54 protein-coding genes and 1 other RNA gene (2 of these 55 cut by a window edge) are annotated in these 57,671 nt (G+C 38.3%); 32 read left to right on the top strand and 23 right to left on the bottom strand.

Annotation, left to right across the window (positions count from 1 at the left end):
- On the top strand, positions 1-347 hold the final stretch of the coding sequence (locus ZA06_RS11615; protein ID WP_053977646.1) for an RluA family pseudouridine synthase. The gene continues 349 nt to the left of window position 1, outside the view; 347 of the gene's 696 nt are visible here — the last part of the coding sequence; its start codon lies off the left edge, out of view; it ends in the stop codon at positions 345-347.
- On the opposite strand, the gene ZA06_RS11610 is transcribed toward ZA06_RS11615, so the two are convergent.
- The 8 genes from ZA06_RS11610 to ZA06_RS11570 form a co-directional block, all read right to left on the bottom strand.
- Entirely contained in the window at positions 344-1,147 is an 804-nt protein-coding gene (locus ZA06_RS11610) for a sensor histidine kinase (RefSeq protein ID WP_053977645.1), read from the bottom strand. The genes ZA06_RS11615 and ZA06_RS11610 overlap by 4 nt on opposite strands.
- Before the next feature lie 674 nt (positions 1,148-1,821).
- Positions 1,822-2,352, bottom strand: coding sequence for a hypothetical protein (locus tag ZA06_RS11600; protein WP_053977643.1), 531 nt, complete (start codon positions 2,350-2,352; stop codon positions 1,822-1,824).
- Positions 2,353-2,425: 73 nt separating this feature from the next.
- Positions 2,426-3,280: a 5-oxoprolinase subunit C family protein gene (locus ZA06_RS11595; protein WP_053977642.1), complete on the bottom strand. Its 855-nt coding sequence runs from the start codon at positions 3,278-3,280 to the stop codon at positions 2,426-2,428.
- Entirely contained in the window at positions 3,277-4,008 is a 732-nt protein-coding gene (gene pxpB / locus ZA06_RS11590; RefSeq protein ID WP_053977641.1) for a 5-oxoprolinase subunit PxpB, read from the bottom strand. The genes ZA06_RS11595 and pxpB overlap by 4 nt, the downstream gene beginning before the upstream one ends.
- Before the next feature lie 4 nt (positions 4,009-4,012).
- Positions 4,013-4,753, bottom strand: coding sequence for a 5-oxoprolinase subunit PxpA (gene pxpA / locus ZA06_RS11585; protein WP_053977640.1), 741 nt, complete (start codon positions 4,751-4,753; stop codon positions 4,013-4,015).
- A complete protein-coding gene (locus tag ZA06_RS11580) occupies positions 4,753-5,976 on the bottom strand; it encodes an Nramp family divalent metal transporter (RefSeq protein WP_053977639.1) in 1,224 nt (407 codons plus the stop codon). The genes pxpA and ZA06_RS11580 overlap by 1 nt, the downstream gene beginning before the upstream one ends.
- On the bottom strand, positions 5,969-7,084 hold the full coding sequence (locus tag ZA06_RS11575) for a DUF2891 domain-containing protein (RefSeq protein WP_053977638.1): 1,116 nt from the start codon (positions 7,082-7,084) through the stop codon (positions 5,969-5,971). Before ZA06_RS11575 ends, ZA06_RS11580 begins: the two co-directional genes overlap by 8 nt.
- A 30-nt stretch (positions 7,085-7,114) precedes the next feature.
- Positions 7,115-8,653: a YifB family Mg chelatase-like AAA ATPase gene (locus tag ZA06_RS11570; RefSeq protein WP_053977637.1), complete on the bottom strand. Its 1,539-nt coding sequence runs from the start codon at positions 8,651-8,653 to the stop codon at positions 7,115-7,117.
- A 92-nt stretch (positions 8,654-8,745) separates the two neighbouring features.
- On the opposite strand from ZA06_RS11570, the gene ZA06_RS11565 reads away from it, so the two are divergent.
- Positions 8,746-10,230: an SLC13 family permease gene (locus tag ZA06_RS11565; protein ID WP_053977636.1), complete on the top strand. Its 1,485-nt coding sequence runs from the start codon at positions 8,746-8,748 to the stop codon at positions 10,228-10,230.
- Here ZA06_RS11565 and ZA06_RS11560 read toward each other — a convergent pair.
- The 4 genes from ZA06_RS11560 to pabB all read right to left on the bottom strand — a co-directional run bounded on the left by ZA06_RS11560 (position 10,211) and on the right by pabB (position 15,541).
- Positions 10,211-11,173 carry a YheT family hydrolase gene (locus ZA06_RS11560; protein WP_053977635.1) on the bottom strand — a complete coding sequence of 321 codons (963 nt, stop codon included), beginning with the start codon at positions 11,171-11,173 and terminating at the stop codon, positions 10,211-10,213. The genes ZA06_RS11565 and ZA06_RS11560 overlap by 20 nt on opposite strands.
- A 55-nt stretch (positions 11,174-11,228) precedes the next feature.
- Positions 11,229-12,845: an adenine deaminase gene (gene ade, locus ZA06_RS11555; RefSeq protein ID WP_053977634.1), complete on the bottom strand. Its 1,617-nt coding sequence runs from the start codon at positions 12,843-12,845 to the stop codon at positions 11,229-11,231.
- 3 nt (positions 12,846-12,848) lie between these two features.
- Positions 12,849-14,162 (bottom strand): tRNA lysidine(34) synthetase TilS, encoded by a 1,314-nt coding sequence (gene tilS / locus ZA06_RS11550; protein WP_053977633.1) that lies wholly within the window; start codon positions 14,160-14,162, stop codon positions 12,849-12,851.
- Positions 14,163-14,242: 80 nt separating this feature from the next.
- On the bottom strand, positions 14,243-15,541 hold the full coding sequence (gene pabB / locus ZA06_RS11545; RefSeq protein WP_053977632.1) for an aminodeoxychorismate synthase component I: 1,299 nt from the start codon (positions 15,539-15,541) through the stop codon (positions 14,243-14,245).
- Positions 15,542-15,647: 106 nt separating this feature from the next.
- On the opposite strand from pabB, the gene ZA06_RS11540 reads away from it, so the two are divergent.
- From ZA06_RS11540 to ZA06_RS11525, 4 genes are read left to right on the top strand one after another with little or no spacing between them, the layout of a single operon-like run.
- Positions 15,648-18,335, top strand: coding sequence for a hypothetical protein (locus ZA06_RS11540; RefSeq protein WP_157503242.1), 2,688 nt, complete (start codon positions 15,648-15,650; stop codon positions 18,333-18,335).
- 10 nt (positions 18,336-18,345) lie between these two features.
- Positions 18,346-19,236, top strand: a complete 891-nt coding sequence (locus ZA06_RS11535; protein ID WP_053978071.1) for an aldose 1-epimerase family protein — start codon at positions 18,346-18,348, stop codon at positions 19,234-19,236.
- A 39-nt stretch (positions 19,237-19,275) separates the two neighbouring features.
- A complete protein-coding gene (locus ZA06_RS11530; protein WP_053977630.1) occupies positions 19,276-20,628 on the top strand; it encodes a DEAD/DEAH box helicase in 1,353 nt (450 codons plus the stop codon).
- A 4-nt stretch (positions 20,629-20,632) separates the two neighbouring features.
- Positions 20,633-21,412 carry a S1/P1 nuclease gene (locus ZA06_RS11525; protein ID WP_053977629.1) on the top strand — a complete coding sequence of 260 codons (780 nt, stop codon included), beginning with the start codon at positions 20,633-20,635 and terminating at the stop codon, positions 21,410-21,412.
- A 193-nt stretch (positions 21,413-21,605) separates the two neighbouring features.
- Here the strand turns inward: ZA06_RS11525 and lpdA are convergent, their stop codons facing one another.
- From lpdA to ZA06_RS11510, 3 genes are all read right to left on the bottom strand, one after another.
- Complete coding sequence (gene lpdA / locus ZA06_RS11520; protein WP_053978070.1) at positions 21,606-23,006, bottom strand: dihydrolipoyl dehydrogenase; 1,401 nt, start codon at positions 23,004-23,006, stop codon at positions 21,606-21,608.
- A 129-nt stretch (positions 23,007-23,135) separates the two neighbouring features.
- Positions 23,136-23,762 (bottom strand): CPBP family intramembrane glutamic endopeptidase, encoded by a 627-nt coding sequence (locus tag ZA06_RS11515; RefSeq protein ID WP_053977628.1) that lies wholly within the window; start codon positions 23,760-23,762, stop codon positions 23,136-23,138.
- 1 nt (position 23,763) lies between these two features.
- Positions 23,764-24,222: an Lrp/AsnC family transcriptional regulator gene (locus ZA06_RS11510; protein ID WP_053977627.1), complete on the bottom strand. Its 459-nt coding sequence runs from the start codon at positions 24,220-24,222 to the stop codon at positions 23,764-23,766.
- Positions 24,223-24,381: 159 nt separating this feature from the next.
- Between ZA06_RS11510 and ZA06_RS11505 the strand changes: the two genes are divergently transcribed.
- A complete protein-coding gene (locus ZA06_RS11505) occupies positions 24,382-25,605 on the top strand; it encodes an aminotransferase class I/II-fold pyridoxal phosphate-dependent enzyme (protein WP_053977626.1) in 1,224 nt (407 codons plus the stop codon).
- Between the two features lie 52 nt (positions 25,606-25,657).
- Here ZA06_RS11505 and ZA06_RS11500 read toward each other — a convergent pair whose 3' ends face one another.
- Positions 25,658-26,677, bottom strand: coding sequence for a metal-dependent hydrolase (locus ZA06_RS11500; RefSeq protein WP_053977625.1), 1,020 nt, complete (start codon positions 26,675-26,677; stop codon positions 25,658-25,660).
- Between the two features lie 75 nt (positions 26,678-26,752).
- Between ZA06_RS11500 and nhaC the strand changes: the two genes are divergently transcribed.
- From nhaC to ZA06_RS11475, 5 genes are all read left to right on the top strand, one after another.
- Positions 26,753-28,270: a Na+/H+ antiporter NhaC gene (gene nhaC, locus ZA06_RS11495; protein WP_394332254.1), complete on the top strand. Its 1,518-nt coding sequence runs from the start codon at positions 26,753-26,755 to the stop codon at positions 28,268-28,270.
- A gap of 145 nt (positions 28,271-28,415) precedes the next feature.
- Entirely contained in the window at positions 28,416-29,054 is a 639-nt protein-coding gene (locus ZA06_RS11490; protein ID WP_053977623.1) for a peroxiredoxin, read from the top strand.
- Positions 29,055-29,140: 86 nt separating this feature from the next.
- Positions 29,141-29,449, top strand: a complete 309-nt coding sequence (locus tag ZA06_RS11485; protein ID WP_053977622.1) for a thioredoxin family protein — start codon at positions 29,141-29,143, stop codon at positions 29,447-29,449.
- Between the two features lie 28 nt (positions 29,450-29,477).
- Entirely contained in the window at positions 29,478-29,735 is a 258-nt protein-coding gene (locus ZA06_RS11480) for a DUF6952 family protein (protein ID WP_053977621.1), read from the top strand.
- A 155-nt stretch (positions 29,736-29,890) separates the two neighbouring features.
- Positions 29,891-30,127 (top strand): putative signal transducing protein, encoded by a 237-nt coding sequence (locus ZA06_RS11475; protein WP_053977620.1) that lies wholly within the window; start codon positions 29,891-29,893, stop codon positions 30,125-30,127.
- A 51-nt stretch (positions 30,128-30,178) separates the two neighbouring features.
- Here ZA06_RS11475 and ZA06_RS11470 read toward each other — a convergent pair whose 3' ends face one another.
- Positions 30,179-31,804, bottom strand: a complete 1,626-nt coding sequence (locus ZA06_RS11470; RefSeq protein WP_053978069.1) for an ABC-F family ATP-binding cassette domain-containing protein — start codon at positions 31,802-31,804, stop codon at positions 30,179-30,181.
- 192 nt (positions 31,805-31,996) lie between these two features.
- On the opposite strand from ZA06_RS11470, the gene ZA06_RS11465 reads away from it, so the two are divergent.
- Positions 31,997-33,421: a TlpA family protein disulfide reductase gene (locus ZA06_RS11465; protein ID WP_157503240.1), complete on the top strand. Its 1,425-nt coding sequence runs from the start codon at positions 31,997-31,999 to the stop codon at positions 33,419-33,421.
- A gap of 80 nt (positions 33,422-33,501) precedes the next feature.
- On the opposite strand, the gene fsa is transcribed toward ZA06_RS11465, so the two are convergent.
- From fsa to ffs, 3 genes are all read right to left on the bottom strand, one after another.
- The gene (fsa, locus tag ZA06_RS11460) at positions 33,502-34,155 is read right to left on the bottom strand and encodes a fructose-6-phosphate aldolase (RefSeq protein ID WP_053977618.1); all 654 of its coding nucleotides are present in this window, start codon (positions 34,153-34,155) and stop codon (positions 33,502-33,504) included.
- A 43-nt stretch (positions 34,156-34,198) separates the two neighbouring features.
- Positions 34,199-35,002, bottom strand: coding sequence for an SDR family oxidoreductase (locus tag ZA06_RS11455; protein ID WP_053977617.1), 804 nt, complete (start codon positions 35,000-35,002; stop codon positions 34,199-34,201).
- Between the two features lie 144 nt (positions 35,003-35,146).
- Positions 35,147-35,245, bottom strand: an RNA gene (gene ffs / locus ZA06_RS16800) — signal recognition particle sRNA small type.
- An 85-nt stretch (positions 35,246-35,330) separates the two neighbouring features.
- On the opposite strand from ffs, the gene ZA06_RS11450 reads away from it, so the two are divergent.
- The 5 genes from ZA06_RS11450 to ZA06_RS11430 all read left to right on the top strand — a co-directional run bounded on the left by ZA06_RS11450 (position 35,331) and on the right by ZA06_RS11430 (position 39,798).
- Positions 35,331-36,368 (top strand): glutaminyl-peptide cyclotransferase, encoded by a 1,038-nt coding sequence (locus ZA06_RS11450; RefSeq protein ID WP_053977616.1) that lies wholly within the window; start codon positions 35,331-35,333, stop codon positions 36,366-36,368.
- Between the two features lie 95 nt (positions 36,369-36,463).
- Positions 36,464-36,853, top strand: coding sequence for an acyl-CoA thioesterase (locus ZA06_RS11445; protein ID WP_053977615.1), 390 nt, complete (start codon positions 36,464-36,466; stop codon positions 36,851-36,853).
- A 92-nt stretch (positions 36,854-36,945) separates the two neighbouring features.
- A complete protein-coding gene (locus ZA06_RS11440; protein ID WP_053977614.1) occupies positions 36,946-37,680 on the top strand; it encodes a carboxypeptidase-like regulatory domain-containing protein in 735 nt (244 codons plus the stop codon).
- Between the two features lie 97 nt (positions 37,681-37,777).
- Positions 37,778-39,343: a hypothetical protein gene (locus ZA06_RS11435; RefSeq protein WP_053977613.1), complete on the top strand. Its 1,566-nt coding sequence runs from the start codon at positions 37,778-37,780 to the stop codon at positions 39,341-39,343.
- 77 nt (positions 39,344-39,420) lie between these two features.
- Complete coding sequence (locus ZA06_RS11430; protein ID WP_053977612.1) at positions 39,421-39,798, top strand: hypothetical protein; 378 nt, start codon at positions 39,421-39,423, stop codon at positions 39,796-39,798.
- Positions 39,799-39,849: 51 nt separating this feature from the next.
- Here ZA06_RS11430 and glyA read toward each other — a convergent pair whose 3' ends face one another.
- Entirely contained in the window at positions 39,850-41,121 is a 1,272-nt protein-coding gene (gene glyA / locus ZA06_RS11425) for a serine hydroxymethyltransferase (protein WP_053978068.1), read from the bottom strand.
- Between the two features lie 204 nt (positions 41,122-41,325).
- Between glyA and fahA the strand changes: the two genes are divergently transcribed.
- Positions 41,326-42,618, top strand: a complete 1,293-nt coding sequence (gene fahA / locus ZA06_RS11420) for a fumarylacetoacetase (protein WP_053977611.1) — start codon at positions 41,326-41,328, stop codon at positions 42,616-42,618.
- Between the two features lie 107 nt (positions 42,619-42,725).
- Positions 42,726-43,928, top strand: a complete 1,203-nt coding sequence (locus ZA06_RS11415) for a hypothetical protein (RefSeq protein WP_053977610.1) — start codon at positions 42,726-42,728, stop codon at positions 43,926-43,928.
- A 27-nt stretch (positions 43,929-43,955) separates the two neighbouring features.
- On the opposite strand, the gene ytxJ is transcribed toward ZA06_RS11415, so the two are convergent.
- Positions 43,956-44,354: a bacillithiol system redox-active protein YtxJ gene (gene ytxJ / locus ZA06_RS11410; protein WP_053977609.1), complete on the bottom strand. Its 399-nt coding sequence runs from the start codon at positions 44,352-44,354 to the stop codon at positions 43,956-43,958.
- 294 nt (positions 44,355-44,648) lie between these two features.
- On the opposite strand from ytxJ, the gene clpB reads away from it, so the two are divergent.
- The 8 genes from clpB to ZA06_RS11370 all read left to right on the top strand — a co-directional run bounded on the left by clpB (position 44,649) and on the right by ZA06_RS11370 (position 53,883).
- Positions 44,649-47,258, top strand: coding sequence for an ATP-dependent chaperone ClpB (gene clpB / locus ZA06_RS11405; protein WP_053977608.1), 2,610 nt, complete (start codon positions 44,649-44,651; stop codon positions 47,256-47,258).
- A gap of 161 nt (positions 47,259-47,419) precedes the next feature.
- Complete coding sequence (locus ZA06_RS11400) at positions 47,420-47,809, top strand: STAS/SEC14 domain-containing protein (RefSeq protein WP_053977607.1); 390 nt, start codon at positions 47,420-47,422, stop codon at positions 47,807-47,809.
- A gap of 28 nt (positions 47,810-47,837) precedes the next feature.
- Complete coding sequence (locus ZA06_RS11395) at positions 47,838-48,713, top strand: TraB/GumN family protein (RefSeq protein ID WP_053977606.1); 876 nt, start codon at positions 47,838-47,840, stop codon at positions 48,711-48,713.
- A gap of 231 nt (positions 48,714-48,944) precedes the next feature.
- Positions 48,945-49,607, top strand: a complete 663-nt coding sequence (deoC, locus tag ZA06_RS11390) for a deoxyribose-phosphate aldolase (RefSeq protein ID WP_053977605.1) — start codon at positions 48,945-48,947, stop codon at positions 49,605-49,607.
- A gap of 92 nt (positions 49,608-49,699) precedes the next feature.
- Complete coding sequence (locus ZA06_RS11385) at positions 49,700-50,203, top strand: SixA phosphatase family protein (protein WP_053977604.1); 504 nt, start codon at positions 49,700-49,702, stop codon at positions 50,201-50,203.
- A gap of 73 nt (positions 50,204-50,276) precedes the next feature.
- Positions 50,277-50,735: an SsrA-binding protein SmpB gene (gene smpB / locus ZA06_RS11380; RefSeq protein ID WP_053977603.1), complete on the top strand. Its 459-nt coding sequence runs from the start codon at positions 50,277-50,279 to the stop codon at positions 50,733-50,735.
- A 102-nt stretch (positions 50,736-50,837) separates the two neighbouring features.
- Entirely contained in the window at positions 50,838-53,309 is a 2,472-nt protein-coding gene (locus tag ZA06_RS11375; protein ID WP_053977602.1) for a DUF5686 and carboxypeptidase regulatory-like domain-containing protein, read from the top strand.
- A 31-nt stretch (positions 53,310-53,340) separates the two neighbouring features.
- Entirely contained in the window at positions 53,341-53,883 is a 543-nt protein-coding gene (locus ZA06_RS11370) for a hypothetical protein (RefSeq protein ID WP_053977601.1), read from the top strand.
- Here the strand turns inward: ZA06_RS11370 and ZA06_RS11365 are convergent.
- Positions 53,880-54,521: a protein-L-isoaspartate(D-aspartate) O-methyltransferase gene (locus tag ZA06_RS11365; RefSeq protein WP_053978067.1), complete on the bottom strand. Its 642-nt coding sequence runs from the start codon at positions 54,519-54,521 to the stop codon at positions 53,880-53,882. The genes ZA06_RS11370 and ZA06_RS11365 overlap by 4 nt on opposite strands.
- A 155-nt stretch (positions 54,522-54,676) precedes the next feature.
- Here ZA06_RS11365 and ZA06_RS11360 point away from each other — a divergent pair, with 155 nt between their 5' ends.
- The 4 genes from ZA06_RS11360 to ZA06_RS11345 form a co-directional block, all read left to right on the top strand.
- Entirely contained in the window at positions 54,677-55,636 is a 960-nt protein-coding gene (locus ZA06_RS11360; RefSeq protein ID WP_053977600.1) for a Gfo/Idh/MocA family protein, read from the top strand.
- A 119-nt stretch (positions 55,637-55,755) separates the two neighbouring features.
- Entirely contained in the window at positions 55,756-56,646 is an 891-nt protein-coding gene (locus tag ZA06_RS11355) for a 3-hydroxyacyl-CoA dehydrogenase family protein (RefSeq protein WP_053977599.1), read from the top strand.
- A 153-nt stretch (positions 56,647-56,799) separates the two neighbouring features.
- Positions 56,800-57,456, top strand: coding sequence for a YggS family pyridoxal phosphate-dependent enzyme (locus ZA06_RS11350; protein ID WP_053977598.1), 657 nt, complete (start codon positions 56,800-56,802; stop codon positions 57,454-57,456).
- 23 nt (positions 57,457-57,479) lie between these two features.
- Positions 57,480-57,671, top strand: the start of a protein-coding gene (locus ZA06_RS11345; protein ID WP_053977597.1) for a 3'-5' exonuclease family protein. The gene runs 1,176 nt beyond the window's last position; only the first 192 of its 1,368 coding nucleotides appear in the window; its start codon is at positions 57,480-57,482; the stop codon falls past the right edge of the window.

Here is a 57,671-nt window from a genome sequence, read left to right as displayed (position 1 = left end):
TCCATTGGTTAAAAAAGAATCCAAAGAATAATAAATCTTCCGTATTCCACAAGGAAACCAACGGTAGCAAAAGAGCCGTATTGCACTACAGCCTTCTCAAGCAATTGAACAATTATTTTTTGTTGGAAATTGAATTGGAAACCGGCCGCCACCATCAAATTAGATCTCAATTATCTAGTATTGGAAGCCCAATCAAAGGGGATTTAAAATATGGTTTTGACCGAAGCAACCCCGATGGCAGCATTCATTTACATGCCCGGAAATTGGAATTTACGCATCCGGTTTCAAAAGAAGCTATATGCATTACTGCTCCTTTGCCCAATGATCCACTTTGGGAGGCCTGTTAAAATTGAAAAGGGTATTTAAGAGTCAGTCTAGTGCCTTCACCAGGCTTAGATTCTAGCAAAAAAGAAGTATCAACTAAAGCAGCCCTACTTTTCATATTGATCAACCCTGAACCTTTTGTAATAGTTTCCCCATCAAATCCTTTTCCGTCATCCAATGCTACAATTACAAGTTCTTCGAGTGTATAATTAAGCGTTACAGCCAATGTTTTAGCTTTGGAATATTTCACGGAGTTGGAGAAGAATTCCTGCAGAATTCTAAAAAGAATGATTTCATGCTGCTTATTGTTCAACTGCCTTCTTTCGCCCTGAGCCTCAAATGTTACTATTTGAAACTTCAGGCGCTTTAATCGGTTCATTTCATTGGCTAGACTTGTTTCCAATCCCAAATTTAACACCACTTCATTGTTGAGCGACTTGGAAAGTCCCCGTAACTCGTCCAGACTTTCCTTCACAATGTCCGAGGTGGCCTGAACCTTTTCACGATTCTCTTCTGTAACCTTTGAAGACAGTATTTTCAATTGCATACTGGCATAGGTCAGTAATTGGGCCACATTATCATGTAATTCCCTTCCAACTTGCTTCATAGTTTCTTCTTGAATTTCCATTTGAGCATTTCGAAGTCCTCTTTCAAAAGCCTGCTGCTGTCTAATTCTATCCATAACAAGCTTGTTCTTGCGCTTTTGAAACACTATAAAAAACACAATAATTAATGAAGAAATAACTACCAGTACGGCAATCATATATACCAAGAGATAACGTTCGGCTTCCGTACTAATTATTGATTCTGCGGTTTGCAACATAACAAGGCTAAACTAAAAGTAACGTACATCATAAAATTGGCACAGAACAAAACCGACCATTTCAAGACTAGATAGTCCATATCAGCCAAATTACTGTACCTATTAAAAAAAATAAGAGGAATGGTAGCAAAGAAATAAATGAGAAGCACAGAACTAATATAAAAATTAATTGACTTATAAAAGGTTAAGATTTTATCCGATTCGAGCACTTCTATAAAATATATGGAGATACTCATTAAAATTAACAACATGCCCCCTATGTTAATCCCAGGCATAAAGGCCGTAAAAAAAGTTTTGTAATCTAACATAATTGAAATAAAGGCAAACACAATATACGCTATAGTACTTGCCTTTAAGATTATTTTAAGTTTACTCGATTGCATTGTCTTTCTGAAATAAAATGAAAAGAACAGAGCACTGCCCATATTCCAACAAAGAGTATACCACCAAAAATTTCTCTCAAAAAGTGTTCCCTTTATGTAAAAGATTAGAAACTTTGGATAATTAGCCACCAATTCAACAAAGACAATAAATACCAAATAGAAGATAAAATATCGCACAGGCGTCTCTTTATATTTTCCATAACACATTACCGCTATAAAAGCTGCAAGGGATATTAATATATCCGACATTAAAGAATAATTATCGAAAATAAACACCTTCATACGAAAATTTTACTGTGGATAATTAGCTGTAGGGGGGTCACCTGGTTTAGCTCCATCAAACCCGTCGGCATCTTCAATATCGGATGTAGTCTCCACAAAATTAAAAGAGAACATACTTGCTTCCGAGGTTTCCAAGCTTGCCGTCCCCCGAATTCCTGTAGGAATTAAAAACATAGTGGTCAATCCAGCCTCTCCATTTGAATCCGGTTCTGCACCAAGATAAATCCTAATACCATTCATAGAATATCCCAATCCAGCAGCCTGATGCTCAGCGTAGTCCAAATAATCCCTTAAGCCAGATAAAGAATACCAAGAAGAACGATTATCTCCCTGCTTAACTAAGGAATCATTAATTAATTTGTGCCTCAAATCAAAAGCTCTATCCAAAACCTTTGCTTGGCTTGGAGTGATAACTCCCTTAGGCGCAGCAATTTTTTCAATGACAGGTTCCGCTGTCCCTACTTCCGATTTGCAACAATACAAATACGTTGCGAGGGCTCCCAAAACAAACCCTACTACTAATAAAAGAATTTTTTTCATAATTATATGGTTAATTGTTCATGCCAATATATTGAAAATCTGCACAACAACCTTAGCTTATATAATAATTTTCTTACACATAGGGTTTCCTTACAAATCTCAACTTTTGCCCAACTCCTTTCTGAGCCAATAAATTGATAGAAGCATCCGTAAGCTGCAACACCCTTGGATACCCTCCAGTGGTTTGACAATCCCGCATCAACACGATCAATTGTCCAGAAGGTGTCAATTGCACCGTTCCAGGGAGCACAGGAGCGGTTATAATGGCGTTTAAACTATTTTGAAGGGTTTCATTCAACTGATAAGCCATACGGCTGTTATGGTTCGAAATTGTAAATGATTTTGAAAACAAGATGAATTGTTGCTCTTTGGAGAGCTCATTGAACTCTGGCCCTTCAAAAACCTCCAAGGTCTCCGAAACAACATAGGAGTCACCAAACCTAACAACTGCATGTCTTTCCAAGATATGTTTCTTCATTTCCATAAGCTTCAACTCATCTCCCTTTAAAACCTTACTTTGTAGCGTCACCGGCCAATACATACTTCGACTTCCCAATACGGATTCTGTTTGAACACCACCCAAAACAGCCAAATAACACCTCATCCCCTTTTGCAATCTTCCAAAAGTCAATCTATCTCCTTGAAAAACGTTAATAGCCATATTGTTTTTAATAGGCTTTCCATTAATTGCCGGACTCATTTCCGCACCAACCATACAAATACTCGTCACCTCAGTAAATTCCAGCTCAGGACCTACCATGGTAATCTCCAAAACAGCCACATGTTCCGGATTCCCTAAAAGCGCATTCGCAAACTTTGCAGATTGCACATCCATAACTCCAGAAACAGGCACTCCAAAACTACCGTGTCCAAACCTTCCCAAATCTTGAACAGAAGTATACAATCCTGCCTTTAGAACCCTAATCATAACCGCTTTCTAAATTTAGGTTGATACACTCCAAAACCCACATCTCTTTTTATCTTTTCATACTCCAGTATATCTATTGGAACAAACTGAACTTGATCTCCCGCTTTTACAAAACAGGGAGGCGATTGTTGCGGATTAAAAAATTCTAAGGGAGAATTTCCAATAATATTCCACCCTCCCGGACTTTCATTTGGGTAAATTCCGGTTTGATGGCCACCAATGGCCACCGCCCCTTTTTCAACCTTCATTCTTGGCTTGGATTTTCGTGGAAATTGAAGTTGATGATCCAATCCTCCTAAGTATAAAAATCCGGGTAAAAACCCGATAAAATAAACCATGTAAAATGGTTGGGAATGCAGTTGGATTACCTCTTGTATTGTTAACTTTTTTTCTTCTGAAATTTCATTCAAATCTAAACCAAATTTAGTATCATAGCAGACTGGAATTTCCCAAACCAAAGATTCCAAATTTACATCATCAACTTGCGATTCATATAGTGATTTCAAATTCAAAATTTCACTATTGAAATCATCAATAGTTAAACTATAAACAACTAATAATGAATTATATGATTGAATAACCTCAACAATAACTTTAGAAAGATTTTTCCGAATCTTATTTTTAAATAAAAGTACATCTTTTAATACATCTTCTTCAATACGAGAAGGCAATTCCACTAAAATAGAACGTTCATTGAAAGGTAAAAACTTCAACTGAAAACCCTTCATAACATCATAAAATTTTCACATTATTCACCTTTAATTTGGCAGTCAATTCTTGAAGTATTTGTACTGCTTTTGGATGGTCGCCGTGAACACAAAAAGTATCGGCTTTTAAATCCATTTCAGAACCACAAACAGTCCTTACTTTTTGCGTTAAAATCATGTTGTAGACATGATCAAAAACAGCTTCTGTAGTTTCAATAATAGCCTCAGATTCCTTTCTGGACACCAAGGTCAAATCATCATGGTAATTCCTATCGGCAAAAGCCTCATAAGTCACCTTAATATTTTCCTTTGAGGCCAAATCTGCAATTACAGATTTATAGGGTACGTATAAAGCCACGGGCATCGCAATGCTTTTGATTACCTCTATTATTACCTGAGCGGTCTTTACATCTACAGCCGCCTTATTGTACAAAGCACCATGAGGTTTGATATGGTGCAAAGGGACATTTTCTTGATAGAGAATTTTCGTCAAGCTCCTCACCTGCTTTTTAAGGGATGTATATAAATCTGCGCAGGATATCTTTATGGATTCTCGTCCAAAATTTTCTTTGTCGGGATACGAAGGATGTGCCCCAACCTTCACTTTATACAATTTGGCCAACTTCACCACAACCCGCATACTCTCCTCATCTCCGGCATGCCCACCACAAGCAATGTTACATGACGAAATATAAGGCATCAACTGCGCTTCGTTGCCCAACCCTTCACCTACATCCGCATTAATATCTACAACAAAACGACTCATTATATCACTTGTAAAACTTTCAATATACTTTTCAATCCTAAAAGAATGGTCACAACTAAGATAATCATTCCCAAACTATTTTGAAACATGGAATTCTTGTAAGTCCCCAACAAAGACGCTCTATTCATAGCCCATAGTAAAAACCCCGCGATTAACGGCAACAACAATCCGTTTGAAAATTGAGCAAAACGAATGATTTCTATCAAATTAAAACCTCCCATCGAAACTAAAACTCCAACTAACAAAACAACACTCCAAACTACTTTAAATCGAGTCGATTTTAAATTGGAAGGCCACCCAAAACACCCACAGGCCACATAAGCTGCTGCCAAAGGCGCCGTAATAGCACTGGTGATTCCTGCCGCAAATAGGCCTATGGAAATGACATATTTTGAAAAGAACCCAAACAAGGGCTCCAAGCTTTTTCCTAAATCGCTTGCATTAGTCACCTCCAAGCCGTTTAGGGCCGACGCTGCAATAATTACACACATAGAAACCATTCCTCCTAACACCACAGCAATACCCGTATCCGTTCTCGCGAATTTTAAGCCCTCTGTGCCTTTCCATTTCTCTTTTGCCAAAGAGGCATGCAAAAACAAATTATAAGGCACCACAGTGGTCCCTATAAGCCCCACAATGGTCATCAAACCTCCTTCAGGACTCTTAAGCATGATAATCCCTTTTATGATGTCCACTATATTGGGACGAGTTACCACAGCAACAACCAAAAACGACACACTCATAAGAATGACCATTGCCAAAAGAACTTTCTCCAACAACTTATAACTTCCCTGAAACAACAACAAAAAGGCTAAAATTCCAACGAGGATTACATGGAGATTAAAAGAAAACCCTAAAAACTGAAGATTCATTTTTCCAAACACAGCCTCCAATCCCAACACAGCACCACTGATATTTCCGGCTTCATAAGCCGTATTGCCTACAACAATCGCGGATAACACCAAAAGCACTAAAAATCGTTTAGCCAATTTGTTCTTTACCTCACTCTGCAACACATCTGCCAATCCCTTTTGCGTCACAATACCCAAACGAGCTGCCATTTCCTGCAATACTATGGTAGCCACAATAGAAAAAACCATAGCCCACAACAAATCCAAACCAAACTGCACACCCGCAATGGTACATACGGTTACTGTTCCAGGCCCAATAAAGGCAGCTGCTACCAAAGGCCCTGGGCCAATGTTCTTAAGCCATCTACTCATGAATAGAATTCAATGCATAAATGGCAAAACTTCCCAACCAGTGCCCACCTTCATAACCATCCCCAACAATAGACGGCAGCGAGTGATTAATATTTTTATAGGCGATGTTCTGTAAATGTTGATATTCAGGAATGCCTTCGGAGATTTTCATCAAACTCCAAGCTCTTGAAAAATTCACTCCATCCAAGTGCACTAATTTCCCATCTGATCGATCGGAAACCTTACCGACATCCAAAGCAAAATTAGACGCTACTAGTTGCGGTAAAAAGTCAGACAACCATGGTTTAAAGGTTTCTTTTGGCAAAATTCGCTTCATCAAAGCCGCCTCTTCCAAACAAGGGGACAAGAAATCAAAACCTCCAGGCTCCCATGATAAGGGACATCCTTGATCGTTCATATAGAAATCCTTAGCTCGTTGCTCAATCAACTCTTTCAAAGCTATATGCCCCACACTTAAAGCATAATCATAGGCAAAGGATAAGCCAAAGGCAGTGTTTGGGTGCTCTCCTACCCTAATGGGATAGTTCAATTTAGGAAGAAACTCCAAATATTTCGTCACGATCAAATCTGTCAATGGCTGCAGATTACTTTCCAGTTCTCTCGCAACTGGATCATTCCAAGTGTGAAGCTCCTCGGCTAATTTCAGTAACCAGGCCCAACCATAAGTTCGCTCATAAGTTTTGTTATGTTCTCCATAAAAATAAGCGACTTCTTGGGCAATGTTCTCTTTAGAAATATGCTCCAGTAGCCTTCCTTTTATCTCCGAAGCACCTTCCAACTCAGGAAACTTCTTCAACAAACTTACCAAACTCCAATGCCCATGTACCGCCGAATGCCAATCGAAACAGCCATAAAATGCGGGATGCAATGTCTTTGGGGATTGCAGGTCTTCATCACCGCCAATCACCTGATTTAACTTATTGGGATATTCGGTGTCCGTACAATGTAAGGGCAATTGGGATAGCCTTTTGGCTTCTTCAAGATTTAGCACAGGTGCTTTTTCTGTTTTTTCTCGGGTTATTTCTTTAGCTACTTGCTTATTTTCACTTGACGGATTCTTGCAGGAGAACACCACAGCAAGCGCCATTACAACATAATATTGTTTCATTTAATACTGTTTATTTTAAATTTAGGACAATTACCCCAACCAACCTTCCCTATCCAAACTTCTATATTGAATAGCCTCACTTATATGAGCTCCCCGAACCTCAGCACTGCCTTCCAAATCGGCGATTGTTCTTGCCACTTTCAAAATACGGTCATAGGCTCTTGCAGACAGATTCAAGCGTTCCATAGCCGTTTTTAACAACTGCTTGGAAGCCTCATCCAATACACAATAGTTTCTGATTTGCTTTGTATTCATTTGCGCATTGTAATGCACATTATCATATTCCTTAAAGCGTGTCGATTGCATCTCTCTAGCCTCGGTTACGCGCTTTCTAATATCCACAGAAGGCTCACCTTTTCTATCATCGGAAAGTTTTTCAAAAGGCACTGGTGTCACTTCAATATGGATATCGATTCTATCCAACAATGGCCCAGAAATCTTACTCAAATACCGCTGCATTTCTGCTGGAGAAGAGGTCACAGGTGCACTGGGATCATTAAAATAGCCACTAGGACTTGGATTCATACTGGCCACCAACATAAAACTGCTGGGATAGGTCACAGTAAACTTTGCTCTGGAAATAGTCACTTCCCGATCTTCCAAAGGTTGACGCATCACTTCCAATACCTCTCTTTTAAACTCGGGAAGCTCATCCAGGAATAATACTCCGTTATGCGACAAAGAAATTTCACCTGGTTGCGGATAACTTCCCCCGCCGACTAAGGCAACGTTCGATATCGTATGATGAGGGCTTCTAAACGGCCGTTGCGACATCAATCCCGTGTGTTCTTTCACCCGCCCCACTACCGAGTGTATTTTTGTGGTTTCCAAGGCCTCACTTAAAGTCATGGGTGGTAAAATGCTAGGCAAACGCTTTGCCAACATGGTCTTTCCTGCTCCGGGAGGCCCAATTAAAATAATATTATGCCCACCAGCCGCAGCAATTTCCATACAGCGCTTGATACCTTCCTGCCCTTTGACATCTGCAAAATCGAATTCGGGAAACTCTAGGTTTTTAAAAAACTCTTCACGCGTATTAATGATCGTTTGCTCTAAAGGTTCCTCCTTATCAAAAAAGTTAATGACCTGCGTGATGTTATCCACTCCAAACACTTCCAAGTCATTCACAATGGCTGCTTCCTTAGCATTCTGACTCGGCAAAATAAAACCCTTAAAACCTTCCTCCCTCGCTTTTACCGCAATGGGCAATGCGCCCTTTATGGGCTGCAACGTGCCATCTAGAGACAATTCTCCCATTATCAAGTACGATTCCAAGGCTTCCGCTTTAATCTGACTTGAAGCAGCCAAAATGCCAATAGCCAAAGTCAAATCATAGGCAGAGCCTTCCTTTCGCAAATCGGCAGGAGACATGTTAATGATGATCTTTTTCCCAGGAATTTTATAGCCGTTATTCTGAAGCGCTGCTGCAATTCTGAAGTTACTTTCTTTAATCGCATTATCAGGCAATCCCACAAGGTGATACCCTATGCCGTTGTCCACATTAACTTCCACGGTAACCGTAGTAGCCTCAACGCCGAACACAGCACTTCCATAGACCTTTTTTAGCATCGTTGATTGGTTTTGCTTAAAAATAGGAAAATTTGGGAAATAATAATATTGTTTGAAAATTCACTATTATTACATGACAAAGCATTTATTACATGAACACCACAAAACGCATTGGTTTCTTCCTTGGCCCGATTCTGTTTATTCTTATTCGCTTATTTTTCCATTCTGAAGGTCTTTCCGCTGAAGCCAATGGTGTATTGGCATCCACTGCATGGATAGCCGTTTGGTGGATTACCGAAGCCATCCCCATTGCAGCCACCGCGCTTTTGCCGATAGTTCTGTTTCCGCTTTGCGGCAGTTTGGACATAGGAACTACGACGGCTTCCTTCGGGCATAAATATGTTTTTCTTTATTTAGGAGGTTTTATTATTGCCATTGCTATTGAAAAGTGGAACCTCCATAAACGCATTGCTCTAAACATCATCAATCTTATTGGCTCCAACATTCATAAAATCATTTTGGGGTTTATGGTCGCCACCGCCTTTCTGTCTATGTGGATTTCCAATACAGCCACTTCTGTCATGATGCTCCCCATTGGCATGGCGATCATCAACCAGTTAAAGGACAATCCTAAAACCTTGAAAAATGAAAACGAGCTCTTCGGAAAAGCTTTAATGCTCGCCGTTGCCTACAGTGCTTCCATTGGAGGCATCGCCACTTTGATTGGAACCCCTCCCAATTTGGTGTTAGCAGGCATCGTGAAGAGCACCTACAATTATGAAATCACCTTTCTACAGTGGTTTTTATTTGGATCTCCCATTTCTGTTTTAATGCTCTTTATCTGCTGGAAATATTTAACCCGCGTAGCTTTTAAATTTCATCAAAAGGAATTTCCGGGAGGCAAAGATGAGATCAAAAAACTTCTAAAATCACTTGGAAGCATTAGTTATGAAGAAAAATGGGTGACTGCAATTTTTGCGACTACAGCATTTTGCTGGATCACTAGATCCTTTTTATTGCAAAACCTACTGCCAGGGCTAGACGACACCATTATTGCCATCCTTTTTGCATTGGTATTATTCTTTATCCCCTCCAAAACCAAAGGCGAACAATTGATTTCTTGGGAAGACACACAAAAACTCCCTTGGGGCATCATTCTTTTGTTTGGTGGCGGTATGGCTCTCGCGAAGGGCTTTGAAAGCAGTGGACTCGCCCTTTGGATTGGCAATCAAATGACCTCGCTTACAGGCATTGCAACTTTTCTAATTATACTACTTCTGATTGCTGCTGTTAATTTCTTAACTGAAATCCCCTCCAATTTGGCCACAACCGCCATGTTACTTCCCGTATTGGCCCCTATGGCCTTAACGGTAGACATGCATCCGTTCACCTTGATGGTGAGCGCTGCTGTAGCGGCATCCTGTGCCTTTATGCTTCCAGTTGCCACACCACCCAACGCCGTAGTATTTGGATCTGGTTATTTGAGAATACCCGATATGGTAAGTAAAGGGTTTGTAATGAATCTAGTATCCATACTCATCATTACATTGTTTGTGTATTTTGTACTTCCTGAGCTTTGGGATATCAACCTATTAGGCTTTCCTGAAGATTTAAGACTTAATCCAATCCCTGAATGAACTCTAAAGTCCGTTTTTCATTGTAATAAAATCCATCTCTCAAACAGAAGCCTACATGCCCTCCATGTTTAGGCATTTCCAAATAGATATTTGGATTTTCTTTGGCATCTTTTACAGGATAACATTCCGGTGACAAAAACGAATCATTCAACGCATTGATGATTAAAGTCGGGACTTTAATACCTTTTAAGAATTGTAAACTACTGCATTGTTCATAATAATCCACCGCATCCTTAAAACCATGCGCTCTTGAAGTATAAACGTCATCAAAATCACTTAATGTTTTGATGGACTGTAATACAGCATCATTCAACTCTTCCGAATATCTTAGCTGCTTCACTTTTAATTTATTCAGCAAATGTCTTTTAAATCGATCGTGAAAAAGAACATTTTTAAAAGTATGAAGTTCTTCTGCAGACCCTTGAAGATAACAAGGCACAGACACCGCAACTCCCGCCTTAATCTCAGGAACTAATTCTTCTCGTTCGCCCAAATACTTAAGCACTATATTCCCACCAAGACTCACGCCATGGAAAAATATCTGTGAATAGGATTTGGTTTTCAAAATATGTTGAATAACCTCATCCAGATCATTGGTTGCTCCAGAATGGTAAGAATAGTATTTTAAGTTATCCTCCCCACTACAACCTCTAAAATTCACACAAACGGCATCAATAGCATTGGCATTGCATAATTTGGCAACCCCTGTCATATAAGGGCGTTGAGCATTTCCTTCCAGACCATGTAAAACAATTATGAGTTTATCTGTTTTGGTTTCGGTGTAGCTCCAATCCAAATCCAAAAAATCCCCATCAGACAAGGTGATACGTTCGCGTTCTTGCTCCACACCCTTTACCTTACGAATCAAACCAGAATATACGGTAGACACAAATCCGTTTTTTAATAATACAGGTGGTTTATAGTCCGAATGAAGAATAGGCATAGCACATTATTTATGGGAGACAAAACTAAGAATGAAATACCTATTTAAAAACAGTTTACAGTTCTAAATCAACAAATTTGAAGGTATTGCCATCAAAAAGCCCTTTATCACTCAGTTTGAGTGACGGAATCACCAACAATGCCATAAAGGACAAGGTCATAAATGGTGCATGCAAAGTACTGCCCAATTGTTTTGCCTTTTGACTTAACTCAGCATAAGCTTTCCCTACAGACACGCCATTTTGATCACTCATGATTCCAGCTACAGGAAGCGGTACCACCTGCTCCTCAGTATCAGAAACAACACAAATGCCACCTTTATTGGCAATGATCAGGTTAACAGCCTCACAAAGTGCAGCATCATCCCCTCCCACGGCAATAATATTATGCGAATCATGGCCTACTGAACTAGCAATAGCCCCCTCTTTCAAGCCAAAATTCTTTATAAATGTCAAAGCTGGTTGCTGGTTTTCATAGCGATTCACCACGGTCATTTTCAAGATATCCTTTTCGGTATTGGATACCAATTCACCATTAATTACCAAGGCCTCTTCTATTAGTAGGTTAGTTACCAATTCGCCATCCAAAGCCTCAATAACCCGAATCCGTTTTGCTGAAGATGGTATTTTGAAATCAGAAATTTGCTTGGGCTCTGCCTTGAAGTTATTAGGAGTTTTAAAAGTAACTGGTTCAATGAGGCTCTTTCCATCAAAAACCAATTCACCTCCAATATAGGTTTGCAATGTTTTAAAATTCAGCAAATCTTCCACCACAATGCAGTCCGCTACATCGCCTTCCTGAAGCAATCCTACCTCAAGACTATAATGCTTCACAGGATTCACACAAGCCATTTGCAACACATTAAACACATCATGACCTTTGGCAATGGCTCTAGCACACAATTGGTTTATGTGTCCAACTATTAAATCGTCTGGATGTTTGTCATCACTACAAAACATCATGTTGTGATAATGGTCTGGCAACAAATCTATCAAGGCTTCAAAATTCTTGGCAGCACTACCTTCTCGAATCAACACTTTCATGCCTTTCTGCAGTTTCTCCAAACCTTCTTCATAAGTAAAGCACTCATGATCGGTGGAGATTCCAGCATTTATATAGGTAGACAAATCGTCTCCTCGCAATCCGGGAGCATGCCCATCAACAGGTTTGTCATAATGTTTGGCCCATGCAATTTTCTTCAGCACCTCTTCATCTTGAAACAACACCCCAGGATAGTTCATCATTTCGGCCAGATATTTTATCTCAGGATTTTCCAAAAGCGTTTTAATCCCTTCGGAATCGATGACCGCTCCAGCCGACTCAAAATTAGTCGCAGGCACACAGGATGGAGCCCCAAAATTGAACTTAAATGGCGTTTGTTTGCCGTTTTCAATCATGAATTCCACACCTTCCACTCCCAAAACATTGGTAATTTCGTGAGGGTCGGACACTGTAGCTACGGTACCATGACACACTGCCAATCGGGCAAATTCACTTGGCACCAACATAGAACTTTCAATATGGATATGGGCATCCACAAAACCCGGAAGGATGAAATGCTCAACATCGTGTTCTTTTTCTTCAACGGAAAAAATCTTTCCATTTTTTATGGTGACTTCCCCTTTAAAAATACGTCTATTGGAAATATCAACGATTTGCCCCTGTAGTACCATGGTCTATTTTAATTCTATTTTAATGATATGATGCGTATGGTCACAAACTTTAAAACGGCCGTCCGGACGTTTTCCTATCACCCAGATGATATAATCACCCGAACACAGCACCAACGTATTTTCCTTTTCCAATAAGGACATTTTCTCATCCTTAAAGTATTTGCTCAATTTCTTCTTCCCTTTCATTCCCAATGGATGAAAATAGTCACCTTCCTTCCAATGCCGAATAGTCAATGGGTATTTAAGCTTTTTCTTATCTACAAAAATTACATTGGGACCTTGATTGGACACCTCAGCAGCCTCACTAAAATACAAATTTCCAAGAGGTGTTTTTATCTTATCATCACATTCAGACACGAGAATAAGCGTTTCCTGTTTGTCCTCAATTTCACTCAACAACAGAAACTCCCGGTCTTTAATTAAACGATGGGTCTCAGAAAAGAGTTGCTTCCCTGACTGGGCATCCAAAAGACCTTCCACATCATTCCACTCCGTAAAATTGTAAGCTTTTAAAAGTTCATACAAATAGGCTTTGGGATTGCTAAGGGCTTTTATTTTGGAAATATCGTATTTCACATCATATTCGGAGATTTCTTTAATCACCGAATCTTCTACTTCTTCCACTCGATCTTCAATAATTGATTTAGACGCTTTTAAAAACCCAATAGTTTTTTCAAAATTCTGCAACAATTGCGGGTTGATTTCCTTCAACAAAGGAATGACATCATGGCGTAATTTATTTCGCAAGTATTTTGTAGATGCATTGCTACTATCCTCCCGCCATGTTAACTGATGTTCCTCTGCATATTCTACCAAACTGTTTCTTGAAAAGGGCAAAAGGGGCCTTACAAAAATGCCATTCACCTCGGGAATTCCCGTTAAACCATCAAGCCCTGTCCCTCTAGTTAAATTGATTAAAAATGTTTCCAAATTATCATCGGCGTGGTGAGCCGTGAGGACATAATCAAAATGAAGTTGTTTGGCTAATTCGTCAAACCAATCGTAGCGCAGCTGTCTTGCTGCCAATTGTATGGACAATTTATGCTCTGCCGCATAAGCTTCCGTTTGGAAACTCTCCAAGAACAGGTCTAAACTTAAATCTTTAGCCAATTGGAATACAAAATCGGCATCGCCATCACTCTCTGTTCCACGCAAATTGAAATTGCAATGCGCCAAAGAGACATCCAACCCCAATTGATGACACATATGGGTCAACACCACACTATCTACCCCACCAGAAATGGCTATAAGCAATTTACTTTCATAAAATCCCGGGAATTGCTGTTCTATATGCGCCTTAAAGGTGTCGAGTGTCATAAAAAGGTGGTTAAAAATGAATGTTTAATTCAAATATAACCAAGTTGTAGGTTTTTCCTCCTCAGGAACACCAAGAAACTTTAGTTTTCCAGAACTTCACGCATAGCTTTGGCCTTGACCAAACACTCTTCATATTCATTCAACGGATTGCTTTTAGCTGTGATGGCCCCGCCAACCGAATAAGACACATATCGCTTTTCAGCATTGTAAAGAATACTCCTTATCACCACATTAAAATCGAAATCACCTTGTGGGGAAAAATAGCCAACGGCTCCAGAATACAGGCCTCGCTTGGTATCTTCCAACGCTTCTATGATTTGCATGGCTGAAATTTTTGGAGCCCCTGTCATGCTGCCCATAGGAAATGTTGTGGCAATGACATCTACGGGATTTGTAGACGCCTCAATCTGAGATGTCACGGTAGAGACCATTTGGTGCACCTGCGGATAAGTATAGACTTCGCACAATTCTTCCACTACCACACTTCCTTTGGTAGCCGTGTGCGCTAAATCGTTACGCACCAAATCCACAATCATGATATTTTCACTGCGCTCCTTTTCATCCTTAGATAATTGTTCTTTCAACAATAGGTCTTCCTTAGGATTTTGGGACCGTTTTGCCGTTCCCTTGATAGGCTGTGACGTAATCTTTAAACCTTCCTTTTTGATATAGCGTTCTGGAGAAGCCGACATTAAATACTTGTCGTTAAGCCTTAAAAAAGTAGCAAAAGGCGGCTTTGAAATGGCATCCAATTTCAAATAGGTTTCCAATGGATGGATCTCTGTGTCTTCGGCATAAAACTCCTGACAAAAGTTGGCTTCATAAATATCGCCACGATGAATATGTTCCAAAACTGCATTCACTTTTTCAAAATATTCATCCTTATGCATGCGGAGTTTCACCTTAACATTATTGGGAGAACTAATATGTGTTTCAGAAGCCACATCCAATGCTTCAATATCCTTTAAATCCTCCTCCATTTCATCATCCACTGCTCCCAAATAATGCACTTCCACTTCATCATCTTTAATCAGGAACAATTTCTTGGGTTGAAAGAAAAACAAATCGGGGAATTCGAGTCCGTCAAAATTCTTGGACTCCAAACGTTCTACGGCATTTTTAAGGTCGTAAGTTAAATAACCAAACAGCCAATCTTTTGTAATGGATTGGTATTCTTTCAACTTATCGAACGCATTGTAATAATCGGTCTGGATACAAGTAAAGGCATCAACTGCCAAAACCGCATTATAGCTGGAATATTGGTTGCGATAATCGTTGGAATCCAGCCAAACTACTTCGTTAAACTGCTGCCCCCAAAACAATAATTTTTGTTTATATTGCTCTATGTTTGGGATGCGAAACTTTTGTGTAGTTCTCAAAATATAATCAATGCGTTTTTGAATGCGGCAAATTTATTAAGAAACTGCCAAATACAATAACATTGCACCCATTACTTAGCCATATTCAACCCTACTAGTAACACTTATGAAAATTATTTTCACAAAGCGCTTATTTACAATCACAACCGCTCTCATTCTAATTTTTACAACAAAGTTCACATGGGCCATGTCGCCCGATGCCGATTGGTATACCTATACCGATGAGGAGACAGGATTTTCACTTGAACTGCCTGAAGCGCCCAATTATACCGATGACTACAATGCCTTTACCATGTACAGCTACAATGGACCTAACTCCAACCGCGTGTATTCGTTCTTTTCATTGGACTTTAGAGGGCTGAATAAGGATAATTCTCCAGACGACATCATGGACAGCTTTATTACTAATATTGTAAACAACCTAAACGGGGAACTCCTGAACAAAAAGCGTCAGAAATATGCCGATGGTTTAAGATATAAGGTGACCGTAAAACTCAATTCCAAGAAATTGATGAATGCGCAATTCACTTTACAGAATGATATTTTGTATTACCAATCTGTAGAGGATGACGCCGACGAAATCAACGACAGCAACACGTCCCATTTCTTTGAGTCGATTGCCATTGCTTCTCCAAAACCTAAAAAGGAAATTCCTTGGATTGACTACAAGAGTTCCGAAGGCGCTTTTTCACTACAACTTCCAGAAGAACCAACCGATCTTTCCAGAGCACACGCCAACCCTATTGACGAGGATGGAGAACCTTATTATTTGCACATGTACAATGTACAGGATTTAAAAAATGACAATAATTACCTGTTTCGATACAACGACCAACCTTTAGGTTATTATATGGAAGATCCCTTGGGAGCATTCGAGTCTATCAAAGATAATTTTGAAGGAAAGGCCGCTTTAGTTGGTGAAGGAAAAACCATTTATCTAGACGGCTACGAAGGCCGAGAGTATGAATTGTTGATTCAGGAGAAATACCATTCCGTTTGCAGGATCTACATTCGCGGCAACAGAACATACTTGCTCCTAAAACAAAAACTGAACGATACAGATCAAGCTTCCACAGATGACTTGTTCTTCAGCAGCTTTAAATTTGAAACTCCCAAAACCCAGGAATTGGAAACCTTGAGCCCAAGAGGCACCAATTTCGAAATTCAGTTTTTTGAAGACACCTCCTTAACCATTGATAGTTTAGGATATGAAGATGTGTATCTAAAAAACTCGCACGACTATTTTGCACTAAACAAGCAATCTGGAGATGTGTATCAATTTGGATACAGTGACATCAAGGACTATTTCAAAATTAAAAGCCGTAAAGAGTTTTTTGAAACCAATGCTAATTCTCTTCTCATCTGGAACGATTCCATTGTGAGCCAAAAAGACATCACCATAAACAACAAAGAAGCTTTGGAATTCTACATCCAAAATCAAGACACCAAAGTCACCACAAGGCACCAAATTTGGATTGAAAACAAGCGTTTGTTTTTGTTAACGGGCTACTTGAGTAAGGAAAGTATGGACAGTGAACTAACCAACACTATATTTTCATCCTATAAAGTAACTTCGGAAGAACCCGAATTTGATTTGTTCTCTTCAAAAACAGAGCTTCTTATGGAGAACCTGAAATCTTCAGATACCATTGTATTTAATAATGCTTTGGGCGCTTTTGATTACTACGTCTTTGAAATTGAAGATTTGCCAAAACTGTACAATGCTATCACTGATACCTATGCCTCTTCTGAGAACGAAGAACTAATTTCCCATGAAATCCTAGAAGAACTTTCCATTACCAACGACAGTACAACCTTAGATTTCCTAAAGACACTTTACATAAATCCAAGTACAAACGACACCATAAAAGCCCACATTTTAAATACCATTCCAGTATTAGAAAATAGTGATAAATTTGAGGTATTCAACAACCTTCTATCCAATTCTATTCCAACAAATACTGATAATTACACATATGGAGTAACATCTCCCTATAGAGATTCGTTGGAATTTGCCATAGAGAATTACAAACTCCTTTTAAACCTCAACAATTACAAAACTTATCGTTCGAATGTTTTGAGTATTTTCAAGGACATTGCCGAAACTCATCCTGAGCACCTTAATTTGGTTTCAGATAATTTGGATTCACTTTTAAAGTACGCCCAAAGCGACCTTGACAGTTACCTCGACATGAAAAAAGGAGAAGATTACAACTTTAAAGACACCTCTTTAATGTATAGCTACCTGTCGTTGTTTAATACCATTTCATACAACACTCCGCTTTCGGACAACCTCACAAAGGCTCTGATGAATGTAGAAGACAATGATTGGTTAAGCTTGAGAGCCATGACCGCGAGAATCCATTGTCGCCTTAAGGTTGACGATAAACATGCCTCACAAAAACTGGATAGCCTGTTTTCCAGATACGAAATGATGGAAGTCTATCACAAAACCAATCAGTTTGATAAGGTTCCTAAAAAATATACCAAGCCAGAAGCATTTGCCCAATTGGTGCTTTACAATTATTTAGGTGAAGAAGACTACTATCCAAGCAACTTGGAGGTTTTAGGAAAAATCACAAAGGACGAGTCCGTTTTCTATGCTATTTCTTATTCTTACGAGGACGAAGAAGATGACAGCGAATATATAGGCATCGTAGGACCAATCACCCCTATTTCAAAAGACACACCTTTTAACAAATACAAATCATACTCTGATTACGACACTTTGGAAAAAGATTGGAAGAGTCAAGCACTAAATTTAATTCCAGATTTATTGGAATATGGATATTAATACAAAACACATGTTAAGCCTAAAAAACAACCTATTAAAAATAAACGTCAACCCTATTGGAGCTGAACTTTCTGCCATAACTTCGGTAAACCACAATACTGAATTTATGTGGGATGGTAACCCCGATGTATGGAATGGCATAGCCCCGGTCCTATTCCCAATAGTAGGCGGACTCAAAGACGACACTTTCTTTCATGAGGGAAAAAGCTACAAGTTACCCAGACATGGTTTTGCTAGACGAAATGCTTCAATGCAGCTTCATGAACAAACAGAAGATAAATTAACGTTTAAGTTGGTTTCGGATGAGGCACTTTTGGAGCAATACCCATTTCAATTCCAGTTTTACACTTCCTATGAATTAACAGAAAATACAATTGTCGTGTCTCATGAAGTAAAAAACACAGATGACAAAGACATGTATTTCTCCTTGGGAGCACATCCTGCATTTAAATGTCCTGTGTTACTTGATGAAAAGTACGACGATTACTATTTAGAATTCGAAACTGAAGAACACAGCGAAACCCATTTGCTAGATTCCAATTCCGGTTTATTGAACAACCAAACCGAATTAACTCTCAACCACACCAACAAACTTCCGCTACACTATCAACTTTTTGAAAAGGACGCCTTAATTTTCAAGGATCTCAAATCGAAAAAAGTGACCTTAATGAGTAAAAACAAAGGGGCTATTTTAAGTGTTTCCTATCAAGATTTCCCGTATTTGGGCATTTGGGCAAAACCTAATGCAGATTATGTATGTATTGAACCTTGGCTAGGCGTAGCAGACAAAAGCAATAGTAATCAACAACTTAAAGACAAAGAAGCCATTTTAAAATTGGCTCCAAATGAAGTCTTTAAAGCTAGTTATACCATTAGCATAGAATATTCACTTTTAGTTTAAGTAGAATTAATGTGGTAGATTTGCATCAAAATATAAACAGTGACATTTCAAGATCTTAATTTAAACACACCGCTTTACAACGCCTTGGAAGACATGGGGTTTACCACTCCTACTCCCATTCAGGAACAGGCTTTTAATGTAGTAGCTTCCGGGAAGGATGTAGTTGGTATTGCACAAACAGGAACCGGAAAAACGTTTGCCTACATGCTTCCTATCCTGAGAAACCTCAAGTTTTCTACGCAAGATAATCCTAGAGTTTTGGTTTTGGTACCTACTCGAGAATTGGTGGTACAGGTAGTTGAAGAAATAGAAAAACTATCCAAATACATCAATGTGCGTGTGTTGGGAGTTTATGGAGGTACCAATATCAACACCCAAAAGCGTGCCGTTGCGGAAGGTCTTGACATTTTGGTTGCAACACCAGGACGTCTTTACGATTTGGGAGTTAGCAGGGTTTTACAGCTGAAATCCATCCAAAAACTGGTAATTGATGAAGTTGATGTAATGCTGGATCTTGGTTTCAGACACCAATTGATGAACATTTTCGACATCCTACCAGAGCGCCGCCAAAACATCATGTTTTCGGCAACTATGACAGAAGATGTCGACCAATTGATCTCCCAATTTTTTAAAGCACCTCAACGCGTTACCGTGGCCATTTCGGGAACACCTTTGGAAAACATTATCCAAGAGCGTTATGAGGTAAAAAACTTCTACACCAAAGTAAACTTGCTACGTGAATTATTGAGCGACAAGGATACTTATAACAAAGTCATCATTTTTGTGGCCTTCAAAAAAATGGCCGATCGTCTGTTCGATCAGCTGGAAGAGGAATTTAACGACGAATGTTGTGTGATCCACTCCAACAAAACGCAAAATTACAGATTGCGTAGTATTGCTCAGTTCCAAGCAGGTGACAATAGAATTTTGATTGCTACGGATGTTATGGCGCGTGGATTGGATATTGACGACGTCTCGCATGTGATCAATTTTGACACCCCTCACTACCCAGAAAACTATATGCACCGTATAGGAAGAACCGGTAGAGCGGAAAAAAAGGGACATGCCCTAGTATTTTCAACACAAACCGAATTGGAATATATTTCGGAAATAGAAAAGTATATGGACATGGACATTCCATTGTTGCCATTTCCAGAAGGTGTTGCCATTTCAGAAGAACTCATTGAAGAAGAACGCCCGCAAATAAAGGAACGCAACAACCCAACCAAACGTTCCCTTGATGACGTTCCCGGGCCTGCCTTCCACGAAAAGTCCGAGAAAAACAAAAAACAAAACCAAGGCGGTTCCTACAGACGGGAAATTGCCAAGAAATATAAAAAGCCAAAAACCAGAGGAGATAAAAATTTCAATAAACGCAACAAAAGGAAATAACATTATGAAAGCAAGACTTACGCTCGTCATTTTTACCTTAGCCTTTCTTGTCCAACCTTTAAACGCCTCCTTAAAATGGGGCAAAACTGGACATAGGACCATTGGAGCCATTGCAGACCAATATTTAACGGGCAGGACGAAGCGTAATATAAAAAAGATTCTTAACCACGAATCGCTTGCGTTCACCTCAACTTTTGCCGATGAGATTAAGTCTGATGATCGTTACAATGAATTTTATTCTTGGCATTTTGTAAACATGGCATTGGATGAAACCTATGAAAATTCCGCCAAAAATCCAGAGGGCGATTTAATAACAGGTATTGCACGTTGCAAAGAAGTGATTACGGATGAAAATGCTTCCATGGAAGACAAGGCTTTTTATCTGAAAATGTTGATTCATTTAATTGGCGACTTACATCAACCGCTTCACGTTGGTCGTTCCGAAGATCGCGGAGGCAATGACATTAAGGTACAATGGCAGTTTAGAGACACCAATCTACATACCGTTTGGGACAGTAAAATGATTGATGCTTATGACATGAGCTATTCAGAATTGGCTCAAAACGCCGATTACCTTACCAAAGACCAAGTAAAAGCTATTCAACAAGGTTCCATTATTGATTGGGCTCACGAATCGCAGCAATTGGCAAAATCAGTATATGCTTCAGCGAACGAAGGCGATAATTTAAGATACAAATACTCCTACGAACATTTTGGAACGGTTCGTTCTCAATTACAAAAAGGAGGCATTCGATTAGCCAAAGTGCTGAATGACCTTTTCTAGGGAAGGATTCTAATTATACTTCTTATTCTACCAATAAAAAACTTCAATAGTTTAATCAGTATAACTATTGAAGTTTTTCATTTCAAAACATCTGACAACTTACCAGAGCAAAATTAACAAACAAAAAGCGGTGCATCATTAAAATACACCGCTCATAAAATTGGTAAACACTTAAAATATGCTTAATGTGTAATTACACATGTAAAGCTCTATCTCCTGTAGCAGCCAAAGCCGCTTCTTTAATAGCTTCGGTAAAGGTCGGGTGAGCATGGGACATACGCGAAACATCCTCAGCAGATGCTCTATATTCCATAGCTACTACCGCTTCGGCAATCATATCGGCTGCACGTGCTCCAACCATATGGACTCCTAAAATTTCGTCAGTATTTTTATCTGCCAAGATTTTTACAAATCCATCCAAATCCATACTGGCTCTACTTCTACCCAAAGCACGCATTGGGAATTGTCCAACTTTATAAGCTACACCAGCTTCTTTCAATTGCTCTTCGGATTTTCCTACTGCAGCAACCTCTGGCCATGTATACACAACCCCTGGAATTAAATTATAATCGATATGTGGCTTTTGTCCTGCCAAAGTTTCCGCTACAAACACACCTTCTTCCTCTGCTTTATGGGCCAACATCGCTCCTTTTACAACATCTCCAATAGCGTAAATGTTAGAAGCCGAAGTTTGTAAATGGTCATTGACTTCAACTTGTCCTCTATCGTTCAACTTCACACCAGCAGCTTCAGCATTTAAACCATCGGTATAAGGACGACGTCCTACAGACACCAAACAATAATCTCCTCTAAACTCTACTTCTTCTCCTTTTTTATTGTCAGCTTTCACTATCACTTCATCACCAACACGCTCAACAGATTTTACTTTGTGAGAGGTATTGATTTTGAATTTTTGCTTCTTTAATACCTTGTTCAATTCTTTAGACAAACCACCATCCATAGTTGGGATGATACGGTCCATATACTCCACAACGCTTACTTCAGCTCCTAAACGCTTGTACACTTGACCAAGCTCTAAACCAATAACACCACCACCAATAACGATTAGGTGTTTTGGAATTTCTTTTAATTTTAAGGCTTCAGTAGAAGTAATGATTTGCTCTTTGTCAATTTCAATAAATGGCAAACTTGAAGGTTTGGAACCTGTCGCGATAATCGTATTCTTAGCTTCTATCTCAATAGTTTCCTTACCTGTAATAGTTATATGAGTAGCATCTTTAAACGCTCCTAAACCTTCGTAAACATCGATGTTGTTTTTCTTCATCAAGAAATCGATACCACCTGTAGTTTGGTCTACCACGGCTTGTTTACGGGCAATCATTTTTTCCAAGTTCACTTTAATGTCACCTGGAATTTCAATTCCGTGCTCTTCAAAATGTTTTACGGCATCTTCGTAGTGGTGAGAAGAATCTAAAAGGGCTTTACTTGGAATACATCCTACATTAAGACAAGTTCCTCCAAGTGTTGAATATTTTTCTATGATTGCTGTTTTCATTCCCAATTGGGCGCAGCGAATGGCCGCCACATACCCTCCAGGACCAGAGCCAATAACGGCTACATCGTATGAATTCATAAGGTTTTGTTTATTCGATTTTGTTAAAACGATTACAAAAGTACAAATGTTTTGGGTCACAACCATGAAAAAACAATCTCTTATGAAACAGATTTCTTAATTATTCTTTTCTATTTAACATTAAAGCTTTTACGATGGAAATCCAAGCATATCGCCCATGCCCACGGTAAACAACCAACTCCCATAAATGGCATGCTCTATTGATACCAAAGTGGTAGATTTTGTCTTTAAAAAAGTAAGAGCAAACAATAAGCCTCCCAAAAAGGTCATGATGAGTACCAATGTATTCTTAAACATTAAATGTGCCATTGAAAACACCAGTGCATTAAGGATTATAGATATCCACTTGCTTTTCATTAAATTTTGATATCTATTAAAGTACAGCGTCCTATAAATAAGTTCTTGTGGATAGACAGAAAAAAGCGCATACAAAAACAAAATCAACACCCACATTTTGGGTTTGGAAAGTAAAACACAGAACAAATTTCCCTTATCGGTAAAATACACAAAGGAGGTGGTGAGAATTGCTATTATGAAAAATTTAGCCGATGTGAGTTTCCAAAATGTTTTCCAATTGATGGTTGGGGACAATTGAAACCTGACGTCTTCCACTTTCAGCAAAAGGTAGATTACATACAAAAATCCCACACTTCCCAAAAACAATTTAATTACCGGAGGGTACTTCAAGGCAAAACTTACCGGCAAAATCACAAAAATGATTAAAAATTCAAGCCACCTGTAAGTTTTGGATTCCATGTTACACTGTAATAGCCGTAGTATGCTTTACCTCATTGATTACAAACATACTGTGCGTACTTCCAATATGATTAATGGAAGTGAGTTTGTTTACCATAAATTTCCGAAAATCTTCCATATCTCGCACCATAACTTTCAATAAATAATCATAATCGCCACTAATATGGTAGCATTCTACGACTTCGTTTAAATTGGCAACTTCCTCTTCAAACTTCACCACATAATCATGTGAATGCTGAATGAGCTTGATATGGCAAAAGGCCACAAACCCCCTATCCACCGATTCTTTATTCAAAAGCGCTACATATTTTTGGATGACCCCTTCCCGCTCCAATTTCTTGATGCGTTCATAAACTGCAGTCACGGACAGATTCAATTTATTGGAAAGTTCTTTATTGGTCTGCTTGCTGTCTGCCTGCAGTAATTTGAGAAGTTTTAAATCTGTTTTATCCAAAGTCATGGTTGAAAAAATTTCTAAAGGAAAAGCGAATTCACCTATTTCGATGTAAATTTAACCATAAAAACCAATTATTTCAGTTTTATTTTCCTAATAATCACAATACCATTGATAATAATTCTATAATTATTCAATTTTGAAGAGTAAACAAAAACTTTAGACATGAAATTTAAACCCGCAAACAACATACAAGACTTACAATATTTTGGAGAATTTGGAGGTGTCAACCCGTCAATTTCAGATTCTTCAACTTATACCTTTTTATCTGCTAAGACCATGTTCGACACCTTCGAAGGGAATGCAGATGGATGCTACCTTTATTCACGTCACTCCTCTCCTTCCAACCTATATTTAGGAGAAGCTTTAGCGGCTATGGAAGGTACGGAAACAGCAAACGTATCAGCCTCTGGAATGGGTGCCATTACCCCAGTATTGATGCAATTGTGTGGTGCAGGAGAACATATCGTTTCCAGTAGAACCATCTACGGAGGAACCTATGCCTTCTTGAAGAATTTTATGCCACGTTTTAATGTATCCACCTCTTTTGTAGACATTACTAAATTGGATGTCGTTGAAGCGGCCATTACCGAAAACACAAAAGTTCTTTACTGCGAAACCGTAAGCAACCCACTTTTGGAAGTAGCCGATATTAAAGGGCTATCCGAAATTGCAAAACGTCATAATTTGACTTTGGTGGTAGACAATACATTTTCTCCATTGTCCATTAGCCCTGTAAAATTGGGGGCTGATGTGGTAATCCACAGTCTTACAAAATTCATCAATGGTTCCAGTGATACTGTTGGAGGTGTAGTATGCGGTAGCCAAGAATTCATTGACGCCCTGCGTAATGTAAACGATGGTGCTTCTATGTTATTAGGACCTACTATGGATAGTCTTAGAGCGTCTTCAGTGTTGAAAAACTTGAGAACGCTTCACATCCGTATGATGCAACACAGCCATAATGCCACTTATTTAGCTGAAAAATTTGAGGCTGATGGTTTGAAAACTGTATACCCTGGATTGGCATCACACCCATCCCACGAATTGTTCAAAAGCATGATGAACGAAAAATATGGTTTTGGTGGTATGTTGACTATTGATGTTGGATCTCTGGACAAAGCCAATGAATTAATGGAACTTATGCAAGAGCGAAACTTAGGGTATTTGGCAGTGAGCTTAGGATTCTACAAAACACTTTTCAGTGCGCCTGGAACCTCTACCTCTTCTGAAATTCCTGAGGAAGAACAAGCTGAAATGGGACTTACCGATGGCTTGATTCGTTTTTCTATTGGTTTGGATGCCGATATTGAGCGCACTTACGAAATGATGAGAGCATGTATGGAAGAACTTGGTATTTTAAACAAGCTAGCAGAAGTACACGTATAAAAACGTCTTTCAATAAAAAAGCCTCTCAGTAATTCTCTGAGAGGCTTTTTTTTTAAACACCTTTTAGTCGCTTCAAAAAGGCTTCAAAATCTTCTCTTTTGGGACTTTCATGATCCACCGATTTGATGTTCCATCGCTCTCCTTCCTTCATCAACATAAATTTAAAAATAGAAGAATTTCTATCATTAGGATTGAAAAAAGGATAACGCAGGTCATTATACCTTATTTCATTATTGTCCATCTTCTTCAAATTAAAATAGCCGTCACTGAACAATGACAATTGTTTGATGTCTGGATGCTGCATATCTATCAAATCATGGTGTTTCGGCAATTCCATGATGTTATCAACTTTTGCCTCGGAATCCAATAGAGAATAATAGCCAACATAATAGTTGTTTTCTCCTTCGGCAATGCCATACCAAAGGATATTATTAAAAAATGTAGGTTGGGTTCTAAATCTTGAAAACGTAATATTGCCTTCCTTGAAGGATTTTTCAAAAACGGAATTCATATACACCTTATTCATTAAAGTCAGTACCATATAAAAAGAACTGAGCCCCAAGCCCAACTTGGTCCAAAATAAGCGTTTCACGTTAGATCTTTTGTAAAACATTACCACAATCATACATATCAAAAACGGTAGTGTATAGCCTAAATCTACCACCGAAATATTGTTGAAAGCCACTCTGTAGTTTGAAAATGGCGTAAATAATTGGGTTCCGTAAGGCGTAAAACAATCTAACATGGGATGTGTAAAAAGCGACAGTCCAAACAACCAAAACCAATCTTTTAAGGAAGTGGTATCCTTCCGTTTTCCATTGTCATAAAGTTTGTAGACCAGCCATCCAAAAGCAAAAGTTCCAATAAGGCAAAACAAAAATGAATGCATAAATCCACGATGGAACATCATGATATCAATTTCATTGGAATAGAAAAGTCGTCCAACATACACATCCAAATCTGGAATGGTACCTCCAATGGCTCCGAATAACAAAGCCTTGTTTCCTATTTTTTTACCGAGCGCCAATTCTCCGCAGGCAGCACCTAATACAATTTGGGTTACAGAATCCATATATTTTTTTCAACTGAAGACAAATGTACACAACTGTTTCTATTTGCAGAATACCTTTCAAAATCGTAACATTACATCTCCAATACTAAACGCAAGCCATCCATGCAAAGCCAGGAAATAAAACCCACACAACCCCAAGACGAACACATTTTAGAAAATAAAGAATTAAGCATATGGGAAGCCTTAATCCCGGTAATGGCATTGGTGTTAATGCTAGGGTACAATGTGGCAGAAGCTTTTGGTGATGATGCGCTTAGCGGAAGTAACCAATTCATTTTGCTTATGGGGGCGGCGGTTGCGGCTATCGTTGGTTATTTCAATAAGGTATCCTTTAATCAAATGATGGAGGAAGTTGCCGAAAACATCAAGTCTACTTCTGGTGCTATTTTAATCCTGCTTCTGGTTGGCTCTTTAGCGGGTACATGGCTTATTAGTGGTATTATTCCATCCATGGTTTACTACGGGCTGCAAATTTTAAGCCCCACTATTTTTCTTCCTGCCTGTGTCATCATTTGTGCCATTATATCGGTAGCTACGGGAAGTAGCTGGACTACCTCTGCAACCGTCGGGATTGCACTTATAGGCATTGGAAATGCTTTGGGCATTAATCCGGGAATGACAGCAGGAGCCGTAATTTCAGGGGCCTATTTTGGAGATAAAATGTCGCCTTTGAGCGACACCACCAATTTAGCTCCAGCTATGGCTGGAGGCGAATTATTCTCACACATCAAATATATGATGTACACCACCATTCCAACCCTTATCATTACTTTGGTATTGTTTGTAATTATTAGTATTTCTCTCGATGTAAAAGGAGATACCGATACCACAGAAATGTTAAGTGCTATAGACAGTGCCTTTCATATTTCGCCTTGGCTATTTTTGGTGCCTGCATTGGTCATCTTTATGATTGTAAAAAAGACGCCTCCCTTACCTGCACTTTTGGCTGGAACCTTACTGGGCGGTGTGTTTGCCCTTATTTTTCAACCTGAAATTGTACAACAAATAACAGGCGCTTCCGAATTAAACTTTCTTTCTGCCTATAAAGGTATCATGACCGCCATTACCGTAGATACTTCTATAACCACTAACAGTGCCGAACTAAATGATTTGTTCTCCTCCGGAGGAATGTACGGTATGTTAGGCACCATTTGGCTGATTCTTTGCGCCATGGTTTTTGGAGGTGTGATGGATGCCATTGGCGCCTTGTCCAGAATCAGTAAGGCGGTATTAAATTTATTTGACTCTGTCTTCGGCCTTTTTGCAAGTACCGTAATAAGCTGTATTGGATTGAACGCCCTTGCTAGTGATCAATATTTGGCTTTGGTAATTCCAGGAAGAATGTATAAAAAAGCGTTTGAAGACAAAGGATTGGCCCCAGAAAACCTTAGCCGCACCCTTGAGGACTCAGGAACAGTAACTTCGGTATTGGTTCCTTGGAATACTTGTGGTGCCTACCAAAGTGGCGTGTTGGGCGTAGACACTTTATCGTATGCAGGCTATGCCTTCTTCAATTATTTAAGTCCGTTTATGACCTTGTTCTACGCAGCCTTTAAAATTAAGATTAAGCAAATTTCGAAGGACAATTTTTAACAAATAATCAAAAACTATACTTCTAAATTATTCCCATTGAATAAAGCTATTATTTAATAAATATTTAAAATCATGCAACCTCTATAAACCTACATGAAGTAGTATATTTGCATCCAGAAAATTACTAACAATTAAATATACTATTATGGCATTTGTAGGAAAAAAATTTCCAAATTTAAACGTAGACGCAATGAACGAAATGGGTGACACCTATAAAATCAACGTTCTTGAAGAAGCGGTAAACAACAAGAAAAAAGTAGTTTTATTTTGGTACCCAAAAGACTTTACTTTTGTATGCCCTACTGAGTTGCACGCATTCCAAGCTGCTATGGCTGAATTTGAAAAGCGCAATACTATTGTAATTGGAGCTTCTTGCGACACTCCGGAAGTTCACTTTGCATGGTTGAACACTGCAAAAGACAACGGAGGTATTGAAGGTGTAACTTACCCAATCTTGGCTGATTCTAACAGAAACCTTGCTTCTACTCTTGGAATCTTAGATATCACAAACGAAACTTACAACGAAGAAACTGGTGTTGTAACTGTTGAAGGTGACAACGTAACCTACAGAGCTACATACATTATCGATGAAGAAGGAACTGTACAACACGAGAGCATCAACAACATGCCATTAGGAAGAAACGTTGGTGAATACTTACGTTTAATCGATGCCTTAACTCACGTTCAAGAAAAAGGTGAAGTTTGTCCAGCAAACTGGGAAGAAGGTAAAGATGCTATGAACGCCAACAGAGATGGTGTTGCTAGCTACTTGGCTTCTCACTAATAAGAGCAACAACAAAATTTAAATCAAAGTGGGCCAAGGCCATTGGCCTACTTTGATATCCTACTCACAATCATAAACTTTTCATTATGGTACAAGAATTAAATCAAGATAACTTACAGGACATCATCAACTCAAACGACACTGTTGTAGTACAATATTCAGCAACGTGGTGTGGTAACTGCCGAATCATGAAACCAAAATTCAAGAAATTGGCTTCAGAAAACGAAAACACTGCTTTTGTAGTGGCAGATGCCGAAAAATTCCCAGAATCTAGAAAGCTGGCAAACGTAGACAACTTACCTACTTTTGCAACGTTTAAAAATGGAGCGTTTGTAAACCAAGTGCAAACCAACAAGTTTGAGGTTTTACAAGGCCTAGTATCGGAAGTCGTTTAAAGCATTATTTGCAAAAAATCTATAAGCAATGAAATTACCTGTAATTAAGCATTTAACAGAATTTATAGAGGAAAACGACGAGGACTTCGTAATTGAAGCCATCGAAACCCTTGAAGCCCTTACAGAGGTTCCTTCTCTTAAGGATGAAGAATTGGACGTTATTGGCGAGTTGATCTCCAACATGTATGGAGCCGTTGAAGTCCACAAATTGATTAAGGAAGGTACTCCTAAAAAAGAAGCCCTAAATGGCTTTATGAAACGTGTACTAGGATCTATTGACAAGTAACCCTGTCGACAAACAATATAGTTAAGGCCTTTGAAACATCTACTTTCAAAGGCTTTTTCATTTTTTATAGGCATTTATACTTCCCGCAAATCTTAAAAAATCCCCCCCTCAATAACTCAATTTTTCGTATCTTAAGTACATAAAATTCACTTACAATGAGCGAAGACAACTACATAAAAATTTTCTCCGGTAATTTCATTATGGTACAGCTCATGATGACCAGGTTGGAAGAAATAGGTATTGAACCCATAATTAAGGATGAATCGGAATCTGGCAGACTGGCGGGCTTTGGTTCTTCCATACAAGGGTTCCAGGAACTTTACGTCCACAAGGACGAATTGGACAAGGCAGTTCCTGTAGTGGAATTGGTAAGGTCTGAAATGGAAGCATAAAAAAAGCCTGAGAAAATCTCAGGCTTTTTTTTATGTGTTCAAATTGAAAAACTACGCTTCAATAGCATACATTTTTTCTCTTTGCTCCTTTATTTTCTTATCGCTCATGTACTCATCAAACGTTAAGTATCTATCAATAATTCCATTTGGAGTCAACTCAATCACTCGGTTTGCAACTGTTTGGGCAAATTCGTGGTCATGAGTTGTGAACAATACAGTTCCTTTAAAGTTTTTAAGTGAATTGTTAAAAGCAGTAATACTTTCCAAATCCAGGTGGTTTGTTGGCTCATCAAGCATCAATACGTTGGCTCTCATCATCATCATTCTACTTAGCATACAACGTACTTTTTCACCTCCAGATAATACGTCTGCAGTCTTTAAGGCCTCTTCTCCACTGAAGATCATCTTTCCAAGGAAACCTCTAATGTATACCTCTTCTCTCTCCTCTTCGGTTGTTGCCCATTGACGTAACCAATCCACAAGACTCAATTTATTCTCAAAATATTCGCTGTTATCCAATGGCAAATAAGACTGAGATGTGGTTACCCCCCAAGCATAGCTTCCGGAATCCGCTTCCATTTTTCCATTGAGGATTTGGTAGAACGCTGTGGTCGCTCTGGAATCTTTAGAATACACCACAACTTTATCACCTTTTGCCAAATTGATGTCCACATTTTGGAACAACAAATCGCCATCTTGGGAAGCAGATAGGTTTTCAATATTCAAAATTTGATCTCCGGCTTCTCTATCACGCTCAAAAATAATGGCAGGATAACGTCGGCTTGAAGGCTTGATTTCAGAAATATTCAACTTGTCAATCATTTTCTTTCTACTGGTTGCCTGTTTGGACTTGGCAACGTTGGCAGAAAAACGACGGATAAACTCTTCCAACTCCTTTTTCTTTTCCTCAGCCTTTTTGTTTTGTTGCGCTCTTTGTCTAGCTGCCAGCTGAGAAGACTCATACCAGAACGTATAGTTTCCTGAATAATGGGTGATTTTTCCAAAATCGATATCAGAAATATGAGTACAAACCGCATCCAAGAAGTGACGGTCGTGAGATACCACAATGACACAGTTGTTATAATCTGCTAAGAAGTTTTCCAACCAAGAAATAGTTTCATAATCCAGGTCGTTGGTAGGCTCATCCATGATCAATACATCTGGATTTCCAAAAAGGGCCTGTGCCAAAAGCACACGTACCTTTTGCTTACCATCCAAATCCTTCATCAACATATAATGCAAATCTTCCTTGATCCCTAAGTTTGAAAGCATGGCTGCGGCATCACTATCGGCATTCCAACCATTCATTTCTTCAAACTGCACCTGAAGCTCTCCAATTTTCTCAGCATTCTCATCGGTATAATCGGCATACAAAGCATCAATTTGGGTCTTTAAATTATATAAAGGTTTGTTTCCCATAATGATGGTTTCCAACACGGTATGCTCATCATATAAGTTATGGTTTTGTTCCAACACACTCATACGTTTTCCTGGTTCCAAATGCACATGTCCAGAAGTTGGATCCATTTTCCCAGATAATATCCTTAAAAACGTAGACTTTCCTGCTCCGTTTGCTCCAATAATACCGTAACAGTTCCCTTGGGCGAAGGTTGTATTTACCTCGTCGAATAGAATTCGTTTACCAAACTGAACTGAAAGATTAGAAACTGATAGCATAATAATTTGTTTTAATTTTTTGCAAAAGTAGACAAATGAATCCACAAGATGAAACATCTATTCCTTTTTTGAAGGCATAAAGCCTTTGAAAGCCTAGGACTACATAACTTTTAACAGCGCCTTAACAAGAGAAATAGAATTGTTAGTCTATTTTTGTTTATGACCATAACCAGCCTACATTAAGTTACCGCTATGAAGTTTTACATAATACCCCTTATAGTATCAGTGTTTTTTACGGGATGTATGGATACCACATTGGCTCCCGAAGACTATGCATATTTTGGAGGGGAAATTATCAATCCTAAGAAAAATTATGTAACCCTCCACTTAGAAGAAGGTCAAGTAGATACCATGTATTTGGATGAAGAAAACAGGTTCTTCAAAAAAATAGACCATGTAGAATCTGGTCTATATGCCTTTTTGCATGGGGGTGAATACCAATTGGTACTTTTAGAACCTAAAGACAGTATCATGCTAAGGCTAAACACCTTGGATTTTGACGAGTCCTTGGTATTTACAGGAATTGGCTCAAAAAAGAACAACTACCTTATTAAATCATTTTTGGAAGATGAAAATGAGGACATGCACAAAAAAGAGTTCTTCCAGATGCCTCCAGAGGAATTTGAAAGCTATTTAAATACCAAAAAGGAAGAAAAATTGGCTCACCTCAATGAGTTTTTGGAAAAGTACCCCTCCTCCGATTTCTTTAAAAATATAGCAGAAGCCAACATTAACTACAATACTTACTTCTATAAAGAAGCCTACCCTTTTGGTTATTTTGGCGACAGCAAATTGGTGCATTACAAAGATTTACCAGAACACTTTTACAATTTTAGAAAGGATATTAACTATAATTTTAAAGACTTAAGGGAATGCGCCACTTACAACCGTTTTCTGTTGGCACATTTTAACAATTTAGCCCTTAGCTCTTATTACAAAAACACTGATCAGCATAAGTATTTTGATAGACAATCCTTAAACTACAATTTGAAAAAATTGGAACTAATCGATAGTTTGGTAAACGTGGATCCCATCAAAAACTATTTATTGAAAATGAATGTTAGGGAGTCCCTTTATATGACGGACACGCCCTCTGAAACCAATCAGTTGTTAGCCTCCTATTTGCAAAAAACCACCAGTGACATTGATAAAAAGGATATTAAGACTGTGGTAGACAAATTGAACCGATTGAAACCTGGGCAACCAATTCCAGATCTTACTTTGATCAATTTCAATGACGAACCGCATAGCTTGAAATCTTTAATAGACAAGCCTACTATCATTTACTTTTGGTCTTCCAACTTCGACCTAAATCACAAAAACCTTTATTATCGCACCAAAAAGTTACAGGACAAATATCCAGACCTAAACATTATCGCTATCAATATTAACGATGAAAACAATATGTACTGGAAAAATACTTTGAAACGTACTAAGTTTACTCCACAAAATGAATATCGTTTTGAGAACTTAAATGAAGGAATCAAAACTTTAATTACAAACTCTGTATACACCATTTTCTTGGTTGATGGCTCAGGCCAAATCATCTCATCCAAAAACAGTTTATATAGTGAAGAATTTCAGAGCAATTTTGAAAAGTTAGTTGCCCAAAAATAAAAGAGGAAAGGTTCAATTATAGCATAAAAAAAGCTCCTAAATTTCTTTAGGAGCTTTTTTTATTTATCTATGGAGTATTCTTAGTTTCCTTTTTTATAGTCAGCTAAAAATTTCTCAAGACCTATATCAGTCAATGGGTGGCTCAACAAACCTGTAATAGCGCTTAATGGACCAGTCATTACGTCTGCACCAAGTTTAGCACAGTCAATCACGTGCATTGTGTGACGCACAGAAGCCGCTAAAATTTCAGTTTCGAAACCATAGTTATCAAAAATCTGACGGATTTCAGCAATAAGGTTCAAACCATCTGTAGAAATATCGTCCAAACGACCAATAAACGGAGACACATACGTTGCTCCTGCTTTAGCAGCCAATAACGCTTGCCCTGGAGAGAACACCAAAGTTACGTTTGTTTTAATTCCTTTGTCGCTAAAATATTTACAAGCCTTGATTCCGTCTTTAATCATTGGCAATTTGATTACGATTTGGTCGTGCAACTCAGCTAAAGCCTCACCTTCTCTTACCATTCCTTCAAAATCTGTAGAAATTACCTCGGCACTTACATCTCCATCAACAATATTGCAGATATCCACATAGTGCTTCATAATGTTGTCAACACCTGTAATACCTTCTTTGGCCATTAATGAAGGGTTGGTTGTTACACCATCTAAAATACCTAATTCCTGTGCCTCTCTAATTTGATCTAAATTAGCTGTGTCTATAAAAAATTTCATGTTTATTGTTTATTTAAAGTTGATTATTAAATCTCTCGCAAAATTACAATTTATAATGATTTAGCAGTAGTTTTTCGTAAACTTTATCAGGCAAAATTCGCTTTAAAACAATGGAAAACTTCTGCATAAATTCCCCCACTTTATAATGGATTTTAGGATTAGGATTTTCTATGATTTTATGGATGGCTTTGGCCATAAGCATTGGGTCTTTTCCTTCATCTACATGGGCATCCATCAATTTTAAGGTATTTCCATAAGGTTCCTTGTATGGAGATTCTTCCAAAACAGGGGCATGAAACCTTCCTGCGGCAATATTGGTGGCAAAATCACCTGGAGCCACATTGGTCATTTTAATATTGAAATCTTTAATCTCCATTCTAAAAGCCTCTGTCACCAATTCCAAAGCACCTTTACTGGCACTGTAAATGCCTCGGTAAGGCAATCCCATATAACCTGCTATAGAGGTTACATTTATAATCAACCCTGAATTTTGTTTGCGCATCTGTGGCAACACGGCCTTGATCACATTGATTGGACCAAAAAAATTGGTTTCAAAATTTCGTTTGATTTCTGCATCCGGAATTTCCTCAATAGGTCCTGTAATACCTGCTCCTGCATTATTTACCAAAACCTCCAACTTCCCTTCTTTCTCTATGACATGGGCAACTGCCTTTGAAATGGTTTCCAAATTGGAAACATCCAAAGCAATAAGCGGAAACTTACTGTTGGCGTATCGATCTGGATTTCTACTGGTACCGTACACCTGGTATCCCTTTGACGTTAAAAATTCTCCTATGGATTTCCCTATTCCGGAAGACCCTCCGGTAATGAGCACAACTTTAGACATTATAATGGTATAAAAACTTAAGCCGTAAAAATAAGAATGAATTTGAGAAGTGCACAAAACAAAAAGGATTTGTTACAAACCAGTAACAAATCCATCTATTCTTATCTCCTTTTTACGTAAAAAAGGTTCGGTTTATGCCATAAAAAAAGGCAAGCTACCTACATCACACCGCTACGACCGCGTACCTTTGCTGCGTTCCCGCCCTGGAGGGTTCAGCAGGAGCTGGTTGTGTAGGACTTGCCGCTGCAAAGATACAATCTTTTAATTGTTCTGCAATGATTTTTTAAACTGAATTTTATTAGATAAATTGCCTTAAAAACATATTGAAATGACAGCCACATATAAACTTTTATCAATCACCTTTTTAGCGTTTGTTTTATGGTCATGCGGAAGCAATTCTGAAACCAAAAAAAATAATTTTTCTATTGAAACTAGTGCCAAAAAGAACATAATTACCCTTGGAGAGACCTTAAAACTGTCGTTGAAAAATCCAAAAAACGTCGAAGTAACCTCTGTAAGCTACAAATTGGGAGACCAAACCATCCCAAATGAATTTAAAATGGAAGACGTAAAACTTGGTGTACACAAAATATCGGCTTCCATCGTAACGGAAGATGGTACGGATGAAGTTTCTACCCATATCACCATTTTAAACAACCAAAAACCAAAATTATATACCTTTAACATCATCAATGAATATCCTCACGATATTACCTCCTACACCCAAGGTCTCGAATTTCATGATGGCTACCTTTATGAAAGTACTGGGCAATACAACGAGTCTAAATTGCGAAAAGTAGATTATAAAACTGGAGAGGTCCTACAGAACACCGACTTGGAAAGACAATACTTCGGTGAAGGCATGACCATTATGAATGATAAAATCTATCAATTGACCTGGCGTGAAAATACAGGTTTTGTATATCAATTAGACTCTTTTGAAAAAATAAGCACCTTCACCTACGGCCAGAGCAAAGAAGGTTGGGGATTGTGTAATGACAGTGAGGTCATTTATAAAAGTGACGGTACCGAAAACATCTGGATTTTGGACCCGAATACACTTCAGGAGAAAGACCACATTCAAGTGTATAGGGATAAAGGAAAAATTATCAACCTTAACGAACTGGAATGGATTGATGGAAAAATTTACGCCAACAACTACCAATATAACGGCGTTACCATCATCAATCCTGAAAATGGCGCTGTAGAAGGCGTTATTGACTTCTCCCCTCTTCATAATAAAGTGAAACAACACCCAGGTCTTGATGTGCTAAATGGGATAGCCTACAATCCTGAGACCAAAACACTTTTTGTAACAGGAAAACGTTGGAACAAATTATTTGAGGTTGAAATCATTGAAAAATAATAGCAAGTTCCGCTTTTGACATTTCATCGATAAACCCTTATATATTTTTAGAAGCAAGCAATAAAGGCTACTTTTGCGCTCTAACGAATTGAGCAATGAAAACCTTTGAAACCATAATTACTGTAACAGAAGATGATCTGGACCAACTAAACCATGTCAACAATGTGAGGTATGTACAATGGGTTCAAGATGTTGCCGCCCAACATTGGGATGCGGGAGCTACTCAAGAAATAAAAGACCAGTATTTTTGGGTATTGGTAAAACACACCATAGAATATAAATTACCTGCATTTCTGGGAGAATCCATTAGGTTAAAAACCTATATCGCGAAATCCGAAGGCGTCATCTCCACTAGAATTGTAGAAATTTACAACCATACAACGTCCAAGCTACTAGTGACTTCAGAAGCCAATTGGTGTTTGATTTCAAAAAGTACCAATCGCCCTTGCAGAATAACTGCTGAAATTGAAAACCTCTTTACTTAAACAAAGGTTAAAACCGCTGTTAAAGTTTCTTAAGAAGGTATTTTCCTACTTAACTATTCTCTTATTTTGATTGAAAACCAACCAATCAAAATATGTTTAGAATCTTTGTGCTTATTTGTATTCTTTCCTCCAATCTTGCTTCTTCCCAAACCTTAAAAGGTAAAGTATACGATGCTGAAACCACTGTAAAAGGAGCCAAAATCATTAACATCAATAAAAATCACTTCACCTATACCAATGACAATGGCGACTTCAATTTGAAAGCTACTCCAGGCGACACTTTAACATTTCATTCCTTATTCCATGAAAGTCAGCAACTGGTTTTAAAACCCAATCACTTTAAAGAAACCATAGTCATTGAGCTCAAAAAAGTCACCAACACCTTAGACGAAATTATCATAATTGTTGAAAGTGAAAAGGTCTTTGACTCAACAAAGTTCCAATCTAGTTTACATAAACAATTAAAAACAAAAAAAAGTAACTTTCCATTTACCTATAGCGACTCGTACACACCAACTATAGATCTAATTAAACTAGGTAAACTTGTTTCCGAATTATTCAAACGAAAGCAAGTGGACACTGCTATTTTATATGCCTCATACGAAGATTTCAATGAATTGTTTTCCTCTAACTCCTACTTTAATGACAAATTTCTAAAGAAAGAATTACAAATTCCATTGGAACACAAGTATTTATTCTTTGAATACTTAGATGCTCAAAACATTTCTAAATCCTTACTAAAAAGCAATAATAATTTTCTCCTTTTGGATGCCTTATTAAAACATGGAGAAAGCTTTGGAGAACTATTACAGGAAACCAAACCTTAACTTAAAAGGCAACAACTCTAAAATACTTTCGTTGATACTATGCATTCGTGCAAAAAATCATACTTTTATCGCTCAAAAGCACCTCAGCATTTTATCTATGAAGAAACTAGGCTACTTTATTTTTGCACTATCAATTTTAATGACCTGGAGTTCCTGCAGAAACGATTTTGATTTCGAACCAAGTACGGGACAATTACAATTTTCCAAAGACACCGTATATCTTGATACCGTTTTCACAAATATTGGTTCAAGCACCTACAACCTTAAAGTATACAACAGAAGCTCTAAAGATATTGTCATCCCTACATTGCGTTTGGGCCAAGGAGAAAGCTCCAATTACCGTTTGAATGTTGACGGCCTTTCCGGGAAAGAATTTCAAGATGTAGAATTATTGGCAAAAGACAGTATGTACATTTTTATAGAAACTACTGTAGACATAGAAACCTTTGCTGCAACCAACAACCAATTTTTATACACCGATGCCATAGAATTTGACAGCGGTAGAAATTTTCAAAAAGTAGAATTGGTAACCCTTATACAAGATGCGGTTTTTATCTACCCTAGCAAAGATGAAACTACCGGAATTGTTGAAACTATCACGTTTGATGTGGATGGCGATGGTATTGATGACGAAACCAACCTTCAAGGGCGCTTTTTAACCGATGAAGAATTGACCTTTACCAATGAAAAACCTTATGTTATTTACGGTTACGCAGGAGTTAACAGCGGCAAAACACTTACTGTTGAAGCTGGCGCACGCGTGCACTTTCATGCCAATTCGGGCTTATTGGTAACTAACAATGCTTCTTTGCAAATAAATGGAGCCTTCAGTAATGATCAAGAACTTTTGGAAAACGAAGTTATTTTTCAAGGGGATCGTCTAGAACCTTTATATGAAGATGTTCCTGGGCAATGGGGAACGATTTGGCTATACAACGGAAGCACCAATAACTCCATTAATTACGCCACCATAAAAAATGCAACCATTGGTATTTTAAGTGAAGGAAACCAATATGAAGCAAACAATAAACTAAACCTTGCAAATACCCAAATTTACAACTCCAGTAATTTTGGTGTATTAGGTCGTGCTACTTCTATTGGAGCCAAAAATGTGGTTATCAATAACTCGGGACAATCTTCGTTTGCGGGCACCTATGGTGGCAAATACAATTTTACACACTGCACCTTGACCAATTATTGGGGTAACAGCTTTAGGCAATTTCCTTCTGTGCTTATTAATAATTATGTAGTTGATGAGGAACAAAACATCTATACCAACGACTTGGATGAAGCCAACTTCAACAATTGTATTATCTATGGTAATGACAACCCCGAATTTCTTTTAGACCAAGAAGAAAGTGGCGAAGTCTTCAATTTTAAATTTACCAACTGTTTGTTAAGATTTCAGGATAACACGAATTTCTTTTCTGGTGACAATTATGATTTTGACAATACGCTTCTGTACGAGAACAATATCTTCAATGAATCCCCTGATTTTAGAGCGCCTTTTGAAAACGATTTGATTATCGGTGACGATTCTGCGGCAAACAACCAAGGGAATGCATTTTATGCCAACCAAGTGCCAACAGACCTATTGAACAACAACAGGACAAGTGCCCCCGATTTAGGTGCATATCAACACATTACATTTGAAGAAAATTAAGATTAGTTGCTAAACACATATTTAGGTAATTAAAATTTACCTAATTTTATAACACAACTATTAATCAGGGTTCTGTTATGATCTATCTTATTTTTGAAATTGCCTGTATCTGTGCCGGTATCATGCTTGCTATCACCACTTTGGACCGATTGGACGGGGAAAGTAATTTTTTCGTCAATATTGCTGCCAAGTTACAACCTCTAAGCCCATTAATTGGTGTACTTACCTTAGCAATTGGCATCATGTTTATTTTCAAATTTAATTGCATCATATTCGCAATTGTAGGGATAGCTTGTGGGATATTGTTACTCCCGCAACAACTTTCAAAAATCCCAGGGATAGGTGATCCGCTTTTCATCCTATCAAAAAAAATAAACCCCTATAAAGTACTCATCGGTGATGCCGCACTTATACTAGGGGTTTTAGGCTTGTTTAATATGAATCCGTTTTGCTAACAGATCATTTCAATTCTATTTTTTTAACAATAATTTTGAAACAGTAAAGCTCTAGTTAAACAAAGCTCTATCCTTCATCATGTTGTTCACTTTAACAGCGACTTCTTCCAGCACAGTTTCGTTTTCATAGTTTGTAATAACCTCATCAATCAAGGTTACGATGGCTTCCATATCAGCTTCTTTCAAACCTCTCGTGGTCACGGCAGCAGCACCTACTCTAATACCAGAGGTTACAAAAGGAGACTTGTCGTCAAAAGGCACCATATTCTTATTTACAGTAATATCAGCTTTTACCAAAGCTTCCTCTGCCTCTTTTCCTGTAATATTTTTATTGCGAAGATCAATTAACATCATGTGGTTATCTGTTCCTCCGGAAATGATGTTATATCCTTTTGCTACAAAAGCCTCAGCCATAGCTGCAGCGTTCTTTTTTACTTGTAACACATAATGCATAAAGTCATCAGTAAGCGCCTCTCCAAAAGCAATTGCTTTAGCCGCAATGATGTGCTCCAATGGTCCTCCTTGATTTCCTGGGAATACAGCAGAATCCAACAACGACGACATTTTACGCAAGCTTCCGTTTTTCAAGGTCAATCCAAATGGATTGTCAAAATCCTCTCCCATTAAAATCATCCCTCCTCTAGGTCCTCTCAGAGTTTTGTGAGTTGTGGTAGTTACGATATGACAGTGAGGAATTGGATCGTTCAAGATTCCTTTGGCAATCAAACCTGCTGGATGAGAAATATCGGCCATTAAAATAGCACCTACGCTATCAGCAATTTCACGGAACTTTTTAAAGTCCATATCACGGGAATAAGCAGAAGCTCCCGCAATAATAAGTTTAGGCTGCTCTTTAGTGGCAATCTCTTGGATTTTATCATAGTTCAAAACGCCAGTTTCTTGATCTACCCCATAAAACACAGGATTGTATAATTTCCCTGAGAAGTTCACTGGAGACCCATGTGTTAAGTGCCCTCCATGAGATAAATCGAAACCTAATATTTTGTCTCCAGGCTTCAAACAAGCTGCAAAAACCGCCGTGTTAGCTTGACTTCCTGAGTGTGGCTGTACGTTTGCGTAGGCAGCTCCAAATAATGTTTTGGCACGGTCTATGGCAATTTGCTCTATTTGATCAACCACTTCGCACCCTCCGTAATAACGTTTTCCTGGGTATCCTTCGGCATATTTATTGGTCAATACAGAACCTGCAGCTTCCATTACTTGTTCACTTACAAAATTCTCGGAAGCAATTAACTCCAAACCTTCCAATTGTCTTTCTCTTTCGTCTTCTATGAGCTCAAAAATTTGTTGATCACGTAGCATAAAAATTAGTTTAGTTAAAAATTTATCAAAAATAATAAATCCCATGAGTATAGAAGTTCAAAAAACAGATATTTACCGCCTTAGCCTCTAATTTTTATTAACCCTTAGAAATCAAGCTACTTTTTCGGCATTTTTTTCAATTAGAACGAAAAAATTATGTAGGTTTGACTAGAATTTATTAAACCATTAATCTCTAAGACTTTTATGCCTTTATCAGCAAATAATCCAGATAGAACATCATGGCTGCACGTAGGAAAGAACTCAGATTTCCCCATCCAAAACATACCTTTTGGGGTGTTTCTTACACGTGACGACATCATTACTATAGGAACCCGAATTGGAGATACTGCCATAGACTTGGGAGCACTGCATCAGTTAGGCTATTTTGATGGCATTCCGTTAACCGACGATATATTTCTTCAAGATACCCTAAACGACTTTATTGCCGACGGAAGAAAAACATGGCGTGCCGTACGTAACCGTATCGCTCAAATCTTTGACAGTAATAACACCACTTTAAAAAACAACAAACAACATAAAGAAATTGTACTGTTTCGTTTGGACGAAATTGAAATGCAATTGCCTGTTGAAATTGGAGACTATACCGATTTTTACTCAAGCTTGGAACACGCTACCAATGTGGGAACTATGTTTAGAGGAGCGGATAATGCCTTGATGCCCAACTGGCTTCACATTCCTGTTGGTTACCATGGAAGAAGTTCTTCCATCATCCCGTCGGGAATCCCTGTACACAGACCACAAGGACAAACCCTTCCAGCAGGAAGCGACACTCCTGTATTTGGACCTTCAAAATTGGTGGACTTTGAGTTGGAAATGGCTTTCATCACTACCGATGCCAACGACCTTGGAGAACCTATTCCAATTGAAGAAGCCGAAGAGTACATCTTTGGATTGGTATTGTTGAACGACTGGTCTGCCCGAGATATTCAAAAATGGGAATATGTACCACTAGGACCTTTCCTGGCGAAGAACTTTGCTTCTTCTATTTCTCCTTGGATTGTGACTTTGGATGCTTTGGAACCATACCGAGTTCAAGGACCAAAACCAGAAAAGCCACAATTGCCATACTTACAATATAAAGGCAAAAAGAGTTACGATATCAACTTGGAAGTATCTCTTAAACCAAAATCGGCAAAAGAAACCATTGTGAGCAAATCCAATTTTAAATACATGTATTGGAACATGGCCCAGCAATTGGCCCACCACACCATTAACGGTTGCCCAGTGAATTCTGGAGACCTAATGGGAAGCGGCACCATTTCGGGACCAACCGAAGACTCCTTTGGATCTATGTTGGAATTGACCTGGAGAGGAGAACGCCCATTAACAATGAAAGACGGTTCCGAGCGTAAATTCATCAATGACTATGACACCGTAATCATGAGAGGATATTGCGAGAAAGACGGCACCCGTATTGGATTTGGTGAAGTATCCACACAGCTACTTCCAGTATTTGAACCTAAAAAGAAAAAGTAATCCAATCAAAAAATATTCATCTTACAGCCCTCAATAGTGATATTGGGGGTGTTTTTTTTGGCATTAAATTTGAATCTACAACACATACACCCCTAAAACGAATGCTTATGAAACGAATTTTACTCTTATCAATCATCCTTTCCCTAGCAATGAGCTGTAGTAGCAAAAAACAGGTTGAACGCGCCATCAACACGGGCAATTACAATCAAGCTATTTCAGAAGCACTGAGAAAATTGGAAACTAACAAGACTTCTAAACGCAAACAGGATTATGCCATGATGCTACAAGAGGCATTTCACAAGGCACAAGAACGCGACCTGAATACAATTAAACATCTGAAGAAAGATAACAATCCAGAATTGTATACAGAAATCTATGAACTTTACAACTACCTTAACAAAAGACAGGAAGCCATTAAACCAATTTTACCTTTGGTTGTTGAAGGCAAAACCATCACTTTTAAGTTTCAGGATTACAGCAATGCCATTTCTGAATGGAAAAACAAAACCGCCGATTATTTGTACGAAAAAGGCCTAGCCCTTTTAGAATCCAACTATAAAGCAGATATCAGGGAAGCCCACAATGTATTATCATACGTGGAGCGAATCCATCCAAATTATGAAGACACTCGAGAATTACTTTTGGAAGCGCATGAAAGAGGGATTGAACACGTCATTGTAAATATTAAAAATAACACCAACCAAGTTATCCCTCGTCAATTGGAACAAGATCTGTTGAATTTTGATACATATGGATTGAATCAGTTTTGGCTTGCTTACCACTCCAACAGAATCTCAGGTCTGCAATACGACTATGCTATGGAATTACAATTGCAACGCATTAATATTTCTCCTGAACAAATTAAGGAACGTCAAATTCCTAGAGAGCAAGAAATAGTAGATGGATGGCAATACCAATTAGATCAAAACGGCAATGTGATGAAAGACAGTCTTGGCAACGATATTAAAGTAGACAAAATTATCAAGGTAAAGGCTGATCTTTTTGAATTTCAACAATTCAAATCATCACAAATTCTTGGAAACGCCGTGTTCTCCGACCTAAAAACACAACAGACAATAAGCACACTTCCTGTAGATAGTGGATTTATCTTTGAACATTTCTATGCTACCTATCGCGGAGACAAACGTGCCTTGACCAAAGATGACTTAAAATTGACCCGCAATCAAGTCATTCCATTTCCTAGCAATGAGCAAATGGTATTTGACACTGGAGAAGATTTAAAATTGAGGCTAAAGGATATTTTGGCCTCCTTTAAAATAGATAATCAAACTGCAGCCCCTCGTTATTAGGGGCTGTTTTTTTTTGAAAAAAGTATACTACACGAAATTCTTCAAATCCAAATCCAAAATAGCCCCATGACTGGCATGCGCTACCACCACTCCATTTTTGATAACAAGTAATTGTGGAGATTGATGCATCACCTGAAACATACTTGCAATAGCATTGGATACATCCCGATAATTTAGCAAATCTAAATAGTACACATCAAAATCTTCATTGGAAAAACCATAGGACTCTTCAAATTGACGCATTACCATTCTACTCACTCCACATCGAGTGGAATGCTTAAAGATTAATTGTGGTTTTGTTTCGGAAGCAACCTTCAATTTATTGAGTTGCTCAACCGAAGTCAAAAGTAACCAAGGCATTGTGTTGACTTCTTTACTTTCTTCAGATATTTCACTGCCTCCAAATAATTTCTTTATAAATCCCATGCACTTTGATTTTAGGTTGTAAAACTAATTTATTTTTTAATCAAGAATTATAAATTAACGTTAATCAACCAACAAACGAATAAATACAACTGATTTTCAGACATTTAATATTAAAAAATCCGTTACAAAAACAATACTTTTTTGTAACTTACAGAATAATCCAAAACCTACCTTACAACTCCCTAACCCAGACAAAAAGTCATGCTATTTTCACAAAACAACGACATTTTGTCTCATCTATTTAAGTGGTAAGCTTTTTGACTTTGCCTTGCTAAATTAAAAGAAAATCAAACTATGAACTTAAATAATTATACAATAAAGTCACAAGAAGCCATACAGCAAGCACAGCAGCTCGCCCAGGGTTTTGGTCATCAACAAATTGAAAACGAGCACATTTTTAAAGCTATTTCTGAAGTTGATGAAAACGTATTACCATTCATTCTTAAAAAATTGAATGTAAACACCCTTGTCCTACAACAGGCATTGGACAAGCAACTGGAGAGCTTTCCAAAAGTTTCTGGAGGCGACATTATGTTGTCCAGAGAAGCTGGAAAAACACTTAATGAAGCGTCCATCATTGCAAAAAAAATGAAGGACGACTTTGTATCCATTGAACATTTAATCTTGGCTGTTTTTAAATCCAATAGCAAAATAGCCCAAATGCTCAAGGACCAAGGGGTCACTGAAAAAGCGCTAACAGCAGGCATCAACGAATTGCGAAAAGGCGACCGTGTAACTTCTCAAAGTCAAGAGGATACCTATAACGCGCTAAACAAATATTCCAAAAACCTAAATCAATTGGCCAAAGATGGAAAACTGGATCCCGTAATTGGTCGCGATGAAGAAATACGTAGAATTCTTCAAATTTTATCCAGACGCACCAAAAACAATCCAATTTTGGTTGGGGAACCAGGTACTGGTAAAACAGCCATTGCCGAAGGACTCGCCCATCGTATTGTAGATGGTGACGTTCCTGAAAATTTGGTGGACAAACAGATTTTTGCCTTAGACATGGGTGCGCTTATTGCAGGTGCCAAATACAAAGGTGAATTTGAAGAACGCTTAAAAGCGGTTATCAAAGAAGTTACCGAAAGTGATGGCGATATCGTACTATTCATAGACGAAATACACACCCTTGTTGGCGCCGGAGGCGGTCAAGGCGCGATGGATGCTGCCAATATTTTGAAACCTGCTTTGGCTAGAGGTGAATTGCGCGCCATTGGAGCCACTACCCTTGACGAATACCAAAAGTATTTTGAAAAAGACAAGGCTCTTGAAAGACGTTTCCAAAAAGTAATGGTAGATGAGCCCGATACCGAAAGTGCCATTTCCATTTTAAGAGGGATCAAGGAAAAATACGAAACCCATCACAAGGTGCGTATCAAAGATGAAGCAATTATTGGTGCCGTAGAATTATCCGAACGTTACATCACCAACAGATTTCTTCCTGACAAGGCTATTGACTTAATGGATGAAGCTGCTTCTAAATTGCGTATGGAAATAAATTCAAAACCTGAAGAATTGGATGTTTTGGATAGAAAAATAATGCAATTGGAAATTGAGATTGAAGCCATTAAACGTGAAAAAGATGAGGCAAAATTAAATTCCTTGCGCTCTGAGTTGGCCAATTTGAAAGAAGAGCGAAACGAAATCAATGCCAAGTGGAAAAGCGAAAAAGATGTTGTTGACAATATTCAAGCCACTAAACTTGAAATTGAAAATTATAAACTGGATGCAGAACGCGCAGAGCGTGATGGCGATTACGGCAAAGTTGCTGAAATCCGTTATGGAAAAATAAAGGAAAGTCAGGAACGTCTCGAAAAACTTCAAAAGGAGCTTCATGAAAATCAAAATGAGAACTCCTTAATTAAAGAAGAGGTTACCTATGACGATATTGCAGAAGTCGTGGCCAAATGGACAGGAATACCTGTTACCAAAATGCTTCAAAGCGAACGTGAAAAATTATTAAAATTGGAAGACCAACTTCACAAACGTGTAGTTGGACAAGACGAAGCCATTACGGCGGTAAGTGATGCCGTGCGAAGAAGCCGTGCAGGCCTACAGAACCCTAAAAAACCAATTGGGACCTTCCTATTCCTTGGAACCACCGGTGTAGGTAAAACCGAATTGGCAAAGGCTTTGGCTGAGTACTTATTCGATGACGAAAACGCCATGACCAGAATAGACATGAGCGAATACCAAGAGCGTCATGCCGTGAGCCGATTGGTAGGAGCGCCTCCAGGATATGTGGGCTATGATGAAGGAGGACAATTGACAGAAGCTGTAAGACGCAAACCTTATTCCGTAGTGCTTTTGGATGAAATTGAAAAGGCGCACCCAGATACTTTCAATATCTTGTTACAAGTATTAGATGAAGGACACCTTACGGACAACAAAGGGCGTTTAGCAGATTTCAAAAATACAATCATCATTATGACCTCCAATATGGGAAGTCAGATTATACAAGAGCGTTTTGAAGCTACCAAGGATATTGATTCCGCTATGGAAGCTGCCAAAATTGACGTGTTGGCCTTACTAAAACAAACAGTAAGACCCGAATTTTTAAACAGAATAGACGAAACCATTATGTTTACGCCTTTATCCAAAGAAAATATTTTGGAAATTGTAGAGTTACAATTAAAAGGACTCACAAAAATAATAGGCCAACAAGGCATTACGTTTGATGCCACAAGAGAAGCCATTGAATACCTTGCAGAGAAGGGATACAATCCAGAGTACGGTGCCAGACCAGTAAAAAGAGTCATTCAAAAAGAAGTACTCAATGAATTGAGTAAAGAGATTCTTTCTGGAAAAGTTACCACAGACAGTGTGATCCTTCTAGATGCATTTGATGACAAATTAGTCTTCAGGAACCAGGCCAATATGGTCACTGAAGAACTTTAACGAAAACTTCAGTGGTTAACCGCCATTGGAGTTTAAATGTCCGCTAGGACGTTTCATAATAATTTGGTTGATTGGTGTTAGGCAACGCGACCCTTTAATTAGGTTAGCGTTGCTTTTTTTATCAAAAAGCAAAGCCCCTTTAACTTTTAAAATTGAGTTTTATGGGAAGGTTCTATTATTACGATTTTCCAAGTGCCGAAATTTTGGTGTTTGATGATTTCTTGATCATGCAAATCAGGGAAGGCGCCGACATTCACCCCAAACATAACGAAAGATTGAACGAGATTGTAGAAACCCATTATTCGGGAAAACAATTTGTGTATATATCCAATCGCGTCAACTCCTACTCTGTAGATCCATTAACTTATGTGGAAACAGAAAAAATCCCCAATCTTGCAGGAATTGCTATAGTGACAGACACCAGAATAATGCGCCAAAACGCGGAATACGAAAAGAATTTTTTCGATAAACCGTACAAGATTTTTAATACCTTGTCTGAGGCAATCCAATGGGCTCACAAAATCCTGACAGATTTCCACCAAAAACAATAACCCCAATCTACTTTAATATTAAATAAAAATGTCATTAACATCTTTTTCCCGAACCATTCTAAACACTGCAATAGTTCTTATTTCAACAATCACAATTGCACAGGAAACCAACAACTCCTTGCTTTGGAAAATATCTGGAAACGACCTTGAAGCGCCTTCATATATTTTCGGTACCATTCACATTACCTGTAATGCTTCATTGGACCAAACAGTGAAAACCGCCCTGGACAACACTTCCCTTTTGGTCCTAGAGATCGATATGGACCATCCAGAAATACAATCAAAAATGATGCAGGAAATGTACATGAAAGACGGAAAAACCATTAAGGATTATGTTTCGGAAGCAGATTACCAACTCCTTTCAGATTTTATAAAAACCCAAACCGGAATGCCTCTAGATCTATTGGGAAACATTAAACCTTTCTTTTTAAGTGCCATGTTGTATCCAAAACTTCTAGGGTGCCCTATTCAATCTTATGAAAACGAATTAATGGCCGTTACCAAAGATCAAAAAGAAGACGTTGAAGGATTGGAAAGCATTGAACAGCAAATGCAATTGTTTGACGAAATTCCCTATGAAGACCAAATTCAGGAACTCCTAAAATCCGCTAAAGACAATATGGCAAGCGACAGAGCAAACATTACTGAAATGATGAGTCTTTATGAAAACAAGGACCTAGACGGCCTTTACAATCTTTTATTGGTAGACGACTCTACATTGACAGCTAAATACCAAAACAAAATGCTGGACGAACGCAATAAAACATGGATTGCAAAAATTGGCAGCTTTTCCAAAGAACAACCTACCTTTTTTGGAGTTGGCGCCGGACATTTATCCGGAGACAATGGAGTCCTTTCATTATTGCGAAAAGCGGGATATACCGTGGAAGCCGTCCTACCCTAATCGCATTCAACCAGATACTCATTTATCAAGTCCCAAAACTTGTTAATTTTTGTGGAATTTTTCGTTCAAAGGCAATAAAGTTTAAGTTTTCACTTTATCTAATTAAGATTAATTTCTTAATTTTGACCCGCTATTAATTCCCCAATTACATAGACACTATTGACTTGTAACTTCCTTTAAATGACTAATTTAAGAAAGCTTACATCAAATCAATATTAAACCTACTGAAACATGAAGATTAGTAAATACATAGACCACACGGTATTAAAACCCACCACTTCCGAAAGGGACATTATAGACTTATGTAACGACGCAAAAAAACATCATTTTTATTCTGTTTGCGTGAACGGTTGTTATGTTCCTCTTGCCCATCAACTTTTGGAAAAAACAGATGTAAAAGTATGCACAGTTGTTGGGTTTCCTTTAGGAGCCATGTCCACCGAAGCTAAAGTTTGCGAAGCTAAAGCTGCCGTAAACCAAGGAGCCAACGAAATAGACATGGTAATAAACATTGGCTTTTTAAAAAGTAAAAATTACGTTGCTGTATACAAAGACATTAGTGATGTAAAACAAGCTATAGGACGCATTCCGCTTAAAGTAATTCTTGAAATTAGCGAATTGTCCAAAAACGAAATCATCAAAGCCTGTGAAATCTGCATGGATGCCAAAGCCGATTTCATCAAAACCTCAACAGGTTTCTCAAATAGCGGAGCAACTTTAACAGCAGTAAAAATCATTAAGAAAACGGTTCGTAATAATGCCAAGATTAAAGCCTCTGGTGGTATAAAAGATTATGAAACCGCTCAAAAATATATTGATATAGGTGTAGACAGGATTGGAACATCGGCCGGAGTTGCCATTGTTACAGATAAAGCTTTACAGGTCGAAGACTAACAAGCAGCAAAACTTATTGAATTTCAAAACATTAGATTAGGGCTTCGGCCCTAATTTGTTTTATATTTGGATATAATCCATTAGTATCCAACATGAAACCCTTCTGTCTTTTGTTTCTTTTACTATTGTCTTTTCAAGGTTTTTCACAAGAATCGAGCAATAAAACTTCCACTTACTTTTTAATTCGGCATGCAGAAAAAGACAGAACAGATCTTTCCAACCCAAACCCCCACCTTTCAGAAATTGGGTTAAAACGAGCTAACCAATGGGACAGTATATTTAGCCAAGTTCCTTTGGATCGTATTTTTTCTACAGACTACTATAGAACTTTGGAAACCGTAGCCCCTATTGCCAAAAGATTCAACATCGAAATTGAACTATACGATCCGAACAACTTAGATATAAACACCTTCCTAAACGACACAAAAGGGCAAACTGTACTTATTGTTGGCCACAGCAACACAACGCCTGCCACGACAAACGCCCTCATTTCCCAAGACAAATATCTCATGATGGAAGACAACAACAACAGCTTCCTATATATTGTTGTATTATCTAAAGAAACTGTCACCGACTATATACTTACCATAGACTAAAGACTTCTCTGAAACCGCAATAAAATTCTCAAAAGGTATTTAGCATAAATTATAAAAAACGTAGTTTTGTGCTATGCAAAAAACGGTCAACATAAAAAATAAAAGAGCCAAGTTTGAATTCGAAATTCTTGACACTTATACTGCAGGAATTGTTTTAACAGGTACCGAAATAAAATCCATCCGGGATAGTAAGGCCTCCATTGCCGAGAGTTTTTGCGAATTTAACGACCGTGGCGAACTGTTTGTCATCAACATGACCATTCAGGAATACGTTTACGGTAACTACTACAACCACAAACCAAAGGCCGAACGCAAACTACTTCTTAACAAAAAGGAGCTTAAAAAACTTCAGAAGGACGTAACCGTAAAAGGACTTACCATTGTACCGCTTCGTGTGTTCATCAACGAAAAAGGATACGCCAAAATGGACATTGCTTTGGCAAAAGGTAAAAAACTTTACGATAAAAGGGACACTATCAAAGACCGCGACAACAAGCGTAATTTGGATCGTATCAAGAAAATTTACAAGTAATTTTTTAAATGGTTATAACAGTACTTTTCCATATGTTTATAACCAAAAGTTCATACACGGACATTTTTAAAAAAACTTCTTGCTCCATCAACCAACACCTATATGAAACAAAAACTAGTCTTACTTTTTAGTTTTTTGCAGACGTTTTATGCCTTAGCGCAAATTCAAGGGACTGTAAAAGACAGCAATAATACCCCTTTAGCCTTTGTTAATATTTATATTGAAAACACCTACACAGGCACTACCAGTAACGATAATGGCGTTTATGAGCTGAACGTCTCCGCTCCCAAAACTTATACAATTACCTTTAAATATTTAGGTTATAAAACCCTCAAAAAAACAGTAGCCATTGAAAACTTCCCATATCAATTGGACGTGATTTTGCAGGAAGAAGAAATATCCCTTCAGGAAGTCGTTGTAAAAACCAACGAAAATCCAGCCAACAAAATCATGAGGGCTACCATAGACAAACGAAAAGAGAACCTTGAGCTCATCAAAGCCTTCAATGCTCACTACTATTCCAGGGGATTACTGAAAATCAAAAATGCTCCAAAAGCCATTTTAGGTCAGGAGTTGGGAGATTTGGGAGGCGGTTTGGATTCTACTAGAAGTGGAATCATTTACCTTTCAGAAACTGTTTCAAAAATTGACTACCTCTACCCCAACAAACTCAAGGAAACTATTATTGCCTCAAAGGTTAGTGGCGACGACAACGGCTTTAGCTTTAATACGGCCATGGATGCCAATTTCAACTTTTACAACAACACCATTGATTTAGAAAATCCTCTCATTTCCCCAATTGCAGAATACGCCTTTAACTATTACCGCTACACTTTGGAAGGGATTTTCTATGACGATTTTGGAAACCTTATCAATAAAATAAAGGTCACCCCGAAACGCAAAAACGATCGGGTATTTGAAGGACATATGTATATTGTGGAAGACCAATGGACCATTTACGCTCTTGAATTAACGACTACCGGCCAACAGGCACAAATCCCTGGAGCCGACACCATCACTCTTAAACAAAATTTCTCCTACTCCCAACAGGATAAGGTTTGGGCCTTGATGTCGCAAAACATTGATTTTTCCTTTGGCATGTTTGGTATCAATGGAGAAGGCCATTACACTTCTGTCTATAGTGATTACAATTTCAATCCAGAATTTTCAAAACGCAATTTTGGAAAAGAAATACTCTCCTTTAAAGAGGAAGCCAACAAAAAAGACTCCTTGTATTGGGAGATCAATAGACCTGTCCCCCTAACCGAGGAAGAAATTCAAGATTATTTAAAAAAAGATAGTATTCAAACAATCAAAAGGTCTAAAACCTATTTGGATTCCACAGACAGGGTATCCAATAAGTTCAAATTTTCCGATATCTTTTCTGGTTATACATTTTCCAATTCCTATGAAAAATGGAGTTTAGGTGTTTCCTCTCCCCTTTCAGCGCTTAATTTTAATACGGTTCAGGGTTTTAATAGTTCTGTTGGTATTCACCACACAAAAAACATCGATGAATTCAAACGCTATTTCTTCACAAGAGCAACCCTTAATTACGGCTTAGGAGATCAGAGATTGCGAGGCGTCTTTTCAGCTCATTATAAATTTAATAATATAAGTAGACCATATCTAATGGTTTCGGGAGGTGTAACCACCCAACAATTTAATGGAGCAGAGCCAATTTCAAAATTAATAAACAGTATTAGTTCTCTGTTCTTTGAAGATAATTACATGAAACTTTACGATAAAAGTTATGCTGAAATAAGCTTTTCAAAGGAACTTTTCAATGGCTTCAAATTGTACAGCAACATAAGCTACGAACGCAGGAAACCACTTTTCAACACCACAGATACCACCTTTATCAACGAAAGTGACGATACCTACACTAGTAATAACCCGTTGGATGAAACAGCCTTTGGCATTGCACCGTTCAATACGCACAACATTTTCAAATTTAACCTAAGTGCCACCTTTAATTTTGGACAGGAATATTTTAGTTATCCTGACAGCAAATACACCGTCATAGAAACCAAATACCCAACCTTGTCCATAGGTTACGAAAAAGGATTTGGAGCCTCTATTAACGCTTACAATTTTGACCAACTTAAACTGCGCATTTTCCAAAATGTGGAGCTTGGTAACAAAGGGGATTTTGCATACAACCTTAGAGCTGGGACTTTTTTCAATGCTAAGGATATTGCATTTATGGATTACCAACATTTCAATGGCAACCAAACCCATGTTAGTTCCTCTGGAAGCTATACCAATGTATTTAACAATTTGCCTTACTATTCCTTAAGCACAAACGACAATTATTTGGAATTTCATGCCGAACACAACTTTAGTGGATACATTTTAGGTAAAATTCCAATGCTGAATAAATTAAATTACAACTTGATTGTTGGTGCCCATGCTCTTTCCTCTGAAACCTATAAACCTTACCAAGAATATTCGGTTGGAATAGACAACATTGGCTGGGGAAAATTCAGGTTCTTAAGACTTGATTATGTGCGCTCTTACCAAAACGGATTTCAAAGTGACGCCTTTATTTTTGGGTTGAAACTCTTTAATTGATTAATTTTAGCAAATTTTTTTAGTGAACCGCATGAAAACTTTCGCCCTTACATCCTTACTTTTTTTAGCCACTATTTGTAACATCAATGCTCAGGAAGCCGAAGAAGCTCCAGTGAGCTACCTAGGAAAAACCATTACACTAGACTCTACAATTACCTCCCTTTATGGAGCTATTTCAGGAGAAAAAGGAGTTGAACGCGATTGGAAACTATTTAAATACCTTTTTAAAAACGAGGCAAAGTTGATTCCCGCCTATAAAGATGGCGTAAAAGGCATTTACGAAACCAATTATCTTTCGGTGGAAGATTACATCAATTCCACCAATGACTGGATTCTTGCAAACGGTTACATCAAAAAAGAAGTTCACAGAGTCACCCAATCTTATGGAAATATAACCCACGCTTTTATCACATTTGAAGCTTTCAGAAGCGAACAAGACGAAACCCCATTCCTTAGAGGAATAGACAGCATTGAATTGCTTTTTGACGGGCAACGTTGGTGGGTTGTAAATCTGTATTGGACTTTGGAAACGGAAGGAACTCCTATTCCTGAAGACTATTTACCAAAGCCTTAATTTTTATCTTCCAATAGTGGAACAAAACGGAATTCACCAAATTCTTGTTGTTCAAACTCTTTTGGTCCTTTTCTAATAAAGAGGGTCATAGTTTGCACATCCACTCCCACAGGGATTACCAAACGACCACCAATTTTTAATTGGCTCAACAAGGGTTTAGGCACAAACGGAGCACCTGCAGTTACAATGATACCATCAAAAGGTGCTTCTTCAGGCATCCCTTTATAGCCATCTCCAAAAATTAGCTTTTTAGGGCGATAGCCCAATTTTGGCAAAAACTTACTGGTGATTCTGAACAATTCCTGTTGACGCTCAATACTGAATACTTTAGCACCCATCAAGCACAAAACTGCTGTTTGATAGCCACTTCCTGTACCAATTTCCAATATTTGGTCTCCCGGTTTGATATTTAAAAGTTCGGTTTGAAATGCCACGGTATAAGGTTGGGAAATGGTTTGGTCTGCCGCAATTGGAAACGCCTTATCTTGATATGCGTGATCCAAAAAACTAGAATCCATAAACAAATGCCTTGGGATGGTACCGATGGCTTTTAAAACCTTTTCATTGGTAATTCCTTTAGCTCTAACAACTTCTACAAGTTGCTGTCTCATTCCTTGATGTTTAAACGTGTCTTTCAATGTTGGTAAGCTTTTCAAGGCAAAATTACTTCAAACATTTTAAAGGCAAAAATTAAAATTCCCTGTTTTATCAACTCCCTTTGCAAGGTCATTTTATTCCATTTTTCAGCCCCCAAATAATGAAAAATACTTAGTTTTGTTAAAAACTCAAAAACATGTTGAAAGCAGGAGTTCTTGGTGCTGGTCATCTTGGAAAAATTCACTTAAGATTACTCAATCAATCAGATAAATATGAGCTTGTTGGGTTCTACGATCCCAATGAAGCCAATGCCCAAAAAGTTGTAGAAGAATTTGGGTACACCTACTTTAAAGACATCGACCAACTTATAGATGCTGTGGATATGGTGGACATTGTAACGCCTACTCTATCGCATTATGAGTGTGCCAAAAAGGCCATTGCCAAGGGCAAACATATCTTTATAGAAAAACCTATTACAAATACCATCGAAGAAGCCGAGCACATCAGGGAACTTTTGGCTGAAAATGGACTTCGTGGGCAAGTGGGACATGTAGAGCGTTTCAATCCTGCCTTTATTGCCGTTAAGGAAAGCGTACATAACCCAATGTTTATAGAAACCCACCGATTAGCGGAATTCAACCCTAGAGGAACTGATGTTCCTGTGGTTTTGGATTTGATGATCCATGACATCGACGTTATTCTAAGCGTGGTGAATTCAAAAATTAAAAACGTTTCGGCCAGTGGTGTTTCTGTTATTAGCGATACTCCAGACATTGCCAATGCTAGAATAGAGTTTGAAAATGGCTGTGTAGCCAACCTAACGGCTAGCAGAATTTCTTTGAAAAACATGCGCAAAACGCGTTTCTTCCAACGCGACGCTTACATCTCCGTAGACTTTTTGGAGAAAAAATGCGAAGTGGTAAAAATGAAAGATGCCCCAGAACATCCTGGAGACTTTGATATGATCCTACAAAATGCCGAAGGCGTGAAGAAACAAATCTATTTTGACAATCCAGACATCACGGCCAACAATGCCATTTTGGATGAGTTGGAATCATTTGCACATGCTATCAATACAGATACGGCTCCTGTTGTGACTTTACTTGATGGAACAGAAGCGCTTCGTGTAGCTCATATGATTATTGATCAGTTTTAGACTGACATCACATTTCAACCAACCATTTATTGCTAGTATCCACTATTGCAATACCCAAATTAGCAAGAGTTTAATAATACCCCCTTTCCAAGAACAAAGGGACACAAATTTTAATATATATGAAAAATATAGCAGTTATTGGAGCTGGCACCATGGGAAATGGAATCGCACACACCTTTGCCCAAAAAGGCTTCAATGTTCACCTTATCGATATTAGTGAAGCTTCTCTTGAAAGAGGCTTGAATACCATTGCCAAGAATTTAGACAGAATGGTTGCCAAGGAAAAAATCACTGAAGCAGACAAACTGGAAACACTAAATAACATCACCACCTTTACCTCTATTGCTGAAGGCGTAAAAACTTCGGATTTGGTAGTTGAAGCTGCAACAGAAAACGTTGATCTTAAACTAAAAATATTTGAGCAATTAGACGAAGCTTGTGATGAAAACACCATTCTGGCCACTAACACGTCTTCTATCTCGATTACTCAAATTGCTGCCGCTACCTCCCGCCCAACAAAGGTTATTGGGATGCACTTTATGAATCCTGTGCCTATTATGAAATTGGTAGAGATCATTCGTGGGTACAACACTAGCGACGAAGTAACCAATACCATTATGGAATTGTCTAAAGCTTTGGATAAGGTTCCAGTTGAAGTAAACGATTACCCAGGTTTTGTAGCAAATCGTATTTTAATGCCAATGCTTAACGAATCCATAGAAACACTTTACAACGGTGTTGCAGGAGTAGCCGAAATTGATACGGTAATGAAATTAGGAATGGCGCACCCAATGGGACCATTACAATTGGCCGACTTTATTGGATTGGACGTTTGCCTGTCAATTCTAAATGTAATGTACGAAGGGTTCAAAAACCCAAAATATGCACCTTGTCCATTATTGGTAAACATGGTGCGTGCAGGAAAACTGGGAGTAAAATCTGGTGAAGGTTTTTACGATTACTCAAGCAGCAAAAAAGCTGAAGTGGTCGCTTCTCAATTTTTAAAATAACAATACCATACCGATGTAATGGAAACGCTACATCGGTATTTGATTTTTAGCTATTCCTCCTATTAGAGAAAAGCTAAACTTACAGTTATCAAGATTCCTTCAGATCTACTAAAGAAGGATTTGAAGCCAAGTTTCATTAAACACTTGTAAGAAATGGATATTCAACACAATCTTCAGCATATAAAATCTCAATTACCTGAACATGTCACCTTGGTTGCGGTTTCCAAAACCAAACCCGTTAGTGACATCTTGGAAGCCTACAATAGTGGCCAGCGTATTTTTGGTGAAAACAAAATACAGGAAATGGCTGAAAAATATGAAGAGCTCCCAAAGGACATTGAGTGGCATATGATTGGTCATGTACAGCGTAATAAGGTAAAGTACATGGCACACTTTGTAAGCCTTATCCACGGGGTTGACAACCTTAAATTATTACAGGAAATTGACAAGCAGGCTCAAAAGCACAATAGAATTATCAAGTGTTTACTTCAGATTAAAATTGCCGAGGAAGATTCAAAATTTGGCATGAGTACGGAGGAAGCTGTAAACTTATTGCAAGATGGCTCTATTTCCAATTTAAAACATATTGCCATTGTTGGCGTTATGGGTATGGCGACATTTACCGATGATGAGGCCCAAATAAAAAAGGAGTTTTCCAATTTAAAAACTACATTTGAGCAGCTTAATACTTTTCACCCAATGGAAATCATCTCTATGGGAATGAGTGGCGACTACCCCCTTGCCATTGAATGTGGCAGCACCATGGTTAGGGTTGGAAGCAGTATTTTTGGCGAGCGCAATTATTTATAATTTTCACAGAAGAAAGCAACGTTATTTACGCAATACTTGACATAGAAACTACCGGAGGAAAGTACAACGAGGAAGGCATTACCGAAATAGCCATTTACAAATTTGATGGCCATAAAGTAGTAGACCAATTTGTAAGCCTAGTGAATCCCGAACGCGAAATTCAGCCTTTTGTGGTCAACCTTACGGGCATCAACAATAACATGCTTCGAAATGCT

It is taken from the genome of Mangrovimonas xylaniphaga, from assembly GCF_001280435.1.
GTDB classification, from domain to species: domain Bacteria; phylum Bacteroidota; class Bacteroidia; order Flavobacteriales; family Flavobacteriaceae; genus Mangrovimonas_A; species Mangrovimonas_A xylaniphaga.
This window is presented reverse-complemented; position numbering and strand designations above follow the sequence as displayed.

Bases quoted from the DNA above. Each gene is read 5' to 3' on its own strand.
- ZA06_RS11465 (WP_157503240.1), top strand. From the start codon at position 31,997: ATGAAGTTTTACATAATACCCCTTATAGTATCAGTGTTTTTTACGGGA.
- ZA06_RS11535 (WP_053978071.1), top strand. From the start codon at position 18,346: ATGTTAAGCCTAAAAAACAACCTATTAAAAATAAACGTCAACCCTATT.
- ZA06_RS11470 (WP_053978069.1), bottom strand. From the start codon at position 31,804: ATGCTATCAGTTTCTAATCTTTCAGTTCAGTTTGGTAAACGAATTCTA.
- pxpB (WP_053977641.1), bottom strand. From the start codon at position 4,008: ATGAAGGGTTTTCAGTTGAAGTTTTTACCTTTCAATGAACGTTCTATT.
- fsa (WP_053977618.1), bottom strand. From the start codon at position 34,155: ATGAAATTTTTTATAGACACAGCTAATTTAGATCAAATTAGAGAGGCA.
- ZA06_RS11575 (WP_053977638.1), bottom strand. From the start codon at position 7,084: ATGAAACAATATTATGTTGTAATGGCGCTTGCTGTGGTGTTCTCCTGC.
- ZA06_RS11415 (WP_053977610.1), top strand. From the start codon at position 42,726: ATGAAACGAATTTTACTCTTATCAATCATCCTTTCCCTAGCAATGAGC.
- ZA06_RS11450 (WP_053977616.1), top strand. From the start codon at position 35,331: ATGACAGCCACATATAAACTTTTATCAATCACCTTTTTAGCGTTTGTT.
- ZA06_RS11565 (WP_053977636.1), top strand. From the start codon at position 8,746: ATGAACACCACAAAACGCATTGGTTTCTTCCTTGGCCCGATTCTGTTT.
- ZA06_RS11485 (WP_053977622.1), top strand. From the start codon at position 29,141: ATGGTACAAGAATTAAATCAAGATAACTTACAGGACATCATCAACTCA.
- ZA06_RS11510 (WP_053977627.1), bottom strand. From the start codon at position 24,222: ATGACTTTGGATAAAACAGATTTAAAACTTCTCAAATTACTGCAGGCA.
- ZA06_RS11500 (WP_053977625.1), bottom strand. From the start codon at position 26,677: ATGGATTCTGTAACCCAAATTGTATTAGGTGCTGCCTGCGGAGAATTG.
- lpdA (WP_053978070.1), bottom strand. From the start codon at position 23,006: ATGAATTCATACGATGTAGCCGTTATTGGCTCTGGTCCTGGAGGGTAT.
- ZA06_RS11480 (WP_053977621.1), top strand. From the start codon at position 29,478: ATGAAATTACCTGTAATTAAGCATTTAACAGAATTTATAGAGGAAAAC.
- ZA06_RS11350 (WP_053977598.1), top strand. From the start codon at position 56,800: ATGGATATTCAACACAATCTTCAGCATATAAAATCTCAATTACCTGAA.
- ZA06_RS11525 (WP_053977629.1), top strand. From the start codon at position 20,633: ATGAAAGCAAGACTTACGCTCGTCATTTTTACCTTAGCCTTTCTTGTC.
- ZA06_RS11540 (WP_157503242.1), top strand. From the start codon at position 15,648: ATGAAAATTATTTTCACAAAGCGCTTATTTACAATCACAACCGCTCTC.
- ZA06_RS11370 (WP_053977601.1), top strand. From the start codon at position 53,341: ATGAAAACTTTCGCCCTTACATCCTTACTTTTTTTAGCCACTATTTGT.
- ZA06_RS11440 (WP_053977614.1), top strand. From the start codon at position 36,946: ATGTTTAGAATCTTTGTGCTTATTTGTATTCTTTCCTCCAATCTTGCT.
- glyA (WP_053978068.1), bottom strand. From the start codon at position 41,121: ATGCTACGTGATCAACAAATTTTTGAGCTCATAGAAGACGAAAGAGAA.
- ZA06_RS11515 (WP_053977628.1), bottom strand. From the start codon at position 23,762: ATGGAATCCAAAACTTACAGGTGGCTTGAATTTTTAATCATTTTTGTG.
- ZA06_RS11445 (WP_053977615.1), top strand. From the start codon at position 36,464: ATGAAAACCTTTGAAACCATAATTACTGTAACAGAAGATGATCTGGAC.
- clpB (WP_053977608.1), top strand. From the start codon at position 44,649: ATGAACTTAAATAATTATACAATAAAGTCACAAGAAGCCATACAGCAA.
- ZA06_RS11490 (WP_053977623.1), top strand. From the start codon at position 28,416: ATGGCATTTGTAGGAAAAAAATTTCCAAATTTAAACGTAGACGCAATG.
- fahA (WP_053977611.1), top strand. From the start codon at position 41,326: ATGCCTTTATCAGCAAATAATCCAGATAGAACATCATGGCTGCACGTA.
- ZA06_RS11395 (WP_053977606.1), top strand. From the start codon at position 47,838: ATGTCATTAACATCTTTTTCCCGAACCATTCTAAACACTGCAATAGTT.
- ZA06_RS11505 (WP_053977626.1), top strand. From the start codon at position 24,382: ATGAAATTTAAACCCGCAAACAACATACAAGACTTACAATATTTTGGA.
- ZA06_RS11355 (WP_053977599.1), top strand. From the start codon at position 55,756: ATGAAAAATATAGCAGTTATTGGAGCTGGCACCATGGGAAATGGAATC.
- pxpA (WP_053977640.1), bottom strand. From the start codon at position 4,753: ATGAGTCGTTTTGTTGTAGATATTAATGCGGATGTAGGTGAAGGGTTG.
- ZA06_RS11595 (WP_053977642.1), bottom strand. From the start codon at position 3,280: ATGATTAGGGTTCTAAAGGCAGGATTGTATACTTCTGTTCAAGATTTG.
- ZA06_RS11600 (WP_053977643.1), bottom strand. From the start codon at position 2,352: ATGAAAAAAATTCTTTTATTAGTAGTAGGGTTTGTTTTGGGAGCCCTC.
- ZA06_RS11400 (WP_053977607.1), top strand. From the start codon at position 47,420: ATGGGAAGGTTCTATTATTACGATTTTCCAAGTGCCGAAATTTTGGTG.
- ZA06_RS11385 (WP_053977604.1), top strand. From the start codon at position 49,700: ATGAAACCCTTCTGTCTTTTGTTTCTTTTACTATTGTCTTTTCAAGGT.
- ytxJ (WP_053977609.1), bottom strand. From the start codon at position 44,354: ATGGGATTTATAAAGAAATTATTTGGAGGCAGTGAAATATCTGAAGAA.
- ZA06_RS11610 (WP_053977645.1), bottom strand. From the start codon at position 1,147: ATGTTGCAAACCGCAGAATCAATAATTAGTACGGAAGCCGAACGTTAT.
- ZA06_RS11430 (WP_053977612.1), top strand. From the start codon at position 39,421: ATGATCTATCTTATTTTTGAAATTGCCTGTATCTGTGCCGGTATCATG.
- ZA06_RS11560 (WP_053977635.1), bottom strand. From the start codon at position 11,173: ATGCCTATTCTTCATTCGGACTATAAACCACCTGTATTATTAAAAAAC.
- ZA06_RS11435 (WP_053977613.1), top strand. From the start codon at position 37,778: ATGAAGAAACTAGGCTACTTTATTTTTGCACTATCAATTTTAATGACC.
- tilS (WP_053977633.1), bottom strand. From the start codon at position 14,162: ATGACACTCGACACCTTTAAGGCGCATATAGAACAGCAATTCCCGGGA.
- deoC (WP_053977605.1), top strand. From the start codon at position 48,945: ATGAAGATTAGTAAATACATAGACCACACGGTATTAAAACCCACCACT.
- ZA06_RS11570 (WP_053977637.1), bottom strand. From the start codon at position 8,653: ATGCTAAAAAAGGTCTATGGAAGTGCTGTGTTCGGCGTTGAGGCTACT.
- ZA06_RS11455 (WP_053977617.1), bottom strand. From the start codon at position 35,002: ATGTCTAAAGTTGTGCTCATTACCGGAGGGTCTTCCGGAATAGGGAAA.
- smpB (WP_053977603.1), top strand. From the start codon at position 50,277: ATGCAAAAAACGGTCAACATAAAAAATAAAAGAGCCAAGTTTGAATTC.
- ZA06_RS11360 (WP_053977600.1), top strand. From the start codon at position 54,677: ATGTTGAAAGCAGGAGTTCTTGGTGCTGGTCATCTTGGAAAAATTCAC.
- ZA06_RS11580 (WP_053977639.1), bottom strand. From the start codon at position 5,976: ATGAGTAGATGGCTTAAGAACATTGGCCCAGGGCCTTTGGTAGCAGCT.
- ade (WP_053977634.1), bottom strand. From the start codon at position 12,845: ATGGTACTACAGGGGCAAATCGTTGATATTTCCAATAGACGTATTTTT.
- ZA06_RS11375 (WP_053977602.1), top strand. From the start codon at position 50,838: ATGAAACAAAAACTAGTCTTACTTTTTAGTTTTTTGCAGACGTTTTAT.
- ZA06_RS11475 (WP_053977620.1), top strand. From the start codon at position 29,891: ATGAGCGAAGACAACTACATAAAAATTTTCTCCGGTAATTTCATTATG.